A 57,671-nucleotide genomic window follows, 5' to 3' on the forward strand; every position below is an offset into this window, starting at 1 on the left:
GTGTTTTCCCAAAAGAAAAGACACCCCGCTCCCCAGCCCACCGCAAACGTGAGCCTTAGCGAACCCCACCTAAACCCTCTATAATTCCCCAACAACAACCGACCACCACAGGATTCCCCCAATGGCACGACTCATTGCAGCAGCACTCATCACCCTGCTGTTCTTGGCTGGTTGTGCCGAAAGCACCACGCCACCCACCTTCAAACAAGCACTGCCCACAGCCACCCAACAACCGGTCAGCTTCAACGAAGACGTACGGCCCATTGTGGAAGCCAAGTGTCTGGCCTGCCATAGCTGCTTTGATGCCCCTTGCCAGCTCAAAATGGAATACTCAGACGGCCTGATTCGCGGAGCCCACAAAGACCCGGTTTACGATGGCGCACGCTTCCAGACCCAGGAAACCACCCGATTAGGCATTGACGCCCAAACCGAACAACAGTGGCGAGAAATGGGTTTCTACTCCGTACTGGCCCGGGGCGACCAAACCCGCAGCCTCTTCGAAAACATGATTCGCCTGGGCAAACAGTATGAGTTTGCACCCAACAGCAAACTGCCAGAAGACATAGAGCTGGGCCTGTCCCGCGCCGACCAGTGCGTTAGCAACGAAGACTTCTCCGACTACGCCAGCGACCATCCCTACGAGGGTATGCCTCTGGCTATGACAGGCCTGACCGATAACGAATACGCCACGCTCACGGGATGGCTCAATCAGGCGGCGCCATCAGCCATTGGTTACTCAGGTCAATGAAACCGAACAGAACCACATCCAACGCTGGGAAACCTGGCTAAATGAAGGCAGCCAGCGCCAGCAACTGATCAGCCGTTGGATATATGAACATCTCTACCTTGCGCACCTGTATTTTGAGGACGACGGTGCCAATACCCGGTTCTTCGAGATCGTGCGCTCCCACACACTGCCAGGCACACCCATCGACATAGTCGCAACCCGACGCCCCAACGATGATCCCAAAGGCCCGGTGCATTACCGCCTGCGACCGGTAGCTGGCAGCATTGTGCACAAGCGCCACATCACCTTCGAGTTTGGGAAGAAGCAGCTCAAGCGCACCCGAGAGCTGTTTGAAGCCGGCGACTGGCAGGTAGAAACCGTGCCCAACTACAGCCGGGAAAACCGAGCGAACCCTTTCGCCACCTTTGCTGCGATTCCCGCAAAAGCCCGCTACCAGTTCATGCTGGATAACGCAGAATACTTTACCCGCACCTTTATTCGCGGGCCGGTATGCCGCGGCCAGATTGCCACCGACGTTATCCGGGATCACTTTTGGGTAACCTATCACGATCCGGAAGACGATCTGTATGTTACCAACGCAGAGTATCGTGACAAGGTGACCCCCTTACTGGCGCTGCCAGGGCAGGACGGCGCTCTGTTGGATCTGGGGAGCAACTGGAGCGAGTTCAAAGGCAAGCGCAACCGTTACCATGAGCTACGAAACCAAGCCTACAGTGAGGCCTATCCAAACGGTGCCTCGCTTGATCATATCTGGGACGGCGATGGTAAAAACACCAATGCGCTACTGACCGTTTTTCGCCATCACGACAACGCATCTGTGCAGCGCGGCCTGATTGGCCAGGTGCCACTCACCAGCTGGTGGATGGATTACCCGCTGTTCGAGCGTACCTACTACGAACTGGTGGTGAATTTTGATGTATTTGGCACTGTCGCCCACCAGGCCCAGACGCGCCTCTACTTTGATCTGATCCGCAACGGCGGCGAACAGGATTATCTTCGCTTGATGCCTCCAGGGGAGCGCAACCGGGTTTTGCGCCATTGGTACCAGGGCGCAGGTGAATTAAAGCTGGATTACAGCTACGCCAGCATGGACGACACTGCTCCATCACAAGTGCCTTACGCCACCTCGGCTTTCAACGAGGAGCTGGGTGCTCGCCTGCTTTTGAACTTCCGCGAACTGAACGCCGAGCGGGACGACCCCATCAACCGCTGTGGCGGCAGTGGTTGCGGCCGCAAAGACGAACCAGAATGGATTCGCGAGGCAGATCAGGTGCTTTCCGAACTTGCAGCTATCCGGGCCGAGTTCCTGCCTGCCATTCGTTATTTGCCCAACGTAACCTTCCTGCGAATACACAATAAGGAAGGAAAGCGCACGGTCTACACGGTTATCCGCGATCGCGCCCACAGCAGCGTCGCCTTCCTGCTGGGAGAAGACTTACGCTACCAACCGGAGAACGACAAACTCACCATCTACCCGGGCATCATCGGCAGCTACCCGAACTTCATATTCGACATTCCCGCCTCTCAGCTGGGGCTGTTCAAAGATCGAATGAAAGCCCTGAAGGCCGACGAGCCGAAAGCTTTTGACGCATTGGTGGGCGTATGGGGCGTGCGCCGGACCCACCGACAATTCTGGGAGATTCTTCACGATATTACGGCCTGGCAGCAGGAGCACCAGCCCCTGCAGGCGGGAGTTTTCGATATTAACCGTTACAAGAATCTGTAGCCGACTAGCCCGGGCTCAGACCGCCACAGGGTGGAAGGGCTCAGGGGTGTTGGACCCACCGGGATCTCGGGGTTCACTCTGCTGTTGCAGGTATTCCAGGATGGCGTCCTTCAGGTCGCTGCCTTGGCCCAGCCCTTGATTGCCGAATAAACGGTTGAATTCCAACACAAAGGGGTAGCCTTCCACCAAGGCAATATCGAAACCGGCGTGATCCACCTCAAGCTCCCGTGCAAGCCGCAGGGCCAAATCAGTCACCACTGCTGGCACCGGGCTGTTGTCAATCCGGCCACCTTTCGACACGTTGTTGTAAAAGCCCTGCTCAGCCTGTGTACGCCAGTATGCGGTTACAACTTTATCGCCCACCACCACAATGCGAGCGTCACGATCCAGCGGAAGGTATTCCTGTACGTACAAAACCTCCGTGCGCTCACAGTATTTATGCCAGTCATCACGGGTTTCAATCAGCCACACGCCTTCACCCATACTGGCCTTGGGCAGCTTTGCCACAAAGGGCAGCGCCATAACGCCCCAGATATGCTCGCGCTCATGGGGCCCATTGGCTTCAATGATGGTCCAGGGAATATGTTCCGGTGCTACTGCTTCAAAAGCACGGGTCATCTCCACTTTGTCGTGGCCAATTCGATAGCTGGCAACGCTGGGAAACACTCGGCACTTCAAGCCATGCACCAGTGCATTGAGCTGCCAGTACTCGGGGAAAAGTACCCAATCTGCCGTGCGCAGTAATTCCTTGTGGCGCAGAAAGTTTTCCGGTTTGAGTACGGTCGTGTTCGGAAAGCCGAGCGTGCGGAAAACATCAAACGATACGAAATTCATGGGCGGGGTCGCGCTGGAAAAAGTGGGTAAGTTTTAAGCAGTTTTAATCTGTGCGCAAGCACTTTTTGTGCGCCAACTTGATTATGTCCATGGCGTTAAAAGAAAATAATCGTTGGCGCTACTTTCTTTTAACGCCCTGCTGAGCAATAGCGGTTAGCGGGTCTTCTGGCCAAGGGTGCTTGGGATAACGGCCACGGGTGTCTTTACGCACCTGTGGGTAAACGTTAGCCCAAAAGCTGGCCAGATCGGCCGTGACCGCCAGAGGCCTTCGGGCCGGCGAAAGCAAATGAATCAATACCGGCACCCTGCCTCCGGCCACTTCCGGCGTTTTTGTCCAGCCAAACAAGGCCTGCAACTTGGCCGCCAGTACCGGGCCATTTTCAGCCGTGTAATCCAGCGTGACAGAGCTGCCGGTGGGAATGGTCAGGCTGGTCGGCGCAAGCTCCCCCAGCTGTTGTTGTTGCGAGTACTCCAGAAGGCTATTCAGAGCGTTTTGGATATTCAGCCTCGCCAAGTCAGACCAGCGGCTAATGCCGATCAGAAAAGGTGCCAACCAGTGTTCCAATGATTCTGCCAAAGCCTTATCACTGACATCGGGCCATTGCTCGGGATAATGTCGCGCCAGCAGCGCAACCCGTGCCTGCCACTGCCGGGCTGCAGCTGTCCATGGCAGACTATCCAGCCCTTTGCGCCTTACGGCAGCCAATATGCCCTGCTGAACCAGCTCCGGTGGGGGTTTTGTCAGCGGTTTCTCGGCAAGAAGCAGCGCCCCCAGCCGGCGGGTTCTGCGGGCGATTACCGTACCCCGTTTATCATCCCATTCCGCCTCGTCCTGCTCATTTATATGGGTCGCCAGGTCGGTCTCCAGAGTTGGCAAATCCACTGGCGCCGCCAGATAAATCCTTGCCTCCCTGGTTTTCCCGTCGAGATCTGCAGCCACCAGCCACTCGTGTCGCGCCAGCCCATCGTCTTCCCGCAACAGGGCGCCTTTGCCGTTGCTGAGTTGATAGCGCGGCATGTCCCCAGGCCGACGTTTACCAACACGATCCGGATAAGCGAGTGCTAACAAACGCCCCACTTCAGTGGCAGTTGGCACAGTTTCTTGCTCATTTTTTTCATTGCCACGGGGCCCTGACAAACGCTTGGCTTGTTGACGCAGTGCCTGAAGCCGGTGTGGGTCTGTGCGCTGGGAGCCGCGCTCGCCCCGAAGGGCTCGGATGCGCTCATGCATATCGGCACCGGCACCTGGGCCCAGCAAATCCCGATCTTCCAGCAGTGCGGCCAGCTCAGCCGCCAGCCTGCCCAAACCAAATGATCGCCCTAATACGACCATGTGCGCGAGCCGGGGGTGAATGCCCAAAGCCCGCGCCGACTTGCCGTGCTCGGTAATCGCGCCGTCGGTATCCAGCATATCCAACCACTGCAGCAGCGCCACGGCCTGCTGCCAATGGGCTGGTGGCGGGGGATCGACCCACACCAACTTGTCCGGTGTGCGGGCGCCCCACTGAGCCAGCTCAAGCACCAGTGGCGCCAGATCCGCCTCGCGAATCTCCGGCGGCGTAAACTCTGCCAGCCAAACTGCTCAGACTCACTCCACAACCGGTAACACACGCCCGGCTCCACTCGGCCCGCACGGCCTTTGCGTTGTTCCGCCGAGGCTTTTGAAACACGCCCTGTCACCAGCCGCGTCATTCCGCTGTTGGCATCAAACACTGCACGGCGCTGTTGGCCGCTATCAACCACTACGCGTACACCTTCAATAGTCAGGCTGGTCTCTGCAATAGCGGTTGCCAGAACCACCTTGCGAGTCCCCTCAGCGGCCGGCGCAATGGCCTGATCCTGCTCAGAGGCTTTGAGGTTGCCAAACAGGGGCGCAATCACAATGTCCGGGGTCGCTTGGCCCGCCAGCGCTTGTGCCACCCGGTGAATCTCTCCAGCCCCTGGCAGAAACACCAGTACCGAGCCGGGCTGCTGCGCCAGCGCTTCGATAACCACCGCGACTACTTGATCCACCAACCGTGGGTTGCGTTGTGTGGCCGGCGCCGAGCGATAGAATACATCTACGGGAAACGCCCGGCCCTCGCTGCTTAGCACGGGTACATCCCCGAGCATGCGTGCAATAGGCGCGGTATCCAGCGTAGCGGACATTACCAACACCCGAAGATCTTCCCGCAGCGCCTCCTGTGTCTCCCGCACCAGAGCCAGCCCGAGATCGGCCTGTAGTGAACGTTCATGAAATTCATCAAACAGCACGGCGGCGTAATCTTCCAGCATGGGGTCACTCTGGATCAGCCGGGTAAGAATGCCTTCGGTCACAACTTCTATACGCGTCACACCAGACACCCTGGTATCAAGCCGTGTTCGATAGCCGACGGTCTGTCCGGGTTTCTCGCCCATCTGCGATGCCATAAATCTCGCCGCCGAGCGGGCCGCTAACCGCCTCGGTTCCAGCATCAGAATCTTACGTCCGTGTAGCCAGGTAGCATCCAGCAACGCCAGCGGCACACGGGTAGTTTTACCCGCGCCCGGGGGGGCCTGCAGCAGAGCTGTGGTAGCTTGCTCCAGGGTTCGTTTAAGTTCTGGGAGAATGTGATCTATTGGGAGCACGTTAAATCAATCAAAAATAACGGTTCTGGCATGCCAGGCTTCTGGCCGGGGCACAAAGAAAACGAAGATCAGGCCAAATGCCAGTGCTGCCACCCCAATAACAAAAGCGGAAGCCAAAGTGCCGCCGGCATCCAACCACTGCTTGGTTAGCCAGGGGCCGACCATTTGAGTGAAGCCGTATAGGGCGACCATGGCGGCCGACAGCCGGGGGCCTTGGTGTGGATGTAGCGCGCGGCCAATACGCTGGGTGAGCAATACGGTTCCCAGGAAAGTGCTACCAATCAGAGCGGCACATAACATCAAGCCAATAGCCCCGGGCAAGAGTACGGCGGCCAGCACACCTGCCAGCTGAATTAAAAAGTTGAGTTTCAGCGCGGGTATGTCGCCCATATTTGTTCCGAGTTTATTCCACAGCCAGGCGGCTGGAATGGTGCACACAGCTACGATTAGCCAGGCTCCATCGAGTAGCCAATGGTCGGCTTCCAGCTCCAGCCTCGCCAACAATGGCAAGAAGGTCATGGGAAGGATATAACCCAACCCGGCGCCTGCGTAGGACAGAAAAAGGGGAATACTGGCACGGTCTATCAGTGGAGTGGTGGTTGCAGCCTGGCCGTCATCGCTGCTCCGCTGGTGATCCTCCAGCTCTAGGCTGGATAGCCGAAACACACCCCATATAGCCAAAGGAATGGAGGTCAGAGCCACTGGCCACCAACGCGCCGCACCTTCAAGCCAATCAGCACTGCCGGAGACCAACCCGCTGGACATCAGCAAGCCCAGGCCCACGCCTATGTATACAAGCCCGCTCATGCTGGACCGATTACGCAACACCAGCCATTCGAGAATCAGCGCCGGCGCTTGTACGAAAACAACACCATTTGCGACACCGTTCAGCCAGCGGCTGGCCGAGATAGCGGTCAGGTTGTCCGTTTGAGTAACAACAAGCGTGGTGATGACGTGCAATACCAAAAAGGCGGGTAGCATAACGCGGATATGACTGACCCGATGCCAGCGAATCGCCAGCAACGCGCCCACCAGATAGCCGAAGTAGTTCCAGGTAGCTATGGCTGCACCTTCTGGCGCGGTGAGCTGGCCGTCGTCTATCAGGTAGGGCAACAGCGGGGTGTATACAAAGCGGCCGAGTGTGTGCACAACCAGAAGCACGACGGCGCCAGCGGCCAGCACGCCAAAGAGCTCTTTCGGGGTTGTGGTGTTCTGTTGGTACATGCTGTGGGTTCCGGCGGGTGAGTTTTCAGCCGTGCAGTCTATGCGAGTCCCGCAGCCGTGTCAGTTTGACCTTGCCAGAAAACCACCTTGAACCGAATCAAGACTCGGCGTTTTCGCGATTAGTTTTGGCCCACTGATAGATGCGTTCAAAAGCCTCTGCCAATTGCTCAGGGTTATGAGGCGGCTGAATCAATGCCGCCAACTGGCCACCGGGGTTCAACAGTGCAAAGTGCCCACTGTGGTCGACCAGTAGCTCCCCGTCCACATCGCGATGCACAAACACCGCGCTCAGGCTTTGAGCCAGTGCTCGCAGTGTGTCCAAATCCCCGGTCAGACCGTGAAAGTTTTCACCGAAAAACGCCGTATAATCCTTAAGTTTTTCAGGGGTGTCATGTTCAGGATCCGCGGTAACCAGAAGGTAATCCGGCTGAGGCAGCTCGCTCGAAAGCAGTTTATTCATGCGCCGCAGGTTAGCCATGGCCGCCGGGCAAACATCCGGGCAGTTTGTATAGCCCACAAACGCAAACGTCCACCGGCCCCGGAGGCTTTCCCGGGTAACGGTTTCCCCATTTTCGTTAGTCAGGGTAAATTCTGTGAGCTGTCGTGGCTGGTCATAGACATAGGTGTTCATGTCGGCAAGATCCGGAGCTCGGACTGGCTCGCCACTGTCTACCAGAAAAACCTGGCGCCCAACAACCAAACCAAAAATCAGTACCACGAGTAAAAAAAAGTACAAATAACGTCACCTGAACTGAACGATTCATCATTGCTCCAATTAGCCGACTCCGCAGTAACGCAGGGACAGTAGGAGGGGTGCCTTTTCTGCCGGGAAAAAATGTCTGAGCGCAGCGAGTTGTTTTTCCCAGAAGAAAAGGCACCCTTCCTGCTGGCGCGTCTACACCAAGTCAGAAAAATACAAAATGATCTACAAGAAGTACCACAAACAAGGCCATCAAGTAAGTGATGGAGTATTTGAAGGTGTTTAGTGCTACTCGGCGATCGTCGCCTTTCAATAACCGTATGGCGTAGTAAAGGAAGCGCAGGCCAAGGATCAACGCACCAGCAAGATAAATCCAGCCGGACATGCCTGTAACGAACGGCAGCAGGCTGACTGCCAGTAACATCAAGGTATAAAGCAGGATGTGCAGCTCAGTGAATTTATTGCCGTGGGTAACTGGCAACATGGGAATGCCTGCTTTCGCATATTCTTCTTTGCGGTGAATGGCCAAGGCCCAAAAGTGCGGCGGGGTCCAAGCGAAAATGATCAAAACCAGCAACAGTGCATGGCCTTCTACCTGGCCAGTTACAGCAGTCCAGCCCAGCAGTGGCGGCATGGCGCCTGCCAGGCCGCCAATGGTGATATTTTGGGGCGTTGCACGTTTCAGGAACAGGGTATAAACGCCAGCATAGCCTACCAGGGATGCCAGGGTGAGCCATGCGGTCAGGTGATTCACCTGCCACATTAATACCACCATGCCCATACCGGCCAGCAAGGATGCAAACAGGATCGCTTCTACCGGGGAGACTTTGCCGGTAGCCACGGGACGCTTGCGTGTGCGGGCCATGACAGTATCTATCTTCTGGTCCACTACGTGGTTAACCACGGCTGCGGCGCCGGCAAGAAAAGCTATGCCAAGGTTGCCCCAGATCAGCACACTCAAGCTGGGTAGCCCAGGTGTCGCCAGTAGCATGCCAATGGCCGATGTCAGGATCATCAACGCCACAACGTTAGGCTTGGTCATTTCCAGATAATCCCGCCAGGAAACAGTCCGTGCGGATTGGCTGGTCACGTTTTGGGCCGGCAGTACGTCCACTTGCTCACTCATGCCGCAATCTCCTGATGCATTATCTTTGTGTGTGGTGCTCTTGCAGCTTGTGTCTGAGGCAGCAGATGATGCTGCCATATCAGGTATATTACCGACAGCAGCAGCCCGGCACCCATGGCGTTGTGGGCCACTGCAACAGGCAGCGGAATATGGAACACAATATTGGCGAGCCCCAGGGTAATCTGTGCCACCAGCGCCGTGGTAACAAGTAGCACAGGGCCACGCAGCTCGCGGTTGTCGCTCCGACGCCAGATTAACGTCAGCAAGCCTGCAAAATACGCCAGAACCACCAAGGCACCCACGCGGTGGGTTACGTGTATAGCTACCCGACCATCTGCTGTTAGCTGACCGCCCAGATAGTTTGGACCAACGTGCTGGGTAATATCAAAGCCGTGTTGAAAATCCATGCCTTCTGGCCACCACTGACCCTGACAGGTTGGAAGGTCTGTGCAGGCGACGGCTGCGTAGTTGGCGGCGGTCCACGCGCCCAGAGCAATCTGCATAATCACCAACAGCAAACCAACATAGAGCCATGGTCGAAGGCTGATCACGCTGGACATTGCTCTGGCTGGTTTTGGCATGGCTTGCGATGCAGTGCTCGCAGAGCTTGCCTGAACCCCTGAGAACTTTCTGAGCCGCAGTACCAATAAGGCCAGCAGGCTAAGCGTTGTAAAGCCACCCAGCAGATGCAGAGCCACAACTTGCGGCCAAAGTTTCAGGGTGACCGTCCACATGCCAAAGGCTCCCTGCAACAGGATAAAGCCGGCAATGAACAGAGGCAATTTGAAAGGCACACCGCTGCGGCGCTTGCGCACTGCGCTGCCGGCCAGGCCGAACACCACCAAACCCAGCGTGCCGGCGGCGTAGCGGTGAATCATTTCCGGCCAACCTTTGGCTACATCCACCGGTGTGTCCGGGAACCGCGCATTGGCAATGGCAATGTGCGAGTCGCTCTGGGGTACGGTTAGAAAGCCGTAACACCCTGGCCAGTCCGGGCAACCCAGCCCGGCATCGGCCAATCGTGTCCAGGCGCCAAGCATAATCACCACAACGGCGAGAATCACTGAAAAAGTCGCCCAGTTAACCATGGCTCTGGTTTTTGGTTGGCTGTGGGTAGACAGATGGTTCAAGGCTGCTCCTCCAGACTGATGTCTCAGCCCACCTGTGACAGTTTTAGAAGGTGTTTCAGATCCTTGAGTATGTCCTTACCCGTGTTCTCGGGCCGTGATGCATCATCACGTTGCCAAATGGATCAATCAACATGATGCGCGGCTCCCGCTCCGGGTTAATCCCTGCGGGCCAGGTTGGCGCAGCGCCGGCAGTAGGCACCAAGCGCTCCATTAACGGGTATTCCGTGGGTAAGCGCGCCGTCAAATCGTCGGTAATATCACCTAATACCGCAGCCCGGGATACACGGTCGGCATTTTTGCCCAGCGCGATGTTGGCTTGCCGGGCCAGGTAGAGTAGCTCTTCACAGCGGCTGTCGCACTCACTGGCAGCAACCACCATAAGCCACTGGGGATCCGTCTGGCCGGCACTAAAGCGTTTGGCCAGAGGCTCTCCTGAAAGCGTTTCAAGGTTCAGTGCCGTCACGGACGCTGGCGGTGTGATCAGCACCCCTTGGTTGGTGTGGCCAGCAGGGTTCAGCCAGCCTGTATAGTACATTATGGTGGCTAGAATCATTGGCCCAAAGCCAAGTGCAAACAGTAAAAATGCGGTACGCCGGCCCCTGCGAACCTGTTCGGGCGTGGGGCCGTTCGTTTCTTTCCGCGGGGGTGTCCGGCTAGCCGTTGTCGTTGTCATCATTGGATCCTGTCTTTCGGTAGCTCGCGACTACAGTCAATATAGCCAGCACCAAGGCGAGCGCAAACCATTGTGTGGCATATCCGTAATGGGTTTGCGGCCCCATTAAATCCGGTTTCCAGTCTGCGCGATAGGCTCCTGGCTCATCGCCATCTTGCAGCCGGATGACAGCGCTTGGCAACTGCGCAATCTCCGCTCTTGCTACCGACACCGGAAGCGCCTGTACTCGCCTTGGCCAGCCTTCCGCAGGCGTGGAATCGCCCGATAAAACCGGCGGCTCCGGGTAGGGGCTTATCCGGCCGGTTAGGCTAAATATACCTTCGGGGGGAAAAACATCCGGAAGTTCATCGCGCGTTCTTGGAGCCGCTATCCAGCCTCGATTAACAAGCACCGGCGGGCCCTGAAGCGGATAAAAATCTGTCAGGACTTCGTACCCGGCCCGGCCGTCGCGGGTTCGATTATCCAGCAGCCAACTGTGTTCGCCAAAAAGACCGGTAACCGTAACTGGTCTGCCGTTATCTAGCCCGCTAGCCACCTGCTCTGGCCAACCAAGATTCTGAGCTTCCTGCTGCCACTGTTCAAGCAGAATCTGCTTCTCTTCCGCCCGGTTTAATTGCCAGATACCCAAACACACCAACAGCGGTAAAAAGGCACCCGAAAAAACCATCAGTTGCCAGTTCAGCTGCCATTTTCGAGGGCGTTTCTTTACCTCCGTCATGGTCTGCTATAGTGAATCTGGCAGAAACCAGAACAAAAGACCAGAGATCTCTTTATGCTCAAAGCCCTTATTATCTTTCTCATGCTTGCCGTAGTTGCCAGCCTTTTCAGCGGTCTGTTTTTTCTCATTCGAGATGGCGGAAAAACCAATCGAGTGGTGAACTCCCTCGCTGTGAGGGTCACGCTGAGCATACTTCTACTGGCCGTTATTCTTCTGTCGCTGTGGCAAGGGAGCCTGACACTACACCCGACTCCCTGAGCCTGACCACACTCCGTTGTTGCCTCAGATGACATACACAAATACAAACAAGCCCAGCCATACCACGTCCACAAAGTGCCAATACCAAGAGGTTGCCTCAAACCCAAAGTGGCTGTCGGCTGTGAAGTGCCCCTTGTGAATGCGGATCAGCATGATGATTAGCATTAACGTGCCAAGCGCAACGTGAAAGCCGTGAAAGCCGGTGAGCATGAAGAAGGTGCTGCCGTAGATACCAGACTGAAGCGTCAGGTTAAGCTCCTGATAGGCGTGCATATACTCTTCTGCCTGCAGAAACAGAAAGACCAGGGCCAACACGATTGTGGCTGCAAGCCAGATTTTTAGTTTCTTTCGGTTGTCAGCTTTAATGGCATGGTGAGCGACTGTCACAGTAAATGACGAAGTGACAAGAAGAATGGTGTTTATCAGGGGCAAACCCCAAGCACCAATGACAGATTTCGGAGCAGGGAAGGCCTCTGGATCCGGGTTATTGATTAACGGCCAAGTGGCCTGAAACCCTTCCCAGAGCATGTTAGAACTGCCTCTGTCGCCCTCACCACCAAGCCAGGGCACAGCGAACACGCGAGCGTAGAAAAGCGCGCCGAAAAATGCAGCAAAAAACATGACTTCCGAGAAGATAAACCAACTCATACCCCAACGGAAGGAGCGATCCATCTGCGGGCTATAAAGGCCACTACGGCTTTCCTTGATCACGCTGCCAAACCATCCAAACAGCATGTAAATCATGATCAACATACCGACAGCAAAGATCATCCAGTCGCCGCTCGTGCTTTGGCCCTGGTTGCTACTGACCATAATTGAGGCAGTGCCGTAGAGGGTCACTCCAAGGCCGACTGTGGCAATAATAGGCCACTTACTCTGTTCGGGAACGTAATAGCTCTGATAGTCCGCCATAGCAATCTCCGATGGCTTATCCATTATCGATTATTGTTGTGTTTGTAAGGGCCACCTGCGGCTCGCCCTGATCATAAAGCGTGTAGGACAGCGTTAGCTTGGTGATGTGGCTGGGTAAATCCTGATCCACAATAAACACCAGAGGCATCTTCGTGTTCTGCCCCGCCGCCAGTGGCTGCTGGTTAAAGCAGAAGCACTCGGTCTTGTGGAAGTACAGCGTGCCTTCCGATGGCGACAGGCTGGGCACTGCTTGCCCCACCATATCCCGATCGGTCGGGTTCTCCGCGTAAAAGTTCACGGTGGTGGCCTCGCCAGGATGCACTTCAACACTGCGCAAAACCGGCCGAAATACCCAAGGCATATCCGGCCCATTTTGCGCCAGGAACTGCACTTTAACCGTGCGGTTCATATCTACCGCCGAGGCCTCTGTTGACTCATAACGGCCACTGGTTTTGCCATTGATGCCTGTGATGTCACAGAAAACATCATACAAAGGCACCAGCGCGAAGCCAAAAGCAAACATTCCGACCACGCCGGCAAGGCACCAGCGTATAACCCGTGCATTGCTGCGCGGAGGGGCGGGCTTGTGTGCCGGTTGCTCAGCCATAATTGCCGGCCTCCTATTTCACTTCTGGGGGAGTGGAAAAGGTGTGGTAGGGCGCCGGTGAGGGTATTTCCCACTCAAGCCTTCTGCACCGTCCCAAGGATTGGCAGGTGCTTTTTCACCACCTCTGGCACACTTCACAACAATCAGGAGAAACAGCAGCTGGGTGGAGCCGAACATAAAGGCGCCCACGCTCGACACCATATTGAAATCAGCAAACTGCAGCGCATAATCCGGAATCCGGCGCGGCATCCCGGCAAGGCCAAGGAAGTGCATCGGGAAGAACGCCAGGTTCATGCCGATAAACGACAGCCAGAAATGGGTTTTGGCCAGGGTTTCGTCATACATGTGGCCGGTCCACTTGGGCAGCCAGAAGTATGCCGAAGCAAAGATGCCGAATATAGCGCCGGGCACCAGTACGTAATGGAAGTGAGCAACCACAAAGTAGGTGTCATGGTACTGAAAGTCTGCCGGAGCAATTGCCAGCATAAGACCGGAGAAGCCGCCGATGGAAAACAAAATTACAAAGGCAATGGCAAACAGCATGGGTGCTTCGAAGGTGAGCGAGCCCCGGAACATGGTGGCCACCCAGTTGAACACTTTCACACCTGTTGGCACGGCAATCAGCAAGGTGGCGTACATGAAGAACAATTGTCCGGCCACGGGTACGCCTACGGTGAACATGTGGTGCGCCCATACCAAGAACGACAGCAACGCAATAGCCCCCACCGCATATACCATCGAGGCATAACCAAACAGCCGCTTACGGGAAAATGCCGGAATGATATGCGATATAGCCCCGAACGCCGGCAAGATCATGATGTACACCTCGGGATGCCCGAAGAACCAGAAAACGTGCTGGAACAGAACCGGGTCACCGCCGCCAGCAGCGTTGAAAAAGCTGGTGCCGAAGTTAATATCCATCAACATCATGGTTACCACACCCGCCAGCACTGGCATTACAGCGATCAACAGAAACGCCGTGATTAACCAGGTCCATACAAACATGGGCATTTTCATCAGCGTCATACCCGGGGCCCGCATATTCAGCACCGTGGCGATTACGTTGATCGCGCCCATGATTGATGACACACCCATGATGTGGATGGCAAAAATAAAGAAGGTCGTGCTCGGTGGCCCGTAGGTAGTGGACAGAGGCGCATAGAAGGTCCAGCCGAAGTTGGGCGCACCGCCTTCCATAAACAAGGTAGAAACCAGAATGAGAAAAGCACAGGGCAGCAGCCAGAAGCTCCAGTTATTCATTCGTGGCAAGGCCATGTCCGGCGCGCCGATCATCAACGGGATCATCCAGTTTGCCAAGCCAACGAACGCCGGCATAACAGCACCGAAGACCATGATCAGGCCGTGCATGGTGGTCATCTGGTTAAAAAATTCGGGCTGAACAATTTGTAGTCCCGGCTGGAACAGTTCTGCCCGAATTACCATCGCCATGGTCCCCCCCAGGAGGAACATAGTGAAGCTGAATATCAGGTACATTGTCCCGATATCTTTATGGTTGGTCGTCAACAGCCAACGGCTAATGCCGCTGGCTGGGCCGTGATGATGATCCTGTGCGTGGGTATCTGCAACCGCACTCATTAAAACCCCCGTTACCGCCAATTATTGTGGCTGGTGATCGCTGTTATTTGGCGTGGATTACTGTTGATTCTTGTAATCGAAGATTTCTTTTGGCGTGACCATGTCACCCACCTTATTACCCCAAGCGTTCCGCTCGTAGGTAATGATGGCGGCTAGATCGGCTTCATTCAGCTGACCACCAAAAGCCTGCATCGCCGTACCGGATTTACCGTTCACCACAATATCGATGTGTGCGGCCATTTCACCGGTCGCAATGGCGCCTCCCTTCAGTGCTGGGAATGCGGGTGGCGCGCCGCTGCCATCTGCCTGGTGACAGGCCGCACAGTTAAGGGCGTAGGCTTTTTCGCCGCGCGCCATCAGCTCTTCCATGGTCCAGTCTTTCTCGGTGAGCTCACGCTCTTTTTCAGCTGCCGCTTTCTGGTCGGCAACCCACGTGTTGTATTCCTCTTCCGGCACCGCCTTTACAACCACTGGCATAAAGCCGTGGTTCTTGCCGCACAGTTCAGTGCACTGGCCACGATACGTGCCCGGCACGTCTACGCGGGTCCAGGCTTCATTGATAAAACCGGGGATGGCGTCTTTTTTAACGCCAAAATCTGGCACCCACCAGGAATGGATAACGTCGTTTGCCGTCAACAGAAAGCGAACCTTCTTGCCCACTGGAATCACCATGGGGTTATCCACTTCCAGCAGATAGTTCTCGCCTTTGGTCTGCCGGTTACTGATCTGGTCAGCAGGCGTTGTGAGGTTGGAAAAATAGCCGAAATCTTCGTTGATATACTCGTACTGCCACTTCCACTGGTAACCGGTCACCTTAATATCTATGTCCGACTCTGTGGTGTCGTACATATCAACCAGCGTTGCGGTAGCAGGAATCGCCATAATGACGAGAATGACAAGTGGTATAAGCGTCCAGAGAACCTCAACCAGAGTATTCTCGTGGAAGTTCGCAGGTTTTGCGCCCTGGGATTTTCGATGGGCGAAGATAGACCAGAACATAATCCCGAACACAACGACGCCTATGGCAACGCAGATCCAGAAAATGGTCATGTGAAGGTCGAATATATCGTTACTGGTACCGGTCACCCCGGGGGTCATGTTTACCGTCCAGTCCGCAAAGGACAGAGCCGGAAACGACAGACCACCTAACAGGGCACCTGCCCGCTGAGCGTGCACGCGCATACTGTGTCTCCACAGAGTGTTATTCTTGTCGGATTTTGCGTAATCCCTCTGTCCTCAGCCGACGCTCGCATTCGCCGGAAAAGTTCAGAGTGAAAGCCTGCTTATGAATACATCACCGTGCATTATAGACACAGATCAAGAAAATACGAAAAAACCGGTTAAACCCAAAATGACTAAACAATACTATTTAAGAAGAAAATAGAATATGGCACTCAAGCTTTCCGTGACAGACAAGCGTTTATGGGCTCTGGCGTGGCCGCTGATGCTCACCAATCTCACGGTTCCATTACTGGGGCTGGTAGATACAGCGGTACTTGGGCACCTGGAAAGCCCAGTGTATCTTGGTGCAGTGGCGGTTGGCGCCAATCTGTTCAGTATTCTGTACTGGACATTCGGCTTTATGCGCATGGGCACAACCGGGCTCGCCGCCCAAGCCTGGGGCAAGCGCGACAGTTTTAGCCAGGTGGCACTGTTGCTACGTTCAATGATGCTGGCGGTGGGTATCGGCCTGCTGCTCATTCTGTGCCATCAGCCTCTGATAAAAACCGGGCTGGCGCTGATGAACTCAAGTGCAGGCGTTACCGAACTTGCTGCCGAGTATGCAGCCATAAGAATCTGGAGTGCGCCGGCGGTGCTGTGCCAATACACGCTTGTCGGCTGGCTGATTGGTACCCAGTACGCTCGCGGCCCGATGATCATGCTGATTGTAGCCAACGGTTTGAATATCGTGCTGGATGTGCTGTTTGTGACAGTACTCGGCTGGAACAGCCAAGGCGTGGCCATTGCCACCGTCATCGCGGAGTACGGGGCGGCCAGCATCGGTTTTGTTATCGTGCTAAAACGCATGCCCGATGGACAAAGGCTCACTCGCGAACTGTTCGGAACCCTTGCGGATTATTTGGCCATTCTGCAGGTAAACCGCTACATCATGGTTCGCACCATAGCCTTGCTACTGGTGCTGGCGTTTTTCACGGCCCAGGGGGCCCGCCAGGGCGATACCATACTGGCGGCCAACGCGGTGCTGATCACCTTTCTGCTTCTGATCTCCAATGCCCTGGACGGTTTTGCCAACGCCGCCGAAGCGCTGATTGGTGAGTCTGTGGGCAAAGGCAGCAAGAGCCGCTTTCTTGTGGTGTTCCGCTGCGCGCTGCGCTGGTCCCTTTGGGGCTCGCTGTTATTGACCGTCCTGTTTGTTGTCGGTGGCCACGGCCTGATTGCTCTGCTGACTGGCATTGAAGAAGTGCGCATCACCGCTTGGCAATATTTGCCTTGGCTATGGCTGCTGCCGTTCGTGTCCGTATGGGGGTTTCTTTTCGACGGTGTGTTTATTGGTGCCACCCGTACCCGGGAGATGCAAAACACCATGCTATTTTCCACACTTGGGGTTTTTGCCCCGGTGTGGTGGCTAACCACAGGCTGGGGCAACCACGGGCTCTGGTTTTCTCTCATCTGCCTTATGCTCGCCCGCGCAGCAAGCATGGGTTGGCTGTGCTGGTCATACACACGCAACGACCAATGGTTCCGTGCTCGATAGCCCGAGGGCGATTGTTAACAATATCTGACAGTCCAGGAATCGCAGGCCAGCAAATCTCGTCTACACTTGTCAGAAATGATGGGCGTCATGCAGTGGTAAGCGGAAATATCCGGCTGCGGGTTAGTTGCCCGGTTACTTATCGCCCGTTACAGGAGGCGTCTTGCGACCTCAATTTATTCAGACACCGGCATGTCCTCAAATGACTCCACAGGCAGTCCTAGAGATCATTGACCACGCACGGCGTAAGGAGGCCCGCTCGGGTACCTTTCTGAAGCTTTTGCACAAGAAGGCTGCGGCGCTGCCCCCTGCTGTGACAATTGAGGGATTCCAGCCTGCCTCGTGTCTGTTCCAATTCGCCATTGAGTACATCGAAATGGCGCCGCGGCTTATAGAATGCGTGGATGCTTGTGCACGGGAAGCCGGCACGGCTCAGCTGTTTGATCCGTTTGTGAAGGCCGCCACCGGTTACTTCACCGAGCCGTCAGCACTGCTTGTGCGCTACGATGGCTTGGACGGCCTCCTGATACGCGCCTACCTTTGTCACCGCCTGATGGAAGAAATGCACGAAAATAATCACTCCATCAGAACCGGCGGACTTGTCGATATGGAAGCAACTCGTGCTAATCTGCTGGTTCACGAGCTGATTGGCGAGCCCTTCGCAAACGAACTGGACGATTCAATCACCGTCACCGTGCTGCAAATTGCCGGCACGCCGGATTATTACGAACTTAACCTCGACCCCTTCGTTAAACAGGTGAATAACGACGCTTGGAACTGGATGCGGCACTACTGGGAAAGCCTTCTGACCCGCAACCACATCCACTTCTCCCTTGGTTCCGGCTTGATATGATCCGGCCGAGGAGGGTTCTGCGTAATTGAAAGGTCCAAATTCAACATGAGAATACCAACGCTTTTTCTGCTGGCAGGTTGCCTGCTATCTACGCCTCTGATAGCTGAGCAGCTCACAGTGCGAGTGCTGCTCGCTGGCGGCGACAGTCCCGTGCCCGGAGCGGTGGTGTACCTGAACAATGGCAGCCACGCGACCCCCATACAGGCCGAGGTGGTGCAGAAAGATCGTATGTTTCATCCCCACGTACTGATTTTACCCGCAGGTTCTAGCGTTGACTTTCCTAACAGGGACAACACCCAGCATCATGTCTACTCGTTTTCACCAGCGAAACCCTTCAACCTTGAGCTTTATGCAGGCAAGCCCGAAGCTGCGGTCGTGTTCGACCAGCCAGGTATTGTCGAGCTCGGCTGCAATATTCACGACCACATGCAAGCGTTTATTGTGGTGGCAGACACTCGCGCCATCGGCCAAACCAATGAGCTAGGAGAAGTCACCCTTGCATTGGATTTCGGCACTGCCCCAGCACCCGACTCCCTCAGCCTGAATATCTGGCACCCTCGCCTGCCGGACAATACCCGACCATTAATCCGGGAAATAGATGGCGCTCACCAGGCCACCACTGCAACACAAATCATTAGGATTGAGCTCGACCCCGAGCCACGTCACGAAGGCCATTTGGATGATCTCCAAAATCGCTTCCGGGAGCTTTGATGGGTAGCACGGTGAACCGGATCGGGTTCCGCGGTCGTCTTGTTACGGCCATGATCGCCCTGGTCGCTCTGGTCAGCCTGCTGATAGGTGCACTGTTGATGGTGTACCTGTTCGAGGATGAAAAGCGCCGGGCTTTGGAGCAGCTCAGCATAGCCGAACGCCTGACCAACGAAGTCATCGAGCGCCGCACTGACCTGGAGCTTTCCCGGCTGAGCGTGATTGTGCGCGATTTCGGCTTCCGATCCGCCATCGCCAGCCGCGATCCGGCCACCCTCAGTAGCGCTCTGGAAAACCACAGTGAGCGCGTTGGGGCAGACTTTGCATTGTTACTGAACCGCCAGGGTAAGCTTCTCGCATCCACACTGCCCCGTTCTGTGCCCGACATTGGCCCTACGCAACTCGCCAACGCCCGTAAAAACGGGTCTGACCGCTCACTCCTGACCATCGATGAGCGTGGCTATGAAGTGCTGGTTATCCCGGTAGAGGCGCCCGGATTGCGGGCTTGGCTGGTAGCCGGGTTCGAGCTGGATCAGGAGCTGGCCAACATTATTGCCGGGCTCAGTGGCAGTTCCGTTATTTTCCGCACAAGCACAAACAATCCAGGCGGCTTCACCAGCTTTGCCGCATCGACGGATATCGACAGCGCCGTGGAGCCGGCGTTACTCAAATCGGCTGGTGGTCACAACTTTATAGAGAGCGCCCGCTACTTCACTCGCACGCTGAATCTCGGCGCATCCGGGCGAGACACCTTCGAGGCACTCCTGATGATCAGCCGGGAGGCGAGCTTGCAGAACTATTACAGTCGTGCTCTGGAAATAGCCCTGCTGGTCGCGGTGATTATGGCCCTTGCCGCAGTGCTGGCACTGCTCATCGCACGGCACCTGGGCCGGCCGGTGTTGCAGCTTGCCCAATACGCCCACGCAGTCGGGCAGGGGCTAAACCCACAGGCGCCTGACATTCGTACCGGCGGTGAACTCCGACAGCTTCGGGATACCCTGCGCGATACTCTGGCCCAGCTAACCCGGCGTGAAGCCGAAATCCGCTATGCCGCAACCCATGATGAAGTAACAGGACTGGGCAACCGTAACGCCCTGATGCACACGGCAAAGGAAAGCTTCAGGGCGGAGGAGCCTTGCAGCATGATTGGGCTACGTGTGAGCGACCTTTCTAACATCAACGACACCCTTGGTCTGGAGTTTGGCGACAAAATACTGCAGGTCCTCTCACAGCGGCTAAGTGACGAACTTCCAGATGCCAGCCTTATAGCACGAACCGGCGGTGGCGAGTTTCTGGCACTGATTCCGGAGCACAGCCTGAACGCGCTGGAGCAGCGGGCGCTGGCTTTGCATGCCAATGTCGAGTCACCCCTGAATATCGACAGTACGCCGTTTTCGCTACGCACGACCCTTATAACACTTCAGCTGCCCGCTGACGCCAACAATACCAACGAGTTAAGACGGCGTATAAACCTGACCTTCGAGCAAGCCTTGCAGCAGGGCTTAGCTATCGCACGCTACAAACCAGGGCAGGACGAGAGCCATTTACGCGAACTCAAGCTGGTTTCCGACCTCCACAGTGCTATCCGAAACGGTGGCCTGCACATGAACTATCAGCCTAAACTGGAAAGCCGCACCGGGAAGCTAACTCAGGTGGAAGCTTTAGTTCGCTGGATACATCCGGAGCTGGGCTTCATATCACCAGAAGAATTCATCTTCCTGGCGGAACAATCGGGGCAGATTCACGATCTTACAGATCATATCCTGCAACAAGTTGCCGCCGACGCCCGAGCCTGGTTCCGCGCTGGTCTGGATGCAGGCGTAGCGATCAACCTTTCCGCAATGGACCTTACTTGGCCGGGGCTGACAGAACGCATAGCACGCATTTTTGCAGGCTGGCACCACAACATGGATCGCATCACTCTGGAAGTAACAGAAAGCGCCCTGATGGAAGATCCGGAAGAAGCCATGGCCACACTGAACAGCTTGCGGGCCCTAGGCGTTACGCTTTCTGTTGATGACTTCGGCACCGGCTACTCCTCCCTGTCCCAGCTGCGTAAACTGCCGGTTCAGGAGCTCAAAATAGACAAATCCTTTGTGTTGGATCTCGATACCGAGCCGCAGGATCAGCTCATTGTAAAATCTACCATCGATATGGCTCACGGCCTCGGCCTGAAGGTAGTCGCAGAAGGTATCGAGAACCTGAAAACCTGGAAGCTACTGCAAGCCTGGGGTTGCAACGTAGGCCAGGGTTTCTATCTGAGTCGCCCGGTTTCTGCAGCGGATCTTGTCCAGACAGCAGCCACCATTACCGAGCGCCAGCAGGAGCTGGCGAGCATTACGCCGGAGCATTTGTCATGACGTTTTTTCTCAACAAGCTGCGGGCAAGGAAGTTCTTGCCTCTACTAACTCTGGGGCTTCTTGCCTCGCCCGTGGCTATGGCAGATGTGGGCAGCCGAATTTGGGCAACCGGTGGCGTGACCAGCATAGAAGGCAGCGCCGGCGGCGGACTCGTGCCCTGGGCGATGCTTGGCAGTTACGCCGACGACGAAGAATGGGGTGGCACCCTGGCCCTGAGCCGAGCCGAAGTGGACGACTACACGCTCGCCGTTGCCGGCGCCGGCTTGAACTGGAATAACCGGGTTGAGGTGACCGTCGCGCGCCAGACACTGGATCTCGACAGTTTGGTATTCGCCCTCAAAGACGGCTTTGGGCTGGAGCAGGATGAGCTCAATCAGGACATTTTCGGGTTGAAAGTACGACTGGCTGGCGATGTGCTATACAGCCCATGGGGGCAATGGTCTGCAGGCATACAGCACAAACGGCAGCGGGATTTCACTGTGCCCAACGCTATCGGAGCCCGGGATGACAGTGGCACAGATGTGTACGTGTCCGGCTCCAAAGTGTTTTTTGCCGCGGTTTTTGGCCGCAATTTGCTGGTGAACGCGACGGTGCGCGGCACTCGTGCCAACCAGGGCGGCCTGCTAGGTTTTGGCGGCGACCTGAATAACGGCTACGAGGTGATGGCGGAAGGCGGTGTCGGTGTGTTTATCAACCGACAATGGCTGCTGGGCGCCGAGTACCGGCAAAAACCGGACAACCTGAGTTTTGCACGGGAAGACGACTGGTGGGATGTGTTCATCGCCTGGGTACCCGATCGCCGGCTGGCTGTAACGGCGGCATTCGTTAATCTTGGCGATGTCGCCACCCTGAAAGATCAGCAGGGTGTTTATCTGTCGCTGCAGGGGAGTTTCTGATCATGGGGCTGAGCGCAAGCAAGACATACATCGCCGTGCTTTTGATCTTCGCAGGGCTTGTCTTGAGTGGCTGCCAAAGCCATCCCAGCGAGTCTGACAACAGCCTGTATCTGCAACTCGGAGAGCGATCCGGTATCGCCGATGTGGTAGAAGATCTGCTCTATTTGATTGTTGCTGACGAGCGCATTAACCATCAGTTCAAGGGCATAGATGTTGCGCAGTTCCATCGCCACCTTACCGACCAGCTATGTGAACTCAGTGGCGGCCCATGCACATATTCGGGGCGCGGAATGCGGGAGGCCCACTCAGCAATGGGTATCACCAACACCCAGTTTAACGCGCTGGCAGAAAACCTTATTCTAGCCATGGAGGCAAACCAGATACCCCCGGTGGCACAGAACCGACTGATCAAACAACTGCTGCCGCTGTACCCAGACATTCGCCACCTCTGAGAACATGGGACAAAGACCAGAATGACTGAAAAAAAGATTGATATCCGACCCGGGCGCTACCGACACTATAAGGGCAAAGATTACGAGGTAATCGACATTGCCCGGCACAGCGAGACTGATGAAAAATTAGTGGTTTACCGCTGTTTGTATGGCGATTACAGCCTGTGGGTGCGCCCTTTAAACATGTTCCGGGAAACCGTAAACGTGGCAGGTGAACAGGTCCCACGTTTTGCTCGTATTGATCGGGACTGACCGTTACACAAGTTCTTTGACTCAGCTGGCCAATTACTGCACATTACCGCGTTTTCATAATCCCAGCCTTCGCAAGAAGGCCGCCTAACCCACTAAGCTACTTCCGGAGTTTTCCCATGAATGCCGTTGTCGCCGCGGTGCTAATCATGCTCGTGCTGAGCTTGGCCCGCATCCACGTTGTTGTTGCTCTTATTGTAGGTGCCGTCTCTGGCGGCCTGATTGCCGGGCTATCCCTGGAAGCCACCATCGATGCGTTTAACAGTGGCCTTGGCGGCGGAGCTACCGTTGCCCTGTCGTACGCCACACTCGGCGCCTTCGCCGTTGCCATTGGCAAATCCGGCCTGGCCCACGCGCTGGCAGACAAAACCCTCGCCATGGTTGGCCAGCAGGACAACAGCGCTGCGGCTAAAAGCGTGCGCTACATGATTATCGGCGTGCTGGTGCTGATTGCCCTGTCGTCACAGAATATCCTGCCCATTCACATCGCGTTCATTCCGCTGGTCGTGCCACCCATGCTCTACGTGATGGCCAAACTGAAAATGGATCGCCGCTTGGTCGCCTGTGCGCTCACCTTCGGTTTGATCACGCCCTACATGTTTCTGCCCATAGGCTTCGGCGGCATTTACCTTAACGAAATCCTGATGGCAAAAATCAGCGCCAACGGCGGCGAAACAGAAGGCCTGAGCGTTATGCACGCCATGGCGCTGCCAGCCTTGGGCATGCTCTGCGGCCTGCTGGTCGCCGTATTCTTCACCTACCGTGGCGACCGCGAATACGATCTGGAAGCCATTACCCGCACCGAGCGCGTAAATGTGTCTTACAGCCCGGGCACACTGATCATGGCCGTTGTCGCCATTGTCGTCGCCTTCGTGGTTCAACTCTGGCTGGGCTCGATGATTCTCGGTGCACTGGCAGGCTTCCTGCTGTTTAACCTCTCTGGCGTAGTAAAGTGGAAAGAGGCAGACGACCTGTTTACCGAAGGCATGAAAATGCTGGCCATGATCGGCTTCATCATGATCGCGGCCTCAGGTTTTGCGGAAGTGATGCGCGAAACCGGTGAAATCGCCACCCTGGTACAAAGCTCTGTAGACATTATCGGCAGCAACAAACCCATGGCCGCGTTGCTGATGCTGCTTGTTGGCCTGATGATCACCATGGGCATAGGCTCATCGTTCTCGACCATCCCCATCATCGCCGCCCTCTACGTGCCCCTGGCCCTGGAAATGGGCTTCAGCTCCCTCGCCATCGTAGCCCTGGTCGGCACCGCCGGCGCCCTGGGTGATGCAGGCTCCCCAGCGTCGGATTCCACCCTAGGCCCCACCGCCGGCCTGAACGTAGACGGCCAGCACAACCACATCTGGGATTCCGTGGTGCCCACGTTCTTGCACTACAACCTGCCATTGCTCGGCTTTGGGTGGTTGGCGGCTATGGTTCTCTGAGTTTGGAGTTGGCCTTCGTTACGTAGCCTGCTGGTTCTGAGGCTACGAGGTCACGGGGGTACTTTTCTTCTGGAAAAAAGCAACTCGCTGCGCTCAAACATCTTTTTTCCGCCAGAAAAGTACCCCCGCACCCTCTGAACACACGTTACAGATATCTTAGGGAAAAGATGGGGAGAGTAAGCGTTCTTGGCAAGGCTTTTACGACTCGCAACACTCAATTCCTGAAACCAAACCGTACTGAACGAACTGAACGAACTGAACGAACTGAACGAACTGAACTTCTTTATCTTTTAAACCAATCTATCTTCGCAGTAAGAACAAGAGGACGTGGGGGGATGTTTTTCTGCCGGGAAAAAAAATGTCTGAGCGCAGCGAGTTGTTTTTTCCCAGAAGAAAAATATACCGCCGCGGCCTCGTACCCTGCCAACCCAGCAGGCTACAATCCTTAAAATCTCTAGTCCTCACTCCCAGCCTTAAAAAACACCACCTGCTTAACCGTATGATCGTCTTCGTTATCACGCGTGTTAACCCGAGTCTCTAACTCAGGGTTGGCAGGCGCCTCCAAATCCGCGATGGCATCGGTAAAACCGCAAGCCACACACTCCCGAACCTGCTTATCGGCATCGTCGGTGAACATCATAATCTTGTCCATCTCCGCACAGCGGGGACAAACTGCACCGGCTATAAAACGTTTAGGGCTCGCCATAACGTAACTCCAGATTAAAACCCCGGTGGCCATAACGACCACCGGAGAGGGTTGGATCAGGCCGCGTCATCCGTGATACCCGTCTGCTTCAGCAGAGCATCCACCTGCGGCTCACGACCACGGAACGCCTTGAACAGCTCCATTGGCTCCTGTGACCCGCCTTTTTCCAGAATGTTCTGCAGGAATGCCCGGCCGGTTTCCGGGTCAAAAATGCCCTTTTCCTCAAACAGCGAGAAGGCATCCGCAGCCAGCACTTCCGCCCACTTGTAGCTGTAATAACCTGCAGCATAGCCGCCAGCGAAAATGTGGGAGAACGAGTTCGGGAAGCGATTGAACTCGGGGCCGTCCACCACCGCAATGTCTTCGCGCACTTTGCGGTGCATGTGCAGCGGGTTGGTGGGGGCCTCTTCAGTGAATTCTGCGTGCAGGCGGAAGTCGAACAGGGAGAACTCCAGCTGCCGAACCATGGCCATGCCGGACTGGAAGTTTTTGGCCGCCAGCAGCTTCTGCAACAGGTCTTCCGGTAACGGCTCACCGGTTTCATGGTGGCTGGCAATCAGCGCCAGAGACTCAGGGTTCCAGCACCAATTTTCCAGGAACTGGCTGGGCAGCTCTACCGCATCCCAAGCCACGCCGTTGATACCTGAAACTTCCATGACATCCACTTGGGTCAGCATGTGGTGCAGCCCGTGGCCAAACTCATGGAACAAGGTGGTGACTTCGTCGTGGGTGAGCAGCGACGGTTTGCCGTTGACCGGTGGCGTAAAGTTACAGGTGAGGAACGCTACCGGTAGCTGCAGCTTACCGCGCAGGTTGCGCCAGCGTACCCGGCAGTCTGCCATCCAGGCGCCACCACGCTTGCCTTGGCGGGCAAACAGATCAAAGTAGAACCAGGCGATTGGTTCGCCGTTGCGGCTGATGCAGTAAGCGGTGGCATCTTCGTGCCAGGTTTCCACGTCTGGTTTGGCTTCAATTTGCACATCGAACAGTTTTTCCGCCACCCGGAACAATCCAGGCACCACTTTATCCACCGGGAACCAGGGGCGGAGGGTTTCAGGGGAAATATCGTAACGCTCTTGGCGCAGTTTTTCGCTGTAGTAGCCTACATCCCAGGCCTTCAAATCCTCCAGCCCGTGCTGGTCTTTGGCGAATGCTTTGAGCTCAGCATACTCTTTCTCCGCGACCGGCTTGGATTTAGCCGCCAGTTCGTTAAGAAAACCCAATACTTCGTCGCTGTCCCGAGCCATTTTGGTGGCAAGGGAGCGCTCGGCGTAGTTGTTGAAGCCAAGTAGCTTGGCCTGCGCGTGCCGGCGCTTGAGGATTTCAGCCATAACCTGAGTGTTGTCCCAGGTGCCACCGTCTGGCCCCACATCGGAGGCGCGGGTAACAAACGCTTCGTAGACTTCGTGGCGTAGCTCGCGGTTGTCACAGTAGGTCATAACCGGGAAGAAGCTGGGGAAGTCCAGGGTAATCACGTAGCCATCGAGCTCTTTTTGGCTGGCAGCCTGTTTCGCGCCTTCGATAGCGGATTCGGGTATGCCAGCGAGCTCTTCCACATCGGTGATGTGCTTGAACCAATGCTGGGTGGCGTCCAGAACGTTGTCGCTAAAGCGGTTGGTGAGCTCCGATAGCTCGCGCGATAGGGCCGCATACTGCTTTTTCTGGTCGTCGGGAAGATCTACACCCCCAAGGTGGAAGTCTCGCAAGGTGTTATCTACGGATTTGCGCTGGGCTTCGCTCAGTTCGCTGAAATCATCCCGGGCCGCAAGCTTTTTGTAGGCTTCGCACAGGGCGGCGTTCTGGCTCAGTTCGGTGCTGTATTCAGTGAGCTTTTCCAGGCAGTTTTTGTAGACTTTGCGCAGGTCGTCGTTGTTCATAACGCCATTGAGGTGCGAAATGACGGACCAGGCGTTGCTGAGCTTATCCTCAAGCGATTGCATGGGCTGGGCCAGGGTGTCCCAATCCGGGTCTTCGTTCTGAGCCAGGCTGGCGATTTTCACACGGTTTTCGCTGAGAATCTGGTCAATCGCCGTTTCCATGTGCTCGGTGCGCACATGTTCGAATTTTGGCAGCAAGTCATCAGTCAGTAATGGGTTATTCATGGATCCCCTTCTCAGCAATGAGTTGGTAAAGTAGCGTGACACGAGTAACGCTTAGCTATTGGGCCCCGGGAATGGAGTTCGGGGAATAGTTTCATCTAATGAGTATATGTAATGACGAATGTACGCTCTCACAAGGGTACCACGCCAGATTTAGGAGATCGCACTCTAGTGGATCCCAGCGCTGTGGTAATTGGTGATGTCAAAACCGGCGAAGATTGTTCCATCTGGCCAATGACGGTGGTGCGTGGTGACATGCACAAAATTCGCATCGGTGACCGCTGCAGTATTCAGGATGGATCGGTGCTTCATATCACCCATGCCAGCGATTATAACCCGGGTGGCTATCCCCTTATTATTGGAGACGATGTGACCGTTGGGCATAAGGCTTTGTTACATGGCTGCACGGTTGGCAGCCGGGTGTTAGTGGGTATGGGCTGTATTATTATGGATGGCGCGGTGGTGGAGGATGAGGTGATCGTTGCGGCGGGTTGTCTTGTGCCGCCGGGGAAAATCCTGGAATCCGGGCATCTTTATGTGGGCTCGCCCTGCAAGAAGGCACGGCGTTTAACGGACAACGAACGTACGTTTTTCAAGTATACGGCGGCTAACTACGTCAAGCTCAAAGACGAATATCTGGTTGATCAGAGCCGTTAAAGCAGGGAATGGTACAGACGATTCAGGGCAGGATTTCCACAGGCAAATCTCCCGTTGAAACCGCGTCATCGCATTCTGGATCGCGAATGGCAATTTCTACCCGCCGGTTCAGTGCTCGGTTTTCGGGGGTGTCGTTTGGGGCAAGGGCGTTGGTTTCCGCACGGCCGGCAGCCACGACTCGCTCTGCGGGTACCTGTTGGGTCATAACCAGTTCGTGCACCACGGATACGGCCCGGGCGGCGGACAGATCCCAATTAGAGCGGTATCGGCTGCTGGAGATGGGTTGGTTATCTGTGTAGCCAGAGACCAGCACGTCGCCGGTGCAGCCAGCTAACACGCCCACTACCCGCTCAATAATGGGGATCATTTCCGGTTTTATGGCTGCCTGGCCAGAACGGAAGGTGGCTTCTTCCGAGAATCGGATAACCACTTTGTTTTTGTCGTAATTGACACTCAAAGCCCCCGACGCCACTTCGTTCTCCAGTTCACCGATCATTCTGCTGGCCAGATCTATAACGCCGCCGGAAATAGCCGTAGACGCGGATTCCAGCGCTCGTTCATCAATGAATTCAGGCTCACTGGCCGTGGAATCCGTGGGCTCTGGCAGGGAGACTGTGTCTGACTCAACCAGAGTAATGGGCGAGCCTCCAATATTGTCGCCCAGTACGTTTTCAGAACCAAACGCGGCAGACATGGAGTTGGCCATAGCTTTGTATTTCTCAATATCCATTTCCGCAAACGACAACAGCAGAATAAAAAATGTCAGCAGCAACGTGGCAAGATCGGCAAAGGTAACGATCCACGCAGGTGTTTGGTTTTTCTGCCGGGGCTTGCGGGCTTTCTGGATAGTTTGCAAAACCTCAGGCCTCCCGCTCCGGCGCCAAACCCGTGCGCTGATCCGGTGTCACAAACGAGGAGAGCATTTCGGTCATTACCCGGGGGTTTTCACCACGCATGATGTTGCGTATGGATGTGATGATCAGAATCTGGTTGCGGCTTTCGTCTTCGCCTTTTAACTGGAGCTTGTCGGCCAGAGGAAGCGCAATCAGTTGGGCAATAAACGCGCCATAGAGTGTGGTTAGCAGGGCAACCGCCATGGCCGGGCCGATGGAGGAGGGGTCGTCCAGCGAGTTAAGCATTTGCACCAAACCCACCAGGGTACCTAACATCCCGATAGCCGGCGCAGACTCGCCAATGCCCCGGAATACTCGTTCCGCTACTTCATTGCGTTCGGCCATTTGCTGGGATTCCTGAGCCAGTGCCTCTTCAACCAGTTCAGGCGGGTGGCCATCTACACACAGGTTAATGGCTTTTTGCAGGAATTCATTGCCGGTCTGGTGGTTTTCCAGGCCCAGAATGCCCTCTTTGCGCACCACCATGGCAAGCACGCCTGCCTCGCGGATCAGCTCCGTGGGTCGTTCGACTTTATCCGTAAACGCGGCACTCATAGCCAGACGGAAAGCGCTCATCACAGAGGACATTCGGAATTTTATAAGCGTTACCGCGAAGGTGCCGCCAATAACTATGGCCAAACCCGGGAGATTGAGAAAGGTGAGAAGTGAGGCGTTTGCCAACATCGCCAACAGCACAATCAAAATACCGGCGACAAGCCTACGAGGGTCAGAATGTCCATGCATAGCCCTTACGGATAGCTCTTACGGATTGTTGTATCTGGGACTGGCCCGGTGCGGTGCGCGCGCTCAATCGTTACGCAACGCATCAATGACCCGCGCTGTGTCCGGTTGCACGCCCCGCCACACAAGAAACGATTCGGCGGCCTGCTCAATCAGCATACCCAAGCCATCGAATACACGGACGGCGCCATTGTCCAGAGCCCACTGATTAAACGTGGTTGTCTGTAAAGAATACATCATGTCGTAAACAACTGTGCCGGCCGCGATCACATTTGTGCAAAGGGGTGGCAAGTCTCCCAGCAAGCTGGCACTGGTGCCATTTATGATGATATCAAAGGGCTGATCTGGTGTTTCAAACCCGCAGGCGTTCAGACGTGTCACGTCTGCCTCATCTGCAAACAGTGTAGCCAGTGCTTCGGCTTTGGCCACTGTGCGGTTTGCGATAGTCAGGCAAGCAGGCTGCTGCTCAAGCAAAGGGCCCAGAACGCCACGCACAGCCCCCCCGGCCCCCAGGATCAGTATCCGTGCACCTTTAAGCTGAACGCCATGATTGATCGTGAGGTCCCGCACCAGCCCCTGACCATCGGTATTGTCGGCCACCAGTTGGCCCTCACGGTTCTGGTACAGCGTATTGGCGGCACCCGCCTTTTCAGCTCTGGTCTCCCGGAGATCCGCCAGCGCCCAGGCCTGCTCCTTGAAGGGAACCGTTATGTTCAAGCCTTTGCCACCACTGTCAAAAAACTGATGAACCGTTGCCGCAAAGCCATCCAGGGGCGCCTGAATCGCTGTGTACTCCACGGGCTCGCCGGTATGCTTGGCAAACAGGCTGTGGATTCTCGGCGATTTGCTGTGGTTTATCGGGTGGCCCACCACCGCATAAAGCTCGTTGCTCATAGCTTACCTCGTTTACTGCGTGTCGCCGGCTAGCCAGTCGCGGCCGGTGAGGAAGTGCTCCGTTAGGCGAGCTTCTTCGCTACCGGCCTCCGGTACGCGGCTGTAATCCCAGCGCACCAACGGCGGCAGCGACATCAGTATGGATTCTGTGCGCCCACCGGACTGCAGGCCAAACAAGGTGCCACGGTCGTACACCAGGTTAAACTCTACATAGCGGCCGCGCCGGTAAAGCTGGAAATTCCGCTCGCGCTCGCCGTAAGCGTGGTCCATTCGGCGCTGCACAAGGGGTTCATAAGCTTCAATATAGCTGTTACCCACGGATTTCATCAGCCCGAAATCCTGCTCAAAATCCCCGGTGTTGTGATCATCGAAAAAAAGCCCGCCAACACCCCGTGGTTCATCCCGGTGGCGCAGGTAAAAGTAATCGTCGCACCAGTCTTTGTAGCGGCGGTATGTGTCATTGCCAAAGGGCGCACAGGCATCCTTTGCCGTCTTGTGCCAGTGCACGCAATCTTCATCAAAGCCGTAGTAAGGGGTCAGATCATAACCACCCCCAAACCAGTAAACCGGTTCGCTATTTTTCGGCGTGGCGATAAAGAACCTTACATTGGCGTGCGAGGTGGGCACATAAGGGTTGTTTGGGTGAATTACCAGGGACACACCCATAGCCTGCCAGGGTGCACCTGCCAAGTGGGGGCGGTGCGCGGTAGCAGACGCTGGCATGGTCTCGCCCATTACATGGGAGAAATTAACACCGCCCTTTTCGAAAATGCGGCCATTGCTGATCACGCGGCTTACACCGCCGCCGCCCTCAGGGCGATCCCAGGCGTCACGAACAAGCTCTGCTCCGCCTTCCAGCGCTTCCAGGCGCTGGCATATGGTGTCTTGCAAGCCAAGCAGATACTGCTTAACCGCATTGCTATCCGGTTGCTGTGGCATGAATTCTCCTAACGAAGCTGTTTACCGCTGACAATATCAATAATGTGGCTGGGTTTCTGGTTACCGCCAAGAGCGCCCGGCACAATCTGGTCGAGCTGGCCATCAAAATACCCGCGAACCTGCTGTTCGTTAAGCGCTGGCTCCCGCCCGGCCGGGTTACAGGATGTAGAGACCAAAGGCATGCCAGCGCTTTCGCATAGGGCTTGGACCACCGGGTGCTCACTCACTCTGACCGCAATAGAGCTGTGGCTGCCTCGCACCCAATCAGGAACCTGTTTGTTCACATCCGGCAGCACACAGGTAACCGGGCCGGGCCAGTGGCTTAGAGCCGCCAGCTGAAGTGCCTGGGGTAGGGGGTCGAGCAAAAAGCGAACTTGCTCTACAGACGCCGCAACCAGAATCATGCCTTTTTCCATTGGCCGGTTCTTCAGTTCCAGAATGCGAGTGACTGCCTGCAGGTTCCAGGGGTCGCACCCCAAGCCCCAGACAGCCTCAGTAGGGTAGGCGATAACGCCGCCTTGCAGAATCGTGCTGCAGGCAAGCTGTAACTGCTGGTTGTTTAGAGGATTAAGCGCAGCCATGTATAGGGTGTCAGACCAATAGCAGAATGAATCATCACACTGGCTCAGGCGATTTTCTGGAAACCTCCGGGGGCGGAACTCACCAGTCCTTCAAGCTCGAGAAGCAGAAGCGACTGGACAAGCTGATCGGCCGGAAGCCCGGTTGCCGAACACAGTGCATCGGTTGACTGGGGATCATACCCTAATGCCTCAAACACCGCGATTTCCCGGCTATCCAGAGCATCTGTTGCGCGGACTGCGGGCCGCTCGGCCTTAGGCTCTGTGTCCCCGGGCTCCTGTGCGGTAAATCCAGCTGGAAGTGACCAGGACGCTCCCAGTTCCTCCAGAATATCATCCACCTGATCAACCAGGCGGGCACCCTGTTTGATTAAATCGTGACACCCACGCGCCACCGGGCTGTGAATCGATCCGGGAATCGCAAACACCTCGCGCCCCTGCTCCAACGCCATACGGGCGGTAATCAGCGAGCCACTTTTAAGGCCCGCTTCTACCACCAGAATGCCGCGGCTCAGGCCGCTGATAATACGGTTACGCTGGGGGAAATGTGCAGCTCTTGCAGGCGTACCTGGCGGATATTCGGAGATCATCAAGCCGTCCCCAATTACCCGCTCTCCCAGCCTGCGGTGCTGGTTTGGGTAAATACGGTCAAGCCCGCAGCCAATGACGGCAATGGTTGCGTAGCCGGCATCCAGTGCACCGGCATGGGCGGCACCATCCACACCCAGCGCAAGGCCGCTGGTTATCAGCAAGCCCCGCCTACTCAGCTCTGCCGCAAAGCGGCGAGCGTGATCAAGCCCTGCAGGTGTCGCATTGCGGCTGCCAATAACGCCGATCTGTTCGCGGCTCAAAAGACCCGAGTCGCCCCGGGCGTACAGCACCAATGGCGCATCGTGAATGTGGCGAAGAGCTTCCGGGTAATGGGGGTGTTGCCAGCTAACAAGTTCAATTTCGTGTCGCTCACAATTCAGCAGTATCTGCCGAACAGCCTGTATCACGGTGTTGGCTTCGTCTTGCTGTTGCCAGGCCAGAATTGCCGCCACAGTTTCTCCATGCAAGCCATGGGCTTTTAACGTTGCCGGGTTTCTGGTGAGAAGGTCTGTGAGGTTGGGAATGGTTGCAAGCATGGCTCGACGCCTTGTTCGTCCAAACTTGGGCAAACAGGTGAGAAACAGCCATTGGGCGGAACAAGAGGAAAACACAGCATCATCCTTGAAAACAATAAAGCCGGGCCTTCCTGGCCCGGCTTTTGACTAACCGGCTATGGGATCAGGGGTTAGTAACCTTATCGCCCACCGAGAGCGGGCGGGTTGCCTGAAGAATCAGGCCATAGCTCATCTTTTCATACACCTGGAATACCATAAGCAGGCCAGCTCGCTCGGAGGGCAGCTCAACGGTTTCTTTGGTTATGGGGTCGCGCACGAAGTTACCAGCTTTGAGAACCGCCATCACGTTGCCGGCTTTCAATCCCTCACGCTCACCACGGTTGATAGCCACCACATTGTACTGACCAATCTGGGTAACACCGCCATCCACAGCAATCATTTTGCCTTCGATCTCTTCGTCAGGAGAGCTTGGCATAAAGCTGGTAGTCAGGCGACGATCTTCATTCACCAACAAGCGGTCACCGATACGCACTTCTTCGCTAGAGCGTGTCAGGTCTACGGTCAACACATCGCCGTTCTCGGCAGAAACGTCACCACGGGCAATGCTGCGTGCTTCCAAACCAAGAAATTCGTCGGTATCCGGATCAATAAATTCCTTGCTGCGACGGAAAACACCCACCTTATCCGCAGGCTTCTTGCCACGGGCATAAACCCGGTCGCCGGCGCCAATAATAATACGGCTGTCCTCGCCTTCCAGAATATACGGTGCTTCATTGATCAGCTCAGGGCTGACAATGCGGGTATCCGTCAAAAAGCTGCTGATTGCATCGAGGGGGATTGCCGGAATCGGCGTATCGATCCGCTCGGAGCGCACCTTTGGTGACAGTTTCACAATACCGTTGTTGGACGCCACCTTGGTGATGCGGGGCTTGCCATCGATATAAACCAAAGCAAGACGATCGCCCGGGTAAATCAAATGGGGGTTAGATACCTGTGGGTTAACGTGCCAGATTTCCGGCCAGTACCACGGGTCATCCAGAAAACGCCCCGAAATGTCCCAAAGTGTATCACCCTTCACAACAGTGTAACGCTCAGGATGATCAGACCGCAGTTCTGGTGCGGCATGAGCCCAAGAGGTTAATAGCAGCGTAGTGGCTGCCAGAGCGTACAGCAGTTTCCTCATTGTCTAAGTCCTTGATCGCGTGCCTTGATTCTATGCATTCAGGTAAGGATGCAGCTATTTGACTGCAGCTTATTACGTTGTTATGCAAGTTACTATAGAAGAAGTCTCGCAAATTGTGATGTTATGTTTTGTTCTTCCAGTAAATTCTATGCCACTTTCGAAAGTTTTTAACTATTGCCTGATCAGTTTGTACTCAATCGACGAATTGTTGGATAATGTACCCAAAGAGGCGTAACGCTGCTTATATTAGTGCGAGCGGAACAATTTGCGCAGTACGCTGTCGCATTTCAGAGATCGCTTTCACGCAGTTACAAAAGACAACGTAAAAAGTCAGGCATGCAAGCATTATGATACTAGACATTCTGGAATACCCAGACCCCCGTCTGCGCACCATTGCCAAGCCGGTGGATGAGGTGACAGACGCCGACCGTACCTTAATCGACGATATGTTCGAGACCATGTACGATGCGCCCGGCATTGGCCTGGCGGCCACTCAGGTAAACGTCCACAAACAAATCATTGTGATGGACTTGTCTGATGACAACAGCGAACCAAGGGTGTTTATCAACCCTACGGTTGAGGTGCTGGACGGCGATCTTGAAGCCATGCAGGAAGGCTGCCTCTCCGTACCCGGCTTTTATGAAGACGTTGAACGAATAGAACACTGCATCATCCGGGCGAAGGATCAGAATGGACAGGCTTTCGAAATCGAAGCTCGTGGCCTTTTGGCGGTTTGTATCCAGCATGAGATGGATCACCTGAACGGTAAACTGTTTGTGGATTACCTAAGCAACCTCAAGCGCAACCGCATTCGCAAGAAGCTGGAAAAGCTTCAAAAGCAGAGCGCGTAAGCGTTGCCTGAAGGGCGCGAGAGAATCCTGTAAGAAGCACCGGACCGGGCCTTGGCCCGGTCTTTTCGTATTCAACGGAACAGAGACCCAACACCGTGCGACTCGTTTTTGCTGGCACTCCGGATTTTGCAGCGACGGCTCTCAAAGCCCTGCTGAGCACCCATCACACCATCGTGGGCGTGTATTCCCAGCCAGACCGGCCTGCAGGCCGTGGTCGCAAACTCCAGCCTAGCCCGGTGAAGCAGGTTGCTCTGGATAACGCCATCCCCGTGTTCCAGCCAGAAAGCCTGAAAACTCCGGAAGCGCAGCAAGAGCTGGCAGATCTGCAGCCTGATATCATGATCGTTGCGGCTTACGGACTAATTCTGCCTGAAGCGGTATTGAAGATCCCCACCCATGGCTGCCTGAACATTCACGCGTCTTTGCTGCCCCGCTGGCGTGGTGCCGCGCCTATCCATCGCGCCATTGCCGCCGGTGATAAAGACACCGGCATTACCATCATGCAAATGGATAAAGGCCTGGACACAGGCGCCATGTTGCTGAAAACCCAAACTGCGATTGAGCCGGCCGATACTGGCGGCAGCCTGCACGATCGCCTGGCCGATATGGGCGGCACTGCCATCATTGACGCATTGAGCCTGCTGGAGAAGGACGAGCTCATGGGTGAAGTTCAGAATGACGAACAAGCCTGCTACGCCCACAAGCTCTCCAAGGAAGAAGGCCACATCGATTGGTCCCAGAGTGCATCGGCCATCGAGCGACTGGTTCGGGCGTTCAATCCTTGGCCCGGCACCTACACAGATCTGGAGCAGCAACGCCTGCGGATACACGAGGCCACAGCTACCACAGAGCATAGCCAGAAGCCTGCCGGCACTGTGCTGCGCCGTGAGCGGGAGGGTATTGATATTGCCTGCGGCACCGGCACATTGCGCGTCACCCGCGTGCAGTTGCCAGGCTCCCGTGCCCAAAGCGTGAATGACCTGATTAACGGCGGTAAACAGTTGCTGTTGCCCGGACAGGAGCTGCACTGACATGAGCGACCACAACCTGCCCATGCGCGCCGTTGCCGCCAGTGTTTTGTTAGCCGTAGAAAACGGCGAGTCGCTTTCACAGTGCCTGCCGCCAGCCCTGCAGTACCTTGCCCCCAACGAGCGCCCGGCGCTTCAGGCGCTTTGTTACGGCACCTGCCGCTGGTTTCACCGCCTCGACACTGAACTGATCAGCCGCCTGAAAAAGCCCCTGAAGAATCCCGACCGCATTGTTCACCACCTGATGCTGGTCGCACTCTTCCAGCTACGCTTCAGCCAGCAGGCGACCTACGCCATTCTGAACGAATCCGTAGAGGCTTGCCGCGCCCTCGACAAGCCCCACCTCACCGGGCTGGTGAATGGTATTTTGCGGGCCGCCGAACGCGAAGGTGCCCCGGAGCCCGCAAACGACTCCAGCCGTTTCAGCCATCCCGTATGGATGGTGGAAAAGCTTCGCCACAACTGGCCCGACAGCTGGCAGGCCATTCTCGAAGCAAATAACGCCCAAGCCCCCATGACACTCCGGGTAAACGCCCGGCGCTTCAGCCGCGATGAATATCTGGCCGTACTAACCGAAGCAGGTATTGAGGCAACCGCCACCGCCTTCGCCCCATACGGAATCCAGCTCAGCCGCCCCGTGCAGGTTGACCAGTTGCCCTGGTTTGCTGAGGGGGCTGTCAGCGTTCAGGACGAGGCCGCCCAGCTGTGCACCACACTATTGGACTTGGCGCCGGGCCAGCGAGTTCTGGACGCCTGCGCGGCACCCGGCGGAAAAACCTGCGCCATCCTGGAAAGCCAGGTAGATTTGGCAGAGGTGGTTGCCATCGACGAATCCGCTGCGCGCTTGCCACGGGTTCAGGAAAACCTTGATCGGTTGGATTTACACGCCGAACTGATACAGGCAGACGCCGCTGACATCGAGAGTTGGTGGGACAGCCAGCCCTTTGATCGTATTCTTCTGGATGTGCCCTGCAGCGCCAGCGGCGTTATTCGGCGCCACCCTGATATCAAACTGCTACGCCGTGAAACTGATGTTGTGCCGCTGGCAGGCATACAGCTCGGGCTTCTGGAAGCCATGTGGTCGGTGCTAAAGCCCGGCGGGCGTTTGGTCTATGCCACCTGTTCCGTGTTCCCCCAGGAAAACCACCGTATAATCCAACGGTTTCTCAAGCAGCAAAACGGCGCCACGCTTATGGCGCCAGACGTTCAATGGGGGTTCGATATGAGTGCAGGGCGACAGCTTCTTCCCAGCACGGTCAGCCATGACGGCTTTTTTTATGCCGTGCTGGAGAAACCTGAATCATGAAAATCCTGATCCTCGGCGCTGGCCAAGTAGGTGGCACACTGGCGGAGAACCTGGCCAGCGAAGCCAACGATATAACTGTTATCGATACAGACGCCGTGCGGCTACGCGAGCTGCAGGATCGCCTCGATATTCGTACGGTACAAGGTAACGCGTCTTATCCGTCGGTGCTGACGAAAGCCGACGCAGATGATGCTCACATGTTGATCGCCGTTACCAACAGCGACGAAACCAACATGGTGGCCTGCCAGATTGCCAAGATCCTGTTCAACACACCCACCAAAATAAGCCGGGTACGGGCCAGTGATTACCTCGCCAGCAGCAAAAAGCTGTTTGGCGAAGGCGGCTTCCCGATTGATGTCATGATCAGCCCGGAGCAGCTGGTTACCCGGCACATCACACGCTTGATTGAATACCCGGGCGCATTGCAGATACTGGAATTCTCCAAAGGTCTGGCCCGGCTGGTAGCCATTCGTGCCACCGAAGGTGGGCCTCTGGTAGGCCGTGAATTGTCTTATCTGCGCACCCATATGCCCAAGATAGATACCCGTGTTGCTGCCATCTTCCGCAAAGACCGGGCCATCATGCCCCGGGGCGATACGGTGCTTGAAGACGGCGACGAGGTGTTTTTCATTGCCGGTGCCAACCACATTCGCTCGGTTATGAGCGAACTGCAGCCGCTGGTAAAAAACTACAAGCGTATTTTTATCTGCGGCGGCGGCAACATTGGCCAGCGTTTAGCCCACACCCTGGAAACCCGCTACCAGGTGAAACTGCTGGAGCGTAACCACGAACGCTGCGTGCTGCTCTCCGAAAACTTGCGTAAAACGGTTGTACTGGAAGGCAACGCGGCGGACAAAGACATTTTGCTGGAAGAGAACATCGAGAACACCGATGTGTTCTGCGCCGTTACCAACGACGACGAAGCCAATATTATGGCGTCGTTACTGGCCAAACGCCTGGGCGCCCGAAAGGTGTTTACACTGATCAACAACCCGGACTACGTAGATCTGATTCAGGGCGGCGAGATTGATGTGGCCATCTCGCCCCAGCAAATCACGATCGGCAGCCTGCTCACTCACGTGCGCAGAGGTGACGTAGTAAACGTTTACTCACTGCGCAGAGGCGCTGCTGAGGCCATCGAAGCAATTGCCCATGGGGATCACAAGTCCTCCAAAGTGGTTGGCAAGCGGCTGGATGAGATCAATCTGCCCCAGGGTGCGACTATTGGTGCCATCGTGCGCCATAACGAAGTGCTGATCGCCCATGATCACCTGCGGGTGCAGCCGGACGACCACGTAATCCTGTTCCTGGTAGACAAATCCCGGATACGGGAGGTCGAAAAACTTTTCGCCGTGGGGCTGACGTTCTTCTAGTTCAAAATCAAGAGTATGAACTCCACTTAGAAATACCGCTTTGGCGCGCGTATAATGCGCCTTTTTTCCGAATGACCCTCTTGCGGGTGAGTTGAAGATTGACGCAAAGAGTGGCTACACACAGACCGAATCAGCAGGCAAACGTTGTGACAGAGAAGGCGACAGACAAGGCAACGATCAGCACCACTCCGGACATCAAGACCTTTCAGGGCTTGATTCTGGCGCTGCAGAATTTCTGGGCGCAGCAAGGCTGCGTGGTACTTCAGCCCCTGGATATGGAAGTGGGCGCCGGTACCTTTCACCCGGCTACCTTCCTGCGGGCCATAGGGCCAGAAACCTGGAATGCGGCTTATGTGCAGCCGAGCCGCCGCCCCACTGATGGTCGCTACGGTGAAAACCCCAACCGCCTGCAACACTACTATCAGTTCCAGGTGGTGCTCAAACCTTCACCTGACAACATTCAGGAACTCTACCTCGACTCGCTGAAAGCTCTGGGGCTTGATCCGCTGGTTCACGATATCCGTTTTGTGGAAGACAACTGGGAATCCCCCACACTGGGTGCTTGGGGCCTGGGCTGGGAAATCTGGCTGAACGGCATGGAAGTCACGCAATTTACCTACTTTCAGCAGGTAGGCGGCCTTGAGTGCTACCCGGTAACCGGCGAGCTCACATACGGCCTGGAACGCATCGCCATGTACCTGCAGGGCGTTGATAGTGTGTACGACCTGGTCTGGACCGAAGGCCCAGATGGCGCGGTCACTTATGGCGACGTGTTCCACCAGCAAGAAGTGGAAATGTCCACTTATAACTTTGAGCACGCAGATGTGCCGTTTCTGTTCCAGAGTTTTGATGTTTATGAGCGCGAAAGCGCCCGACTGATCGAAGCCGGCCTGGCCTTGCCCGCCTATGAACAAGTTCTGAAGGCCTCTCATACCTTCAACCTGCTGGATGCCCGCCAGGCCATCTCAGTCACTGAGCGCCAGCGCTTCATCCTGCGCGTGCGCACTCTGGCCCGGGCCGTGGCCCAGGCGTACTTCGACAGCCGCCGCAAGCTCGGCTTCCCGCTAGCGCCACAAGCCATACGCCAGGAAGTACTGGCCATCGCCGAGGCCGCCAATAACAAGGCCAACGGCAAGAAAGGCAAAAAAGCGAAGCAGGCACATCAGGAACAGGGAAACGCATAATCATGGCTAAGCAGGATTTTCTGGTCGAACTGGGCGTCGAAGAACTGCCCTCGAAAGCACTCAAGCCGCTGTCTGATGCGTTCACTCAAGGCATTACCAAGGGCCTGGAAGACGCGGGCATCACATTCGGCAAGGTAGAAGCCTTTGCCGCGCCGCGACGGCTGGCCGTTCGTATACGTGATCTGGCCGACGCCCAGCCAGACAAGTCCGTTGAGAAACGCGGCCCGGCAATCAAGGCGGCTTTTGATGATTCCGGTAACCCAACCCGAGCGCTCACAGGTTTCGCTACATCTCTGGGCGTAACGCCAGACCAGTTAGACACACTGGAAACCGATAAAGGTGCCTGGCTGGTCTATCGCACCGTAGAACAGGGCAAGCCAACCGTAGATCTGATGTCCGGCCTGGTTGAGCAATCGCTGGCGGCGCTGCCCATTCCCAAGCGTATGCGCTGGGGCACCCACCGCACAGAGTTTGTCCGGCCTGTTCATTGGCTGCTTATGCTGTACGGCAACAAGATTATTGATGCGCCCATCATGGGCCTTACGGCGGGCAACAAAACCAGGGGCCACCGCTTCCATTGCCCGAAAGCGCTGATCATTCCAACGCCGGCAGATTACGAAGTGGTTCTTGAGCAGGAAGGCTATGTCATTGCCGACTTCGCTAAGCGTCGTGAGCAGATCCGCGCTGGCGTCAGCGCCCTTGCTGAAGCTGAGGCAGGTGGCAAAGCCGTAATCAATGAAGACCTTCTGGATGAAGTAACCGGCCTGAATGAATGGCCGGTGCCGTTGATGGGCCGGTTTGACAAGCGGTTTCTGGACGTCCCCGCGGAAGCTCTGATTTCCTCGATGGAGGAGCACCAGAAATACTTTCACGTGGTAAGTGCCGAGGGCACCATGCTGCCGCTGTTTATTACTGTGGCCAACATTGAGAGCAAAGACCCCTCGCAAGTTGTATCCGGTAACGAAAAGGTGATTCGGCCGCGCCTCGCAGACGCTGCCTTCTTCTACGAAAACGACCGGAAAATCCGGTTGGAAGACCGTGTGGAACGGCTCAAGCCGATTGTGTTTCAGGAAAAGCTCGGCAGTGTTTACGACAAAGCCGTTCGCGTAGCTGCTCTGGCCAAGAAAATCGCCTCCGCAATTGGCAGTGACCCGGCCCTGGCTGAGCGCGCAGCCATGCTGGCAAAAACCGACCTGGTGACTGAGATGGTGCTGGAATTCAGCGACCTTCAGGGCATCATGGGCCAGTACTACGCTACCGATGACGGCGAACCAGCCGATGTAGCCAAGGCGATGAACGAGCAGTACATGCCGCGCTTTGCCAAAGACAGCCTGCCCACCACGCTCACAAGTTGTGCGCTCGCCATCGCAGATCGCCTGGATTCACTGGTAGGGCTGTTCGGTATTGGCCAGCCACCTTCCGGTACCCGCGACCCTTTCGCCTTGCGCCGTGCCTCTCTGGGCGTGCTACGCATCATCATTGAACGGGAGCTGCCGCTGGATCTGCAGACCTGCTGTGAATGGGCAGAAGAAAACTTCACCGGCCTGACCGAGGAACATACCGCCTCCAGCGTTGTTGATTATATGCTCGACCGGTTCCGTGCTTACTACGATGAACGCGGCATTGGTGCTGAGGTGTATCTGGCCGTGCACGCCCGTCGCCCGACCCGCCCGCTGGACTTCGACCGCCGAGTAAAAGCCGTAGAAGCCTTCCGTCAATTGCCGGAAGCTCTGGCTCTGGCCGGCGCCAACAAGCGCGTTTCCAATATTCTGTCCAAACAGGGTGGGGAAAGCGTTGGCGAAACCGTCAACAACAACTTGCTGCAAGATGCCGCCGAGAAAACGTTGGCAGCACACGTAGACCAGCAAGCCCAGAAGGTGCTCCCGCTGTTTGAGCAAGGCGACTACGCCAGCGCGCTGCAATCACTGGCAAGCCTGCAAGAACCGGTAGACACCTTCTTCAGCGAAGTCATGGTTATGGCAGAAGACAAGGCCGTGCGGGACAACCGTCTTGCGCTGCTAAATCGACTCCATAACCTGTTTTTGCGTGTCGCAGACATTGCTCTGCTGCCTGCCGCTGGCTGACCGATGCTGATCATCCTCGACCGGGACGGGGTCATCAACGAATACGATGGCAACTACATCTGCTCTGTGGATGATTGGCACCCTATTCCCGGCAGTATCGAGGCGATGGCGCGGCTATGCAAAGCCGGCCATCGCATTGCCATCGCCACCAACCAGTCGGGCATCGCCCGGGGCTTTTACGGCACAGACGTGTTGGACCGCATGCACGACAAGCTGCAACGATTGTTGACTGCCCAAGGCGGGAGTATCAGTTTTATCGCCTACTGTCCGCACCATCCGGATGACGGCTGCGATTGCCGCAAGCCACTCACAGGCCTATTAGAACAGATCCGTAATCACCTTCATCTGACCACCCTAAAAGGTGCCATCATGGTGGGTGACAGCCGCAAGGATCTGGAAGCCGGCTTCGCCGCCAGCTGCCAGCCCGTGCTGGTACGTACCGGCAACGGCAAGGACACGGAACACCACCTGAAAACCCGCCCAATTCCCGGCGCCAATGTAGCAATATACGACAACCTCGGTGTATTTTCGGATGCCTTTTTACTAGGCTCCGGGCTGGAAAAACCCTCGTAGATCTGTATACAATCGACGATTGATCGGCGTGTGGCGCAGCTTGGTAGCGCACTTCGTTCGGGACGAAGGGGTCGCAGGTTCGAATCCTGCCACGCCGACCATGATTTCAACGACTTAGGGCGCATCTTCGGATGGGTCCTTTTTCGTTTCTGGATTCGGGCTCTAACCGGTGGCTGAACGTTAACCTGTACAGCATTGGAAGGAATCCCATTAGTTGACATGCTGGTATGCTTGATCAACAATGATTATTCGAATAATAAAGGTACAGTTCGTATCAATATAAGTGAATTTTTCGATTTGCAACAACGCCAAAGCGTAGCTAATTGCTACGAATACTAACAAAAGTGAGGCTGTGCAGATGACTTACCCCAAGCCAAGCAACAACAAAGTCGTTTCAACCGTTAAACCCTCGCATTAAAACTTCATTAATGGTAAGCATGACAAGGCCGTAAACTCACTGCCCAAAGCTTCTTTCGAAGCTTACGTCAACTGCGAACCTTGATTTCCCGATGATCAAAAACAACAATTTCACACGCCAATACTAGGGAATATTACATGAACAAAAAATTCCAATTTGCCATCACCGGTCTAGCTGCTGGTATCGCTCTTGCCTCCTTTTCCGCTACTGCTTTGGCCAAAGAAAAGTGGACCATGACCACCACCTGGCCTGAAAATTTGGCGTTGATCGAAATCGATCGCCATTGGGTTGAGCTCGCCAACAAACTGGTTGGTGACGAGTTAGAAATCAACTTCCGCGCCGGCGGCACCTTGATGCCCGGTACCGAAGTGTTTGATGCCACCGAAACCGGCAGCATTGAAGCTGCAGGGGACTGGCCCGGTTACTGGGCAGGTCGCAGTTCGGCGTTCTCGCCGTTAGCCACGACCACCAGTTTGTTCAACGGCGTGGATTACCTGAACTGGATTCAACAATGGGGCGGTTTCGAGCTCTATCAAGAAGTCTACGGCAAGTACAACATGGTCTACTTACCGTACGGGATCACCAATAATGAGTCTGGTTTCATGGGTCGCACCCCCATCAAAAACCTGGCTGACCTCGACGGCAAGCGCGTCCGCCTTTCCGGACGTGACCAAGGACGCGTTCTAGAGGAACTCGGCGGCTCACAGGTCACCATCGCCGGCGGTGAAATATATCAGGCCATTGAGCGCGGCGTGATCGACGCCGGTGAGTTTTCGACGCCAGGGGTTGACTACCAGGCCGGATTTGCTGAAGTGGCCAAATACTGGGCCACGCCCGGCTGGCACCAGTCTGCCAGCGTATTTGGTGTGATGATCAACAAGGATGCCTGGGACGAACTTTCCAAAGAGACCCAAGAGAAGCTGAAGATCGCTGCTGACGCCAACCTGGCTTGGTCACTTTCCTGGTCCGAGCGCGGTTCGACAGACGGCGCCGTTAAGTTCGAGGAAGCCGGTGTCGAAATCAGCCAGTTCTCCGATTCAGACCTAGCCCGCATTCAAGACATCACCAATGAAGTGATCGTTCGCGGAGCCTGCGAGGATAAGATGCATGCCAAGGTTTATCATTCCATGATCAGCTACATGGAGAACTACGCTAACTGGCGTGATATTAGCGCACCGTTCAACATGAGCCGCACCATCGACAACCTGCCCTCCCTGGCAAAAATAGAAAAGTGCCTGTAAGACGCTCACCGCTGCCTCGATGCCTCGCATCGAGGCAGCTTTTCGTATTGATTGCGGGGTTTCTCTATGAATGCAATTGCTAAGGCAATCGATACGCTCAATGACGTTTTCGGCCGAATCATTGCGCCACTGATTGCTATTATCACGATAATCGTTCTTTACGATATTGCTTTGCGCTTCTTCATCGACCGCCCCAGCGACTGGGCGTTCGACATCACCAAAATGCTGTTCGGCGCCCATTTTATGCTGATGGCAGCTTACGGGCTACGCCACCATGTTCACGTCGAAGTCGACGTGATCAAACGGTTACTCTCACTCAGGAAGCAGGCGATACTCGACGTTATCGGCTACCTGATCTTCTTCACGCCCTTTATGTGGATGCTGTTAAGCCTCGGCTGGAGTTTCTTTATGCGTTCGTTCAGCCGCGGCGAAACCACCTATGGCATGATGTCGATTCCAGTTTATCCAGTTAAAGGCGTCATCTTCATTGCGGCGGTATTGATCCTGCTGCAGGGTATCGCGATCTTCATCCGCGCGGTTCAGCAACTGCGGGAGGAGCGGACATGAATTTAAGTCCGGAAATGCTCACCTTGGTGATGTTCGCCGGGTTAATAGTCGGCCTGTTCATGGGCCACCCCCTGGCGTTTGTACTGGGTGGCGTCGCGGTTATAGGTGCCCTTGTAGGGCCTGGTCTGAACGTGATGGGCACCCTGATCAACAACATCTATGGCAATGCCATGGATAACTACGTGCTCGTGGCGATCCCGTTATTTGTATTGATGGCGCGGTTTCTGAACGACTCGGGTGTCACCGAGAAAATGTTCGATGCCATGCGCCTGCTACTGGCCAACTTGCGTGGCGGCTTGGCGCTGACAGTGGTTATAGTCTCAGTGTTGCTGGCTGCAACCACTGGCATCGTGGGCGCCTCAATTGCCGTGATGGGCATGATCGCCCTTGTGCCGATGCTCAAGTATGGCTACAACAAGGAGCTGAGCGCCGGGGTAATCATGGCCAGCGGTTGTCTGGGCATCCTGATTCCACCCAGTATTATGCTGATCCTGATGGCCAGCTACTCGCCGGTCTCGGTAGGGGCCCTGTTTGCAGGGGCCTTGGTGCCGGGGTTGATACTTGGGGTGATGTACGCGCTTTACGTTCTGATCATCTGCTACATCAAGCCCGCGTACGGCCCGAAGGTGCCTCCGGAAGAGCGCGCCCAGACCAGCACCGGCGAACTTCTCATTATGTTGTTCAAGTACGTTCTTCCGCCCATGGCATTGATTCTTGGGGTATTGGGGGCATTGTTCACCGGTTTGGCCACGGCTACGGAAGCCTCAGCCATCGGGGTGTTCATTGCCTTTTTGCTATTCTTGATTTTCGGGGATCGCAAACTCAAGACCTGCTACAACACCCTGATCGATGCCAGCAAGACCACCACCATGGTGATGCTGGTGCTGGTAGGCGCCACAGCCTTCACCGGGGTTTTCTCCCGCGGTGGCGGCATGAGCGTAATCAGCGATCTGGTATTAGCCATGCCCGGCGGCACCACGGGGGCGTTGATCCTGATGCTCTTCCTCGTGTTCATTCTGGGTATGTTCCTCGACTGGACTGGCATTGTGCTGCTCAGTTTCCCGATCATGTTGCCCATCGTCGAAGCCATGGAAGTGGATATGCTGTGGTTCGTGGTGATGGTCGCCGTGGTTCTGCAAACCTCGTTCCTGACGCCGCCGTTCGGCTATGCCCTGTTTTACCTGAAGGGCGTGGCGCCGCCGGGAGTGGAAATCGTTGATCTGTACAAAGCGGTGATTCCGTTCGTAGCCTTGATCATCCTGGCATGCGCGCTGTTAACAATCTTCCTTGGTTGGTGACAGGCTTGCCAGCCATCCTCTTGGGTTGATCTCCTTTCCCTGGGCTGCCCCATTCGGGTTGATGACCACAACGCCCGCTACTTTTCAGTAGCGGGCGTTGTGGTTCAAGGGTTTTGCCAACAACAAATAATAATTATCAAGGATAAATTAGCATGTCTATAGGCGTCGCTTTACCTCGAATTATGGAAATTGGTGCGGGAGCCATCAACCATTTACCCAGCATCGTGCAGTCCTTAGGTGGCAGCAGACCACTCATTATTACCGACAAAATAATGGTACAACTGGGTTATATTCAGCAAATCCAGACCCTATTATCAGAAGAAGGTCTGGAGGCAGATGTGTTTGACGGCACAGAGCCTGAACCCACTGCAGCATCAATTGAAGCGGGCCTTGCCTGCATGTTGGATAAAAAATACGATGTAATTATTGCCTTAGGCGGTGGCAGCCCAATAGACAGCGCAAAAGCCATCGCGATCTTGGGCAAACATGGTGGAAACATTCGTGATTACAAATTTCCCCGCCAAGTTAATGAAATCGGTATTCCACTTATTGCGATTCCGACAACAGCGGGCACAGGCTCCGAAGTCACTCGCTTTACCATCATTACCGATGAAAAAAACGATGAGAAAATGCTGTGTGCCGGCATTGGCTTTATGCCACTTGCCGCTATTGTTGATGTAAATTTAACCTTAAGCTTGCCACCGCGCACCACAGCGGATACCGGTATTGATGCATTAACCCATGCCATTGAGGCCTACGTCAGTCAAAAAGCCAGTCCATTCAGTGACAGCCAGGCTTTATCGGCAATGCGCTTAATCGGCCCGCACTTAAAGCGTGCCTATACTAACGGTAACGACATTGAAGCCCGGGAAGCCATGATGCTGGGATCAACCTTGGCGGGCGTTGCTTTCTCAACTGCCTCCGTGGCCTTAGTGCATGGCATGAGTCGTCCGATCGGGGCTTTCTTCCATGTACCGCATGGTCTATCCAATGCCATGTTGCTACCCAGTGTTACGGCATTTTCGATCCCATCTGCGCCTGAACGCTATGCCGATTGCGCTCGAGCTATTGGCGTCGCTACCACCGAAGATAGCCGCGAGCAGGCCAATCAAAAATTACTGGACGCACTAGAAACCTTTAACCGCGAACTAAAAGTTCCGACATTGGCAGAGTTTGGTGCAGACAAAACGCGTTTTGACAGTCTGGTCGAAACCATGGCCAAACAAGCCTTGGCATCCGGCTCACCGAGCAATAATCCACGCGTCCCAAGCATTGAGCAAATGATCGCTATTTATCAACAACTGTGGGGCAATTCTCAATGCCAACCCTAAACTAGGGTAAGCGTAATAGAACAACGGCCCATGTGTATGGACCCTTGTTCTATTGAGGATCTAACGATGTCGCTTCTTTTAGCATGAGGCCCAGTTCGTTTGCAGCAGCTTGAAGTTTTGGCACAAAAACTTGCAACTCCGCTAATGACTTTCGAATAGTCGGTGCATGGGTAAATAAACTGGCAAAGTAATGTCCTTCTGGGTTTAGAATCGGCACTGAAAGTGCAACTATCCCAGCAATGAATTCCTCGTTATCCAAACCAACACCCGTTTTTGCAATCTGCTCTAAACTCGCTTCTAACTGTTGCTTATCCACCAAGGTATTATTCGTCAGAGGCTGTAACGGCATATTACTAATTAATCGCTTACGCTGGGCTTTAGGTAGTGAACTCAAATAGAGCTTTCCACTGGAAGTGCACCACACAGGTACATTGTCACCAACTTGCAAGTAAAGTTGTAGCGGCCAATTACTTTGTACGCGGTCGGTGTACACCATCTCCAGGTTAATCGGGATAGCAATACCGCAGGTTTCGCCTACCTCCGCCGCTAAACGTTGTAAAACAGATAACCGTAAGCTCTCTAGTGAGTCATTGGTTAATACACCTACGGCTGTTTTCACCAGCCTTGTGCCGGGAATAATCAAACCACGCCAATCCGTTTGCACAAAACCATCAGCTTCTAACTGTTGCAACAATCGATGAATACTGGGTTTTGGGATATCTAAAGTGAATGCCAAGTCTGCGGGCGAAAGTGGGCGCTCGCTGACAGACACCAGTTCAACAATTTCTAAAACCCGATTGATTGAGGAACCTTTGTTTCGTTTAGCAGGATCATTGATTGGGCTTAACTTCATCTGAGTTACCATAAAATGTCGTGAATCTTGGATTCAAAGAATAAGTGCAGCACTTTGGATCGGCAGGGAGAGGTAGGGGGGCGTTGCCGGTACCCTCATTCGCTTTACCTACCAAAGTGAAGAGATCCATGGGATACCAACAACTGACCTAGGCCCAACGATACCAGATTTCGGCCTTCTTGCGAGTAGGCCGGAGTCAACGAGCAATGACGCAAAGACAACCCTGAGCTGATCAGTAGTGACAACAGTGCGGAGGCGTTACTGAGGAGCGTTTATTGAAATAGGAGCCTGGCCAGCGCTCCAGTACCGGGACTACCTGCAACAACAATTCGCTGAACCTAACCCCGTGGTGGGGCGATTTTCTGATCAGTGGCAGCGTTGATGTCATTGTTCAGGACATGCGCGTTCAACTTGGCAAACCATTTTTTTGAATATTGTGACAAATCCGAATTTGGCAATATACGGTGTAGCGCTAACAGCTCATCATTTTTTTGTTCTTGTGGCGCACAGGACTCTGCTGCATCCTGCCATCTAAACTGCCAAATGCCGTCGGAACAGCGCCAGTGCAGCACTGAAGAACACCACGCCTATGCCCACCAGCGCCAGCATCTGAGGCCATACCACGTCCAGCCCTGCGCCGCGGTATAAAATGGCCTGGGCCATACTGACGAAGTGGGTGGTGGGCGCCGCCAGCATAATGTTCTGCACCAGGTCAGGCATGCTTTCCCGCGGAGTGATGCCGCCTGAGAGCAGCTGCAGGGGAATGATGGTGAGTATCAGCAACAGGCCGAACTGGGGCATGGTGCGGGCCACAGTGCCGATCAGGATACCGATGGCGGTGGTGGAAAACAGATGAATCAGCGCGCCGAAGAAAAACAGCAGCAACGAGCCCTGTATCGGCACCGCAAGTACTTTCTGGATAATCACCATCACCGAAAAAATCGCGGCCAGCATCACAATAAGCCCGTTGGCCCACACTTTTGCAGCCATAATTTCAAAGGGCCGGATGGGCATTACCATGAGATGTTCCACCGTGCCGTGTTCGCGCTCGCGAATCAACGCAGCACCAGACAGAATAATGCTAATCATAGTGATCATAGTGATCAGCTCCATCACCCCACCAAACCAGGTGCCTTCCAGGTTAGGGTTGAAGCTCGCATGAACCACCAGATTGATCGGCAAGGCGGCGCTGGCGCTATCGCTACGTAAGAATTCGGCAACCTCCATGGTGACCATTTGCTCAATGTAACGCGAGCCGATAAAGGCCTGGGTCATTCGTGTGGCGTCGATATTCAGCTGAATGCTGGTTACACGGCCGGTGCGCATATCGCGCTCAAAGCCCTCTGGAATAACCAGTGCGAAGGTGTGGCTGCCGCTGTCCAGCACGGTATCTATCTGGCCAAAGCTGATGTGGTCAGGCTCCAGGAACCAGGGCTGCTGCAATGAAGCGATAATATGGCCAGAAAGCGCGGTCTGGTCTTCATCCACCACTGCCACGGGAGTGTTGTTCAGCTCCATGGAACCTGCAGAACCAGCGGTATAGACCATCAGGGTAAATGCCAGTACGACAAACACCAGCAGCACCTTATCGCTCCAGATGCTGCGCAGTTCTTTCATTCCCAGATTCCAGATATTGACGATTGATTCCATCATCAGCGCCCCTGTTTACGAAGTAGGAACACAGACATCAGCGTAAGCACCGGAATAAACGCCGCCAGGATCAGGAAAGAGTGCTGCAGATCAGCAAACGTCAGCCCCTTGGTAAACACGCCACGGCTGATCTGCAGAAACCAGGTGGCCGGCCAGAACTGGCCGATAACCGCACCGGCACCCTCCAGTGACGACACAGGCTCTGTCATGCCGGAGAACTGAATGGTGGGCAGTATGGTGACGATGGCCGTGGCTGCCAGCGCGGCAACCTGAGTAGAGGCAAAGGCCGAGATTACCTGGCCCAGACCGGTTGTGGCCGTCACAAAAAGCAGAGCCCCCAGGGTCAGGGTCAGCACGCCTCCTTTGACGGGCACATCAAACAGGAAGATCGCCAGCAGCACCAGGCTGACATAGCTCAACATGCTGAATCCGATGTAAGGCAGCTGTTTGCCCAGCAGGAACTCCAGCCGGTTCACCGGTGTTACATACAAATTGGTGATCGATCCCAGCTCTTTCTCGCGCACAATACCCAGCGCCATCAGGATAGCCGGAATGAACACCAGCAAAATCGGGATAACCGCCGGTACCATGGCGTCGAGGCTCCGGAAGTCTTGGTTGTAGCGGTAGCGGGATTCGATGGTTACCAGGCTCAGGCTGGTACGACGCCATAGGTACGAAGCGCCAGGTCTTTCAGATAACTGAAGTGCAGCCCCTGAATGTATCCCTGAATGGTCTCGCCACGAAACGGCATGGCGCCATCCACCCACACCGCGATATCCGTGGGCCGGCCGCGTTTGAGATCCTTGCCGAAACCGGGCGGTATGGCCAGCACCAGACTGAGCTCGCCAGACTGCATCCGCTGTTCCAGTTCTTCCACGTTGGACACCGCGGGTTGCTCCACAAAATACCGGGAGCCGGACACAGCGGTTATGTAGTCACGGCTTTGGGGAGTCTGGTCCTGATCCAGAACCGCAAACCGCAGATCTTCCACATCCAGAGTAATGCCGTAGCCCAGAATCATCATCAGCAAGGCTGAGCCAATAAAAGCAAACGACATGCGGATAGGGTCGCGCAACAGCTCTCGGGTTTCACGGCGGGCGTAAGCCAGCAACCTTTGCCAGCTGAAACGTCGGTGGCGAGGCTGAGAAGCGCTGTCGGAGCCCAGAACCATACCGTCGCCCTGGCTTGTGGACGGATCGACGGCGGCCTCGAGCGTTTGCATGAAGGCACCTTCCAGGTTCTCTGCCCCGGCCTGCTGAATCAGCGCAGCAGGGGTATCGCAGGCCAGCACTTCACCGGCGTGCATCAGAGAAATCCGGTCGCAGCGTTCGCCCTCATTCATAAAGTGTGTGGAAATAAAGATGGTCACGCCGTCTTCGCGGGACAATCGCAGCAGCAGGCGCCAGAAATTGTTGCGGGCACCTGGATCCACCCCTGAAGTAGGTTCGTCGAGAATCAACAGTTCCGGCGAGTGCACCACCGCCACCGCCAATGACAACCGCTGGCGCACACCCAGCGGCAGATCGCCGGCAAGCTGATCCATCACTTCGGCTAAACTGAACTCTTCGACCAACTCGTCGATCCTGGGCTGGATACGTTCCGGCGCAAGATGGAACAACTTGGCGTGCAGCACCAGATTCTGACGCACCGTCAGCTCGCCGTAGAGCGAGAACGACTGGGACATATAACCCACACGCTGGCGAGTGCTCAGATCACGGGAATCCAGAGGCGCACCAAACAGGAAAACCTCACCCTCGGAAGGAGTTAGCAGACCCGTCAGCATTTTCATGGTGGTGGTTTTGCCACAACCGTTGGAACCCAGAAAACCGAAAATCTCGCCCTTGGGGATGGTGAAGCTGACGTCTTTCACGGCCGTAAAATCGCCGAAGCGCAGGGTGAGATTGTGGGCTTCTATGGCCGGGACATCATCGGCTGAATCCACAGCCGGCGCTGCGGTTTTCGGGTCTGTGCCGGTGATTTCCTGGCGGTCGTCCGGCAACAGGGCAATAAAGGCCTCGTCGAGGGTTTCTGTGCCGGTTTTCTGCTTCAGCTCCAGTGGCGAGCCGGTGTCCAGTATGGCGGCGCCGTCCATTGCAACCAGCCAGTCGAAGCGCTCGGCCTCTTCCATATAAGCGGTTGCCACCAGTACGCTCATAGTGGGTTGCTGAGCGCGGATAGAGTCGATCAGGTCCCAGAATTGTTTACGCGCAAGCGGATCTACGCCGGTGGTGGGCTCGTCCAGAATCAACAACTCCGGGTTGTGGATCAGTGCGCAACAAAGGCCCAGCTTCTGTTTCATACCGCCGGAGAGCTTGCCGGCGGGCCGGTCGCGGAACTCCAGCAGGCCAGTAGCCGACAGCAGTCGGTCAATTTGGCCGGCGCGGGTTTTTCCACGCAGACCAAACAAGTCGGCAAAAAAGCCGATATTCTCATCGATCGTCAGGGTGTGGTACAGGTTGCCGCCAAGGCCCTGAGGCATATAGGCAATACGCGGCGCGGCCTTGCTGCGAAAGCGCGAATCGGCCATGTCGCCACCCAGTACCTGTAAACTGCCCTGTTGCAACTGGCGGGCGCCGGCTACCAGCCCCATCAAGGTAGACTTGCCCACGCCGTCGGTCCAATCAGGCCCACCATGCAGCCAGCGGGAAGATCCAGGCTGACGTTTTGCAGGGCGGTACGGCTGCCGTAGTAGTGGCTTATTGATTCCAGCCGGGCAACCGGTTTTGTAGGCATCGCGTCGGCGTTAGGCTTATCAACCATTGGGCAGATTCACTTGCAGATGCTCCGGCCAGGGCTGGCTTTCATCCACGCGCACATAGGCATCGCCCGGCACGCCGGTTTTAACCCGGTCACGGTAAGCTTTAAGCAGCTCCGCATTAATGCGGACGCGCACCCGGAACATCAGCTTCTCGCGTTCGCTACGGGTTTCTACCGCCTTGGGTGTGAACTGGGCCTCGGCCGCCACAAAGCTCACCCGGGCAGGCACCACGTAATCAGGCAGAGCATCCAGAATAATCCGGCTTCGGAGCCAACCCGCACCTTGCCAGCCTGGGCGGTGGGCAGAAAAATGGTGAGGTACACGTCAGTAACATCGATGACCGTTGCGACCTTGCCTCCGGCCGCCAACACTTCACCCGGCTCGGCCAGACGGTAAAGCACACGCCCGCCAATCGGACTGATAAGGTGGCTGTCGTCAATGGTGGTTTGGACCTTACGAATGCTGGCTCTTGCAGCTTCAATTCCGGCACGGGCAGAGGCTACCTGAGCCTTTGATGCCTGCAGCGCAGCTTCAGCGGTTTCTGCAGTGGTGCGGGCACGGTCAAGCTGCTCGCGGGAAACATGGCCTTTGTCTACTAAGGATTCCATTCGGCCTAGTTCGGACCGGGCCAGCCGGAGTTCGCTTTCACGCTGAACGACCACTGCTTCGGCCAGGTTCTGCGCTTGTAGTGCCTGATTCAGGTTGGCCTGAGCCGCTGCCATAGTTGCCTGCAGTTCGTCGGTATCCATTTCAGCCACCGCACTGCCGGCGTCAATCAGGTCGCCCTCAGCCACAAAAAAGCTCTGCAACCGGCCTGGAATACGGGTCGCGATGTCTACCTGAGTAGCCTCTATGCGACCATTGCCGGAGGCAATATGTTCTGGAAGCCTGTCACTATCCGGCAAAAATTGCCACGCGACTGTGGCAATCGCTGCGATAACAACAAGAGTAATCAGAAGCTTCTGGGGAACTTTGGAGTTTGAACCGGACATTGTTCTTCCCTGGTGCAGACGTGAGTTATTGCAGATGAAATTAGGTTGCTACCAGTATAACAACAGATTTTAGTGTTGCACTGACGCGCGTCAAGAGCGCACGCAATAGTTTCGACAACTCAACCAAGAGCGGTTTCCGGTATTTCGCGTAACCCGCATGTATCATAGCCACATCGTTGGCCTCCAGAGAGTTGGTCAGTACTCGCACCTGAACACCTCTGCGCTCCAGATCGCGGAATATTTCCACACCGGTTTTGGTAGGTATAAAGTAGGGCGACACCAGTAGCGATCGAAGTCATCAGAAAGCTCATGTACAACCGGGCCAATGCCAGCTCGGAAGTGAGTCACTCCTTAAGATAGGTCAGTGTGGCATTGCATGGCGCTCTCAGGCTTCAACTGTGAAAAACAACGCATTATGCTGGCGTGCTATGCTCAAAGTCTTGCATCCATACGTTACAAAACCTGGAGAACAGAACATGATCGGATACGTGACCATCGGTGTCAGTGATATGGAAAAAGCCAAGAAGTTCTACACAGACCTTCTCGGCGACATGGGCGCAAAACTCCTGCTGGATATAGGCCGCATTGCGTTCATTGGGGAAAGCATGAAATCCCCTATGTTGGCCGTTTGTACGCCGTTCGACGGTACGCCAAACGATCCCGGCAACGGCAATATGCTGGCATTGCAGCCAGGCTCGAAAGAAGCCGTTGATACCTATCACAAGAAAGCCATTGAGTTGGGGGCGACCTGTGATGGCGAACCGGGGCAGCGCATTCCAGACCAGTTTTACGGCGCTTACGTGAAAGATCCGGACGGCAACAAGCTGGCGTTTTTCCACTTCGGTTGATACGCCCAGCCTGAAACCTGAGGCCGCTCTATTCTGCGGTCTCAGTCTTGAACCACCACCCCGGCAACAACCCTCGAATCTGCGGCTGTAAAAAGCGGTCGTCAATCAGCCAGATCACCCCTTGATCCTCTGGTGTGCGAATCACCCGACCAGCAGCCTGGGCAATTTTCTGCAAGCCCGGAATCAGATAGGTGTAGTCATAACCGGCGCCAAAGCGCTTGTGCAGGCGATGTTTCAGGATCTCGTGCCAGGCATCAAACGGCGGCAAGCCCAGGGTGGCGACAAAGGCACCAATTAGCTGCTCGCCCGGTAGATCAATGCCCTCACTGAACACGCCCCCCAGAACCGCAAACGCCACACTGCCGGATTCTTCGCGGAACCCAGCCAGAAACTCTCTTCGTTGTTGTGGACTCATCCCGGAATGCTGCACGCGCTGGGGCACATCCGGGGCTTGGCTTTCCAATGCAGCACTCGCCTCATTCAAATACTTAAAGCTACTGAAAAACGCTAAATAGTGCCCTCTGCGCTCTCGATACTGCTGCGCAATCAGCTCAGCGATGGGCTGTACTGACGCCTCGCGATGGGCTTGGCGGGTACTGATCTTGGGTGTGAAGTTCACCTGCAATTGTTCGGCACTGAACGGGCTGGGCAACGAAGTGAACCGGCTGTCCTCCGGCAACCCCAGCAGATCCCGGTAATACACGCCGGGGCTGAGGGTGGCAGAAAATAACAATACCGAGGCTGCTGCCTGAAAGCGGTCGCGCAGAAAATCCGCCGGCACCAGATTCTGAATGCTCAGGCTGGCGCGGCCGCGGCCTGCGCGACGAAATTCGCACAGGGAATGGTCGCCAAATGAATCCGCCAGCTTCATAAAGGCCACGGATTCAAACAGCACTTCCTGCAGTTCCAGATCCGGCGGATTGTCTGCCAGAAAATCCGTAAGCCAGATACAAGCCCTTGCAGGCTGCTGATCAGTGCGCCAGGCAGATTGTCCAGAAACACCGGAGCGGTGCCGGCTTCAGAGTGATCACCGATAACACCCTGCCAGGCACGGGCCGTACGATCCAAGTGAGGCCTCAGGCTTTGGGGGCAGTTTTCTTCACTTTCAGCAGCCGCTGTTGGTCCAGCTGCACCGAATACATGCCCCGGCCGCGATCCACCAGATTGTGGGCTTCGTCTATCAGAACGCCGGTTTTCCAGTTGTTCTGTCGGGTAAGCCCGTGGAGCAGGGCCGCCTGATCAAACATTCGATTCACATCGCCGATTACCAAATCGCACCAGCGCGCCATCTCTTGGGCCAGAAAGTATGGGCAGATGTTGTGGCCGACAGCGATCGTTGCCAATACGTCTTGCGTAAGTGTTGTACCCGCCTGAGCCGCTTCAGCTCGAGCATCTGGCAGGCGATCGAAGAAGCCTTTGGCAAGCGGGCAGGAATCCCCGTGGCAGGCTTTGTCCGGGTGCTCGCAGGCGTCGGCCTTGGCCACCAGTTCCAGCGTACGCAAGGGCCATATCTGTGGCGCATCCTGCGCGGCCCGTAGGCGCTCCACGGCGTCCACCGCCAACTGCCTGGCAGTATTGCGGCAGGTGAGGTAAGCCAGCTTGTCGTGTGCTGCAGCGGGCATGGCCATCAACGCAGGGAACAGAGTGCCCAGAGTTTTGCCCAGGCCAGTGGGCGCTTCCAACAGCAGGCTGCCGCCTTTTACCGTATTTTTATAAACCGTTTCGGCGAGTTGTCGCTGGCGGGGGCGAAACTGGGCAAACGGAAAGCGCAGCCCAGCGAGGCGAATATCACGCTGTTCCCGGTGGTGCGCTTCCTGCTCCGCCCAAAGCCGGTAGCGCTCACATAAAGTTTCCAGCTCTTGCCACAGTTCATCGGCGCGGGCAGTTTCGGTCACAGGCGTTTCCCGGTTTTTTCCCATATCGAAATACACCAACGCCAGCTTGAGGGTTTTTCGATTTTCCTGGCGGCAGAGTAGGGCGCCGTAGGCCCGTAACTGGGCCCGGTGCAACGCACGTTGATGAGGCCGGATACGGGACAAATCCCCACGGTGTGTTTTGATTTCTTCCAGCAAGCCGGAATGCGGGTTATACACATCGGCTCGACCGTACAGCTCTAACCCCAAGCACTTACCGGTAAGTGAATACTCGCTTTTGTAGCCGTATCCACGTTTGGATTGAATGACTTGATGGCCAGCGATACCCTCTTCTGCACTGGGGGCCGGGGTGTAACGAAAGTCTAAATCGCCTTCCCGGGCGGCGAATTCGCAGAGCGTTCTGACCGCAACTTTCACAGTGTGGCTCCGCTGTTTTGCCAACGCACATAGCACACGCTGGCGGCAATGCCTTGGCGGGCAAAGGCGTGCAACCAGCGGATTTGATGATCCTGCAGTCGATCGCCGGGGCCTTTCACTTCGATCATTTCGTAACGAGGCTTATTTTCCGCGATCTCCGGGTAAAACCTTATAAGATCCGGGAAGCCACTTCTATGTTCTCGAATATTCAGCAGAAGACGCTCAAACAGAACCTGAAGATCTGCAACAGGTATGCAATCCAGCGCCAGAACCAGCAGCTCTTCGTTTAGCGCGGGCCAAGTCACGAAGGGGTTGGTAATGCCTTGTTTGGCAGCGTAAGTATCCAGAATTCTGCGGCGATAGCTGCCATCGTGCAACGCCGCAAAACATTGGCGGAACTCGGCTTGCCGGCGTGCTACAAAATCGTCCCGCACCAGATCCGCCGGCCCGGTATGGAACGGGTGAAAGAAGGCTCCGGGTATGGCTTTGAAAATGGTGTGCCAACACAACAATCCAAACAAGCTGTTAATAAGGGTGTTTTCCACAAAGAACACGGGAGCCTCGGCACTCCACAGGTGATCTCGAACTATCGCTTCAACCGAGCCGCCGGTTTGCGGCAAGGTCAGGGTGAACTCACGGATTTCCGGGCTCTGCGGCGCTGGCGGAACTGGCTTGCCCACCTTTTTTGCCAGCCGCT

General features: G+C 55.6%; 43 protein-coding genes, 1 tRNA gene and 8 pseudogenes (1 of these 52 running past the window's edge). 24 read left to right on the forward strand and 28 right to left on the reverse strand.

Features of this window, described 5'->3' with window-relative positions; all coding sequences use genetic code 11:
- The first annotated feature begins 121 nt into the window (after positions 1 to 121).
- Positions 122 to 2,474, forward strand: a pseudogene (locus BCA33_RS06980) (fatty acid cis/trans isomerase).
- Positions 2,475 to 2,489: 15 nt separating this feature from the next.
- On the opposite strand, the gene BCA33_RS06985 reads toward BCA33_RS06980, so the two are convergent.
- From BCA33_RS06985 to BCA33_RS07020, 8 genes and pseudogenes are all read right to left on the reverse strand, one after another.
- A complete protein-coding gene (locus BCA33_RS06985; RefSeq protein WP_071264524.1) occupies positions 2,490 to 3,308 on the reverse strand; it encodes a RimK family alpha-L-glutamate ligase in 819 nt (272 codons plus the stop codon).
- 118 nt (positions 3,309 to 3,426) lie between these two features.
- Positions 3,427 to 5,915: pseudogene (hrpB, locus tag BCA33_RS06990) on the reverse strand (ATP-dependent helicase HrpB).
- A gap of 6 nt (positions 5,916 to 5,921) precedes the next feature.
- Complete coding sequence (locus BCA33_RS06995) at positions 5,922 to 7,139, reverse strand: YbfB/YjiJ family MFS transporter (RefSeq protein WP_071264526.1); 1,218 nt, start codon at positions 7,137 to 7,139, stop codon at positions 5,922 to 5,924.
- A 97-nt stretch (positions 7,140 to 7,236) separates the two neighbouring features.
- Positions 7,237 to 7,903 (reverse strand): annotated as a pseudogene (locus tag BCA33_RS07000) (SCO family protein).
- Positions 7,904 to 8,044: 141 nt separating this feature from the next.
- A complete protein-coding gene (gene cyoE / locus BCA33_RS07005; protein ID WP_071264528.1) occupies positions 8,045 to 8,965 on the reverse strand; it encodes a heme o synthase in 921 nt (306 codons plus the stop codon).
- Positions 8,962 to 10,053, reverse strand: coding sequence for a heme A synthase (locus BCA33_RS07010; RefSeq protein ID WP_071264605.1), 1,092 nt, complete (start codon positions 10,051 to 10,053; stop codon positions 8,962 to 8,964). Before BCA33_RS07010 ends, cyoE begins: the two co-directional genes overlap by 4 nt.
- 97 nt (positions 10,054 to 10,150) lie before the next feature.
- On the reverse strand, positions 10,151 to 10,768 hold the full coding sequence (locus BCA33_RS07015) for a hypothetical protein (protein ID WP_254774241.1): 618 nt from the start codon (positions 10,766 to 10,768) through the stop codon (positions 10,151 to 10,153).
- Positions 10,749 to 11,486, reverse strand: coding sequence for an SURF1 family protein (locus BCA33_RS07020; protein ID WP_071264530.1), 738 nt, complete (start codon positions 11,484 to 11,486; stop codon positions 10,749 to 10,751). The genes BCA33_RS07015 and BCA33_RS07020 overlap by 20 nt, the downstream gene beginning before the upstream one ends.
- Before the next feature lie 54 nt (positions 11,487 to 11,540).
- On the opposite strand from BCA33_RS07020, the gene BCA33_RS07025 reads away from it, so the two are divergent.
- The gene (locus BCA33_RS07025; RefSeq protein WP_071264532.1) at positions 11,541 to 11,744 is read left to right on the forward strand and encodes a twin transmembrane helix small protein; all 204 of its coding nucleotides are present in this window, start codon (positions 11,541 to 11,543) and stop codon (positions 11,742 to 11,744) included.
- Positions 11,745 to 11,768: 24 nt separating this feature from the next.
- Here the strand turns inward: BCA33_RS07025 and BCA33_RS07030 are convergent, their stop codons facing one another.
- From BCA33_RS07030 to coxB, 4 genes and pseudogenes are all read right to left on the reverse strand, one after another.
- A complete protein-coding gene (locus BCA33_RS07030; protein ID WP_071264607.1) occupies positions 11,769 to 12,656 on the reverse strand; it encodes a cytochrome c oxidase subunit 3 in 888 nt (295 codons plus the stop codon).
- A gap of 16 nt (positions 12,657 to 12,672) precedes the next feature.
- Complete coding sequence (locus BCA33_RS07035; RefSeq protein WP_071264534.1) at positions 12,673 to 13,263, reverse strand: cytochrome c oxidase assembly protein; 591 nt, start codon at positions 13,261 to 13,263, stop codon at positions 12,673 to 12,675.
- 13 nt (positions 13,264 to 13,276) lie between these two features.
- Positions 13,277 to 14,859, reverse strand: a pseudogene (ctaD, locus tag BCA33_RS07040) (cytochrome c oxidase subunit I).
- A gap of 57 nt (positions 14,860 to 14,916) precedes the next feature.
- A complete protein-coding gene (gene coxB / locus BCA33_RS07045) occupies positions 14,917 to 16,041 on the reverse strand; it encodes a cytochrome c oxidase subunit II (protein WP_071264536.1) in 1,125 nt (374 codons plus the stop codon).
- A 205-nt stretch (positions 16,042 to 16,246) separates the two neighbouring features.
- Between coxB and BCA33_RS07050 the strand changes: the two genes are divergently transcribed.
- The 8 genes from BCA33_RS07050 to BCA33_RS07085 all read left to right on the forward strand — a co-directional run bounded on the left by BCA33_RS07050 (position 16,247) and on the right by BCA33_RS07085 (position 24,532).
- Positions 16,247 to 17,575, forward strand: a complete 1,329-nt coding sequence (locus BCA33_RS07050) for an MATE family efflux transporter (protein WP_071264538.1) — start codon at positions 16,247 to 16,249, stop codon at positions 17,573 to 17,575.
- A 199-nt stretch (positions 17,576 to 17,774) separates the two neighbouring features.
- Positions 17,775 to 18,425: a hypothetical protein gene (locus tag BCA33_RS07055; RefSeq protein WP_071264540.1), complete on the forward strand. Its 651-nt coding sequence runs from the start codon at positions 17,775 to 17,777 to the stop codon at positions 18,423 to 18,425.
- 45 nt (positions 18,426 to 18,470) lie between these two features.
- The gene (locus BCA33_RS07060; RefSeq protein ID WP_071264542.1) at positions 18,471 to 19,136 is read left to right on the forward strand and encodes a methylamine utilization protein; all 666 of its coding nucleotides are present in this window, start codon (positions 18,471 to 18,473) and stop codon (positions 19,134 to 19,136) included.
- The gene (locus BCA33_RS07065; RefSeq protein WP_071264544.1) at positions 19,136 to 21,493 is read left to right on the forward strand and encodes a bifunctional diguanylate cyclase/phosphodiesterase; all 2,358 of its coding nucleotides are present in this window, start codon (positions 19,136 to 19,138) and stop codon (positions 21,491 to 21,493) included. The genes BCA33_RS07060 and BCA33_RS07065 overlap by 1 nt, the downstream gene beginning before the upstream one ends.
- Positions 21,490 to 22,389 carry a DUF3034 family protein gene (locus tag BCA33_RS07070; RefSeq protein ID WP_071264546.1) on the forward strand — a complete coding sequence of 300 codons (900 nt, stop codon included), beginning with the start codon at positions 21,490 to 21,492 and terminating at the stop codon, positions 22,387 to 22,389. Before BCA33_RS07065 ends, BCA33_RS07070 begins: the two co-directional genes overlap by 4 nt.
- A gap of 2 nt (positions 22,390 to 22,391) precedes the next feature.
- Positions 22,392 to 22,841, forward strand: coding sequence for a group 1 truncated hemoglobin (locus BCA33_RS07075; RefSeq protein WP_071264548.1), 450 nt, complete (start codon positions 22,392 to 22,394; stop codon positions 22,839 to 22,841).
- 21 nt (positions 22,842 to 22,862) lie between these two features.
- A complete protein-coding gene (locus BCA33_RS07080; protein ID WP_071264550.1) occupies positions 22,863 to 23,093 on the forward strand; it encodes a DUF1653 domain-containing protein in 231 nt (76 codons plus the stop codon).
- Positions 23,094 to 23,209: 116 nt separating this feature from the next.
- Positions 23,210 to 24,532, forward strand: coding sequence for a Na+/H+ antiporter family protein (locus tag BCA33_RS07085; RefSeq protein ID WP_071264552.1), 1,323 nt, complete (start codon positions 23,210 to 23,212; stop codon positions 24,530 to 24,532).
- A 454-nt stretch (positions 24,533 to 24,986) separates the two neighbouring features.
- On the opposite strand, the gene BCA33_RS07090 is transcribed toward BCA33_RS07085, so the two are convergent.
- Entirely contained in the window at positions 24,987 to 25,238 is a 252-nt protein-coding gene (locus BCA33_RS07090) for a YheV family putative zinc ribbon protein (RefSeq protein ID WP_071264609.1), read from the reverse strand.
- 56 nt (positions 25,239 to 25,294) lie between these two features.
- On the reverse strand, positions 25,295 to 27,340 hold the full coding sequence (gene prlC, locus BCA33_RS07095) for an oligopeptidase A (RefSeq protein WP_071264554.1): 2,046 nt from the start codon (positions 27,338 to 27,340) through the stop codon (positions 25,295 to 25,297).
- Positions 27,341 to 27,451: 111 nt separating this feature from the next.
- On the opposite strand from prlC, the gene BCA33_RS07100 reads away from it, so the two are divergent.
- Positions 27,452 to 27,994: a gamma carbonic anhydrase family protein gene (locus BCA33_RS07100; protein WP_071264556.1), complete on the forward strand. Its 543-nt coding sequence runs from the start codon at positions 27,452 to 27,454 to the stop codon at positions 27,992 to 27,994.
- A 22-nt stretch (positions 27,995 to 28,016) separates the two neighbouring features.
- On the opposite strand, the gene BCA33_RS07105 is transcribed toward BCA33_RS07100, so the two are convergent.
- From BCA33_RS07105 to BCA33_RS07135, 7 genes are all read right to left on the reverse strand, one after another.
- Positions 28,017 to 28,850, reverse strand: a complete 834-nt coding sequence (locus BCA33_RS07105; RefSeq protein ID WP_071264558.1) for a flagellar motor protein MotB — start codon at positions 28,848 to 28,850, stop codon at positions 28,017 to 28,019.
- Positions 28,851 to 28,854: 4 nt separating this feature from the next.
- Positions 28,855 to 29,631, reverse strand: coding sequence for a motility protein A (locus tag BCA33_RS07110; RefSeq protein WP_139172926.1), 777 nt, complete (start codon positions 29,629 to 29,631; stop codon positions 28,855 to 28,857).
- A 63-nt stretch (positions 29,632 to 29,694) separates the two neighbouring features.
- Positions 29,695 to 30,522 (reverse strand): shikimate dehydrogenase, encoded by an 828-nt coding sequence (gene aroE / locus BCA33_RS07115; protein ID WP_071264559.1) that lies wholly within the window; start codon positions 30,520 to 30,522, stop codon positions 29,695 to 29,697.
- 12 nt (positions 30,523 to 30,534) lie between these two features.
- Positions 30,535 to 31,461 (reverse strand): oxygen-dependent coproporphyrinogen oxidase, encoded by a 927-nt coding sequence (gene hemF / locus BCA33_RS07120; protein ID WP_071264561.1) that lies wholly within the window; start codon positions 31,459 to 31,461, stop codon positions 30,535 to 30,537.
- An 8-nt stretch (positions 31,462 to 31,469) separates the two neighbouring features.
- Entirely contained in the window at positions 31,470 to 32,042 is a 573-nt protein-coding gene (locus tag BCA33_RS07125; protein WP_071264563.1) for an L-threonylcarbamoyladenylate synthase, read from the reverse strand.
- A 44-nt stretch (positions 32,043 to 32,086) separates the two neighbouring features.
- The gene (dprA, locus tag BCA33_RS07130) at positions 32,087 to 33,166 is read right to left on the reverse strand and encodes a DNA-processing protein DprA (RefSeq protein WP_175469721.1); all 1,080 of its coding nucleotides are present in this window, start codon (positions 33,164 to 33,166) and stop codon (positions 32,087 to 32,089) included.
- 142 nt (positions 33,167 to 33,308) lie between these two features.
- Entirely contained in the window at positions 33,309 to 34,328 is a 1,020-nt protein-coding gene (locus BCA33_RS07135) for a LysM peptidoglycan-binding domain-containing protein (protein ID WP_071264567.1), read from the reverse strand.
- A gap of 344 nt (positions 34,329 to 34,672) precedes the next feature.
- Between BCA33_RS07135 and def the strand changes: the two genes are divergently transcribed.
- From def to BCA33_RS07195, 12 genes are all read left to right on the forward strand, one after another.
- On the forward strand, positions 34,673 to 35,179 hold the full coding sequence (gene def / locus BCA33_RS07140; protein ID WP_175469723.1) for a peptide deformylase: 507 nt from the start codon (positions 34,673 to 34,675) through the stop codon (positions 35,177 to 35,179).
- A gap of 95 nt (positions 35,180 to 35,274) precedes the next feature.
- Positions 35,275 to 36,210 (forward strand): methionyl-tRNA formyltransferase, encoded by a 936-nt coding sequence (gene fmt / locus BCA33_RS07145; protein ID WP_071264571.1) that lies wholly within the window; start codon positions 35,275 to 35,277, stop codon positions 36,208 to 36,210.
- 1 nt (position 36,211) lies between these two features.
- Entirely contained in the window at positions 36,212 to 37,513 is a 1,302-nt protein-coding gene (gene rsmB, locus BCA33_RS07150; protein WP_071264573.1) for a 16S rRNA (cytosine(967)-C(5))-methyltransferase RsmB, read from the forward strand.
- Positions 37,510 to 38,886, forward strand: coding sequence for a Trk system potassium transporter TrkA (trkA, locus tag BCA33_RS07155; RefSeq protein ID WP_071264575.1), 1,377 nt, complete (start codon positions 37,510 to 37,512; stop codon positions 38,884 to 38,886). Before rsmB ends, trkA begins: the two co-directional genes overlap by 4 nt.
- Positions 38,887 to 39,062: 176 nt before the next feature.
- Positions 39,063 to 40,070 (forward strand): glycine--tRNA ligase subunit alpha, encoded by a 1,008-nt coding sequence (gene glyQ / locus BCA33_RS07160; RefSeq protein ID WP_175469725.1) that lies wholly within the window; start codon positions 39,063 to 39,065, stop codon positions 40,068 to 40,070.
- 2 nt (positions 40,071 to 40,072) lie between these two features.
- Positions 40,073 to 42,154 carry a glycine--tRNA ligase subunit beta gene (glyS, locus tag BCA33_RS07165; RefSeq protein WP_071264579.1) on the forward strand — a complete coding sequence of 694 codons (2,082 nt, stop codon included), beginning with the start codon at positions 40,073 to 40,075 and terminating at the stop codon, positions 42,152 to 42,154.
- A gap of 3 nt (positions 42,155 to 42,157) precedes the next feature.
- On the forward strand, positions 42,158 to 42,727 hold the full coding sequence (gene gmhB, locus BCA33_RS07170; protein ID WP_071264581.1) for a D-glycero-beta-D-manno-heptose 1,7-bisphosphate 7-phosphatase: 570 nt from the start codon (positions 42,158 to 42,160) through the stop codon (positions 42,725 to 42,727).
- 24 nt (positions 42,728 to 42,751) lie between these two features.
- A tRNA-Pro gene (locus BCA33_RS07175) sits at positions 42,752 to 42,828 on the forward strand.
- A 454-nt stretch (positions 42,829 to 43,282) separates the two neighbouring features.
- Positions 43,283 to 44,386 carry a TRAP transporter substrate-binding protein DctP gene (gene dctP / locus BCA33_RS07180; protein ID WP_071264583.1) on the forward strand — a complete coding sequence of 368 codons (1,104 nt, stop codon included), beginning with the start codon at positions 43,283 to 43,285 and terminating at the stop codon, positions 44,384 to 44,386.
- A 66-nt stretch (positions 44,387 to 44,452) separates the two neighbouring features.
- Positions 44,453 to 44,953: a TRAP transporter small permease subunit gene (locus BCA33_RS07185; protein WP_071264585.1), complete on the forward strand. Its 501-nt coding sequence runs from the start codon at positions 44,453 to 44,455 to the stop codon at positions 44,951 to 44,953.
- Positions 44,950 to 46,251, forward strand: a complete 1,302-nt coding sequence (locus tag BCA33_RS07190; protein ID WP_217632631.1) for a TRAP transporter large permease subunit — start codon at positions 44,950 to 44,952, stop codon at positions 46,249 to 46,251. Before BCA33_RS07185 ends, BCA33_RS07190 begins: the two co-directional genes overlap by 4 nt.
- A gap of 152 nt (positions 46,252 to 46,403) precedes the next feature.
- Positions 46,404 to 47,582, forward strand: coding sequence for an iron-containing alcohol dehydrogenase (locus BCA33_RS07195; RefSeq protein WP_071264587.1), 1,179 nt, complete (start codon positions 46,404 to 46,406; stop codon positions 47,580 to 47,582).
- Positions 47,583 to 47,631: 49 nt separating this feature from the next.
- Here the strand turns inward: BCA33_RS07195 and BCA33_RS07200 are convergent, their stop codons facing one another.
- The 5 genes and pseudogenes from BCA33_RS07200 to BCA33_RS21500 form a co-directional block, all read right to left on the reverse strand.
- A complete protein-coding gene (locus BCA33_RS07200; protein ID WP_071264589.1) occupies positions 47,632 to 48,435 on the reverse strand; it encodes an IclR family transcriptional regulator in 804 nt (267 codons plus the stop codon).
- 531 nt (positions 48,436 to 48,966) lie between these two features.
- Positions 48,967 to 50,085: an ABC transporter permease gene (locus BCA33_RS07205; protein ID WP_071264613.1), complete on the reverse strand. Its 1,119-nt coding sequence runs from the start codon at positions 50,083 to 50,085 to the stop codon at positions 48,967 to 48,969.
- Positions 50,086 to 50,087: 2 nt separating this feature from the next.
- Positions 50,088 to 52,818: pseudogene (gene rbbA / locus BCA33_RS07210) on the reverse strand (ribosome-associated ATPase/putative transporter RbbA).
- A gap of 19 nt (positions 52,819 to 52,837) precedes the next feature.
- Positions 52,838 to 53,835: pseudogene (locus BCA33_RS07215) on the reverse strand (HlyD family secretion protein).
- Positions 53,836 to 53,959: 124 nt separating this feature from the next.
- Positions 53,960 to 54,118 (reverse strand): annotated as a pseudogene (locus BCA33_RS21500) (phospholipase D family protein); the annotation flags it as partial.
- A 193-nt stretch (positions 54,119 to 54,311) separates the two neighbouring features.
- Between BCA33_RS21500 and BCA33_RS07225 the strand changes: the two are divergent.
- Positions 54,312 to 54,683, forward strand: coding sequence for a VOC family protein (locus tag BCA33_RS07225; RefSeq protein ID WP_071264593.1), 372 nt, complete (start codon positions 54,312 to 54,314; stop codon positions 54,681 to 54,683).
- A 28-nt stretch (positions 54,684 to 54,711) separates the two neighbouring features.
- Here BCA33_RS07225 and BCA33_RS07230 read toward each other — a convergent pair.
- Positions 54,712 to 56,974: pseudogene (locus BCA33_RS07230) on the reverse strand (helicase C-terminal domain-containing protein).
- On the reverse strand, positions 56,971 to 57,671 hold the 3' portion of the coding sequence (locus BCA33_RS07235) for a VRR-NUC domain-containing protein (protein ID WP_071264595.1). Its footprint extends 994 nt past the window's final position; 701 of the gene's 1,695 nt are visible here — the last part of the coding sequence; its start codon lies off the right edge, out of view — the gene reads right to left on this strand; it ends in the stop codon at positions 56,971 to 56,973. Before BCA33_RS07235 ends, BCA33_RS07230 begins: the two are co-directional and overlap by 4 nt.

It is taken from the genome of Marinobacter sp. AC-23 (assembly GCF_001858325.1).
Taxonomy (GTDB): domain Bacteria; phylum Pseudomonadota; class Gammaproteobacteria; order Pseudomonadales; family Oleiphilaceae; genus Marinobacter.

Bases quoted from the DNA above. Each gene is read 5' to 3' on its own strand.
- BCA33_RS07055 (WP_071264540.1), top strand. From the start codon at position 17,775: ATGACTCCACAGGCAGTCCTAGAGATCATTGACCACGCACGGCGTAAG.
- BCA33_RS07060 (WP_071264542.1), top strand. From the start codon at position 18,471: ATGAGAATACCAACGCTTTTTCTGCTGGCAGGTTGCCTGCTATCTACG.
- dctP (WP_071264583.1), top strand. From the start codon at position 43,283: ATGAACAAAAAATTCCAATTTGCCATCACCGGTCTAGCTGCTGGTATC.
- BCA33_RS07035 (WP_071264534.1), bottom strand. From the start codon at position 13,263: ATGGCTGAGCAACCGGCACACAAGCCCGCCCCTCCGCGCAGCAATGCA.
- BCA33_RS07090 (WP_071264609.1), bottom strand. From the start codon at position 25,238: ATGGCGAGCCCTAAACGTTTTATAGCCGGTGCAGTTTGTCCCCGCTGT.
- BCA33_RS07125 (WP_071264563.1), bottom strand. From the start codon at position 32,042: ATGGCTGCGCTTAATCCTCTAAACAACCAGCAGTTACAGCTTGCCTGC.
- aroE (WP_071264559.1), bottom strand. From the start codon at position 30,522: ATGAGCAACGAGCTTTATGCGGTGGTGGGCCACCCGATAAACCACAGC.
- BCA33_RS07190 (WP_217632631.1), top strand. From the start codon at position 44,950: ATGAATTTAAGTCCGGAAATGCTCACCTTGGTGATGTTCGCCGGGTTA.
- BCA33_RS07085 (WP_071264552.1), top strand. From the start codon at position 23,210: ATGAATGCCGTTGTCGCCGCGGTGCTAATCATGCTCGTGCTGAGCTTG.
- gmhB (WP_071264581.1), top strand. From the start codon at position 42,158: ATGCTGATCATCCTCGACCGGGACGGGGTCATCAACGAATACGATGGC.
- BCA33_RS07135 (WP_071264567.1), bottom strand. From the start codon at position 34,328: ATGAGGAAACTGCTGTACGCTCTGGCAGCCACTACGCTGCTATTAACC.
- BCA33_RS07075 (WP_071264548.1), top strand. From the start codon at position 22,392: ATGGGGCTGAGCGCAAGCAAGACATACATCGCCGTGCTTTTGATCTTC.
- rsmB (WP_071264573.1), top strand. From the start codon at position 36,212: ATGAGCGACCACAACCTGCCCATGCGCGCCGTTGCCGCCAGTGTTTTG.
- BCA33_RS07010 (WP_071264605.1), bottom strand. From the start codon at position 10,053: ATGGTTAACTGGGCGACTTTTTCAGTGATTCTCGCCGTTGTGGTGATT.
- hemF (WP_071264561.1), bottom strand. From the start codon at position 31,461: ATGCCACAGCAACCGGATAGCAATGCGGTTAAGCAGTATCTGCTTGGC.
- BCA33_RS07185 (WP_071264585.1), top strand. From the start codon at position 44,453: ATGAATGCAATTGCTAAGGCAATCGATACGCTCAATGACGTTTTCGGC.
- BCA33_RS07025 (WP_071264532.1), top strand. From the start codon at position 11,541: ATGCTCAAAGCCCTTATTATCTTTCTCATGCTTGCCGTAGTTGCCAGC.
- BCA33_RS07195 (WP_071264587.1), top strand. From the start codon at position 46,404: ATGTCTATAGGCGTCGCTTTACCTCGAATTATGGAAATTGGTGCGGGA.
- BCA33_RS06985 (WP_071264524.1), bottom strand. From the start codon at position 3,308: ATGAATTTCGTATCGTTTGATGTTTTCCGCACGCTCGGCTTTCCGAAC.
- BCA33_RS07015 (WP_254774241.1), bottom strand. From the start codon at position 10,768: ATGACAACGACAACGGCTAGCCGGACACCCCCGCGGAAAGAAACGAAC.
- cyoE (WP_071264528.1), bottom strand. From the start codon at position 8,965: ATGAGTGAGCAAGTGGACGTACTGCCGGCCCAAAACGTGACCAGCCAA.
- BCA33_RS07080 (WP_071264550.1), top strand. From the start codon at position 22,863: ATGACTGAAAAAAAGATTGATATCCGACCCGGGCGCTACCGACACTAT.
- BCA33_RS07065 (WP_071264544.1), top strand. From the start codon at position 19,136: ATGGGTAGCACGGTGAACCGGATCGGGTTCCGCGGTCGTCTTGTTACG.
- coxB (WP_071264536.1), bottom strand. From the start codon at position 16,041: ATGCGCGTGCACGCTCAGCGGGCAGGTGCCCTGTTAGGTGGTCTGTCG.
- glyS (WP_071264579.1), top strand. From the start codon at position 40,073: ATGGCTAAGCAGGATTTTCTGGTCGAACTGGGCGTCGAAGAACTGCCC.
- prlC (WP_071264554.1), bottom strand. From the start codon at position 27,340: ATGAATAACCCATTACTGACTGATGACTTGCTGCCAAAATTCGAACAT.
- BCA33_RS07225 (WP_071264593.1), top strand. From the start codon at position 54,312: ATGATCGGATACGTGACCATCGGTGTCAGTGATATGGAAAAAGCCAAG.
- BCA33_RS07205 (WP_071264613.1), bottom strand. From the start codon at position 50,085: ATGGAATCAATCGTCAATATCTGGAATCTGGGAATGAAAGAACTGCGC.
- dprA (WP_175469721.1), bottom strand. From the start codon at position 33,166: ATGCTTGCAACCATTCCCAACCTCACAGACCTTCTCACCAGAAACCCG.
- BCA33_RS07070 (WP_071264546.1), top strand. From the start codon at position 21,490: ATGACGTTTTTTCTCAACAAGCTGCGGGCAAGGAAGTTCTTGCCTCTA.
- BCA33_RS06995 (WP_071264526.1), bottom strand. From the start codon at position 7,139: ATGTACCAACAGAACACCACAACCCCGAAAGAGCTCTTTGGCGTGCTG.
- BCA33_RS07110 (WP_139172926.1), bottom strand. From the start codon at position 29,631: ATGCATGGACATTCTGACCCTCGTAGGCTTGTCGCCGGTATTTTGATT.
- BCA33_RS07200 (WP_071264589.1), bottom strand. From the start codon at position 48,435: ATGAAGTTAAGCCCAATCAATGATCCTGCTAAACGAAACAAAGGTTCC.
- trkA (WP_071264575.1), top strand. From the start codon at position 37,510: ATGAAAATCCTGATCCTCGGCGCTGGCCAAGTAGGTGGCACACTGGCG.
- BCA33_RS07050 (WP_071264538.1), top strand. From the start codon at position 16,247: ATGGCACTCAAGCTTTCCGTGACAGACAAGCGTTTATGGGCTCTGGCG.
- BCA33_RS07030 (WP_071264607.1), bottom strand. From the start codon at position 12,656: ATGGCGGACTATCAGAGCTATTACGTTCCCGAACAGAGTAAGTGGCCT.
- BCA33_RS07020 (WP_071264530.1), bottom strand. From the start codon at position 11,486: ATGACGGAGGTAAAGAAACGCCCTCGAAAATGGCAGCTGAACTGGCAA.
- BCA33_RS07100 (WP_071264556.1), top strand. From the start codon at position 27,452: ATGACGAATGTACGCTCTCACAAGGGTACCACGCCAGATTTAGGAGAT.